Here is a 57,671-nt window from a genome sequence, read left to right on the forward strand (position 1 = left end):
ACGCCACCGATATCCTTCACTCGCATTCCCTCAAGCAGGAGCTGGCCCGGTTGATGGATTGGGCCGAGGCGTGGGGACGTCAGGATTTGGCGACAGATCCTGCCTGACGGCCGCGTTCGGACCGTCAGGCAGGAATGGCTTTGTCGAATTGGCTCAGCTATCCGATTTCAGCTTGCCCGCCGTTGCCCAAGCATCCTTCGAAATCTCGGTAATGATGATTTCCACCGATTCCGGTGGGCAAGCCAGCGTCCCACCGGCTGCAGTTGCCAGCGCTCTTGGAAGGCTTCTTTCGAAGTCCGGGAGGAGCGCTAGCGATTTGGCAGCGTTTGCCTCGGTCATTCTTCGTTAAAGTGTCTCGCGTCGACCTGTCTGCGAGCAAGCCCCGTCCCTTGTTGCGCTCTCAGCCGCAGATTGCGTGGTTGCTGCGAACTGAAAAGGGTCAAGATCGCATAAATGAAGGCACGGCAGGTTCACGAATGTTGTCGATCATGCGCATTCGTTTTGCCAGAAAGTCGTTGTCCGCTCTTGCCGAAGAGGCAGATCCTGTCCGTCCGTGGCTGCAGCCAAATCGTCTCTTCCGGTTCTATGTCGAGCCTATCGTGGAAGACGGCTACGATCGTCTGCTGACCCACGGTCGCCGTTATGTGAGTTTCAGAACCGAGCGGCTCGACGACGACCACGCGTGCCGGAATGCCCACATTTGCCACCGACAAGGTCAAGTATTCCGGCCGTATGCCGTACACGCCCTCCACGCCAATGAGTTCTGCTGCGTCGCCGAGTAGGGGCAACATAATGCCGTCATTCGTCTTGAAGACTGGCCGATCGCCGTCTCTGTCAAAGCACCCGTTCAGGAGGTTCATTGCCGGAGAGCCGATGAAGGCGGCGACAAAGGTGCTTCGCGGATTGTCGTAAAGCTCGAGTGGCCGACCGATCTGCTCGATATGCCCGCCATTCATGACGACGATGCGATCAGCCATTGTCATTGCCTCGACCTGATCGTGCGTGACGTAGATGGTCGTCGTCGCAAGGCGACGGTGCAAGCTTTTGATCTCGGCGCGCATGGCGACGCGAAGTTTTGCGTCGAGGTTGGAGAGGGGCTCGTCGAAGAGAAAGACCTGCGGATTGCGGACAATCGAACGGCCCATAGCAACGCGCTGGCGTTGGCCGCCGGAGAGCTGGCGGGGGTAGCGCCCCAAGAGCTCCGTGAGGCCGAGAATCTGCGCGGCATGCGCCACGCGCTTTTGCTTCTCTTCCTTCGACGCGCCCGCAAGCGTCAGTGAAAAAGCCATGTTTTCGGCAACCGTCATATGCGGATAGAGCGCATAGTTCTGAAAAACCATGGATATGTCGCGCTCTTTGGGCGGCAGGCCGTTGACGACCCGTCCGCCGATGCCGATCTCGCCGCCAGTGATGTCTTCAAGGCCTGCGATCATTCTGAGCAGGGTCGACTTGCCGCAACCCGATGGCCCCACGAGAACGACGAACTCGCCGTCGGCAATCTCGGCGGAGACGCCGTGGAGTATTTCCACGGCGCCGTAGGCCTTGCGTGCCTTAACTATGGTGACTGTCGCCATCATACGCCTCCAATCCGGATTTCGTTCGACGACAAGGCTCCTTCATGGACGAGAAGGCCGACACCACCGTCACGGAAGGCGTCTGAAGATGTATCTTCCGCCGTTACTGAAACGCCATCGGCCTCGAAGGTAATGCGCGCGCCTTCAGCCTTGACCTTCATTGAAATGTTCCTGTCGAATTCGGTCCTGAAGGCCGTTTCGGCCAGCACAGTGGTATCCTCGTCGCGTACCCTGACAATCTGCATCTTGCCGTCGCGCGTCACGCGCGCTCCGTAGTAGCGGCGCAGGCCCTGCGCGCGCACAGCAAGGCCGCCATAATTGCCCAGATGGATCATCACCTGGCCCGACGCCTGATAATCCGTCCATTGCCGGGTGCCATGAATGATGATGCCTTCGCCGCTATTTTGCGAGATGCGGAAGGCGGCTGGGAAACGCTTGGAGAAGAAGCTCGCGCCATTCACCCAAGCCATGCGCCAGAAGTCACCATCGCCGGCCGGCCGCTTCAGCGTCAGTTTAGGCGCTCCGTCCCAACGGAGATAATCGACGAGCAGCCGGCCATCGGCACGCCGCCCGGTGCCGCTCACGGTGATGCCGATCTCAGCGACGGGCTGGCCGTCGACCTCGGGAAGGGCCCATTCGAGAACGGCTCCCGAGCCGGGTTCGATGATAACAGCAGCGGAGTCGATGTCGCTCAACTGGTCGCGCCCGTCATAGACGCGGATGCGCAAGCGCGCTTCGATCGCCCCGTGGTTTTGAGCGTCGGCCTTGACGCGTGCGGTCACCGTCTGCCCCGGATAGACGAGTGGCGTCGCCATCAGATCGTAGGTGCGCATGTCGAGCATTTCGCGTGGCGAAAAAGTCGGCGTCATCACGATGGCGTTTTGTGCTGGCCCGAGCGCTTCGTAGTCAATCGAGAGCGCACGGCCGCTCTCGAACTCCGTATTGCCGACGCGCACGCCGCTTGCCGCGCTGAGGCCTATATGCGGGCGAAAACCCTGCAGGCTCCCGGGGAGCGAGAAGTGAAATTGCGCTCCGTTCTTGGGAGGTGTGAGCGCCTGTTGCCCGCCAAGCTTAAGGCCGAGATTGGTGAGGAAGTAGGCCTGCCGCACGGCATCGTTGACGGAGTTGCCGCCATCAGCCGAGGAAATCAGCATACGGTCGGCGATAGGACCGCGGAAGTCGGGGCCTTCGGTAAGACTATCAAGGCCATTCATGATGCCGAGTAGGCAGCCGACATTGCCGGCGTTGCAGTCGGTATCCCAGCCGGATGTGTTGACAATCATCTGGGCTTTCTGGAAGTCGTGCGGCGCGTAAAGAACCGTCATGATCATCAGCGCGTGATTGGGCATGATGTGGCAATTGCCCGGATACTTATCGTAGCCGTAATTGTCCTCGATCTTCTGGCGTGTGTCGCGCCAATCCGAATGGGCCTTGTGCCAGGTGCGAATGTCGGAGATCAGCCTTGCGATCTGGCTGTCGCTCGGGATCTGCTTCAGTCCTGTATCGATCAAATGATCGATGTCGGATGTGACGAAAGCCTCAGCCTCCATCGCGGCCCACAGCATGGCGGCATAGACCGACTCGCCGTCATGGCTGACCTTTCCGGCTTGCTCGGCAAGTCTTGCAGCGAGTTCCGGTTGACCGGGCGCGACCATCGCCCATCCGTCGATAAAGATCTGCGCGCCGATCTGCTCGGCTACACCCTGACCGTTGGTGGCGATCGAACCGGAGTCCGGAGCCGGCACACCCTTCTTGAGGTTTAGCCAGGCAGTGTGCTCGGTCGAGTTACCATTGCCACCCCACCAAAGGATCGAACGCTCCTCGACGATATAGTTGAGCCAGGCTTTGCCAATCTCTCCAGCCGAAAGATTTGGCTTTATTCCGTAGTCTTCAAGCGCGCGGATAAAGGTGAAGGTGCCGGCGACATCATCGTCGGTAACGACAAGCGGTTGGTTCAAGCGTTCATGGACGTAGTATTCGATCGGCCCCAGCTCTTCCATGATCCTGTGGTAGGTCCACCCTTCGAAAGGGCGGCCGAGATAGACGCCGATGAGCTTGCCCAGGACGCCGGCGTAGACACGTTCAAGATAGTCGTTCGGAAGCTGCATTGCTCACTCCATATAGTCGATAAAATCGTTCAGCCCTTGACGGAGCCGCCGGCCATGCCTTCGATGAAGCGCTTTTGCATGAAGACAAAAAGCACCACGACGGGCACGACAATGATGAGCGCCGCGGCCATGATCTCGCCCCAGTCAGAGCTGTACTGGCCGGACAATAGGAAGAAGGCGATGACAGCGGTCATGTTTTGTTGTTTCTGCAAGAAGGTCGTCGCGATTAGAAACTCGTTCCACGAGTTCAGGCCTATGATCAGCGCCACGGTCAGAATGCCCGGCGAGACGATTGGCAGCATGACCCGCCAGAAGACCTGCCAATGCGTGGCGCCGTCGACGATCGCCGCCTCTTCGAGCTCCTTCGGGACCGCGAGGAAATAGGTTCTGAGCAGCATCACGGCAAAGGGGCTGTAAAGCGCGGTATAGATCAGTGCTACGCCGAAGATGTTGTTGATGAGACCAAGCTTGGCAAAGCCGAAATAGAGCGGAAAGATGTAAAGCTGGATCGGTGCAGTTGTCGTTGCCAACAGATAGAAGGTGAAAATCTTCCAGCTTTTGATCTTGCGCCGCGCGATCACATAGGCGGTGAGCGACGATGTCGTGCAGACGAGCACAATCGTCGTGCCGGATACGATCAGCGAATTGATGAAGGTCTGCGAGAATTTGGCGTGCGTCCAGGCGTTCGCAAAATTCTGCCAGCGGATCGATTGGGGCAATCCGAGTGGATTCTGCACGATCTGTGCCGCCGGTTTCAAGGAGTTCAGAACCAGAAGGGCGATAGGGAAAAGCGCCAGAAAGGCGAAGATTCCAAGAAGAACATAGCAGACCCATAGGGTCAGGCGGCTTTCAACGAGCCTCATTGCTCGCCCTCCTTGGTCTGGACGCGCACATAGAAGAACGTGCCGACGAGCCCGAAAAGGCTGATGACAAGTGCGGCGGCGGCGGCCTGTCCGACGTTCAGGTCGTAGAAAGCCTTTCTGTAGGCAAGCGTCGAAAGCAGTTCGCTGGAAAAGGCGGGACCGCCCTGGGTCAGAATGTAGACGAAGTCGAAAGCGAGAAACGACCAGATGACGGTCATGATCATCATGAGCGTGACGGTCGGACGGATGCTTGGAAGCAGCACGTAGCGCATCATCTGGAGATAGGTCGCGCCTTCGAGGCGGGCAGCTTCGATCTGTTCCTGCGGTACCTGCCGGAGTGCGGCAAAGAAAATGACGCAGAGAAAGCCCCACCAGTGCCACAAATCGACCGTTGCGACGCCGAATAGTGCGATCGGTGGCTGCGTCAGCGGATTGGGAATGGGCAGGCCGTACTTCTTGAGGAGGCCGAAAACGCCGGTGACGGGGCTATAGATCATGCCCTGCCAGATGCGGGCCGTAATCGCGGTCGCAATGACAACAGGGAGAAAGTACACGACCTGGAAGTAATTGCTGCCGCGGCGCACGATCAGCAGCATGGAGGCCGCCAACAACCCCATAAGGATCGGTACGATCAGGAAGACCAGCGTCCATATGATGTTATTGCCGAGCGCCAGCCAGAAGACGCGATCGGCAGCCAGTGCGCGAAAATTATCGAGCCCAGCAAAAGTGGGCGACGAAATGCCGTCCCAGTTGCAGAAGGCGAGCGCCACCGTCAGCAAGGCGGGCACGAGAACGATGATGATGTTGATGACCATCGTCGGAACGAGATAGAGTCGGTGCATATTGTCCTCCGGGGGAGGGCGGCGCCTTATGGGCCGCCCTGCGGCCAGATCAAGTGCGGGCCGGAACCGCCGGCGCCTTACCGGCGTCGCGTTCCTGCTTGAAGGTCTCGTCCAGCCTCTTGAGGAAGTCTGCCGGCTTCGTCTTCTTCAGCCAGACCTCTTCCATGCCGCTGACCAGATAGGTGTCTGTGGCGGGCGGAAGGAAGGTCCAGGTCGTGTAGCCGTATTTGCCGGCGCCGACTGCGGCCGCCAGCTGCTTCATCGCATCCTCATAGAGAGGCAGTACCTTGTCGGAAAGATTGACCTTGGAGAGATCGGCAAGCGGAAGGTTCCATTCTCCCTGCCAGACCGAGTTCATCTTGCTGTAGTAGTCGTCCGTGAGCATGTAATCGAGAACGGCGGCGGCACCATTTGAATTGCCTGACTTGGAATTGATCGACAGTGTCGAGCCGATGCCGAGTGCGAAGATTGGATCGCCTTTCTCGCTTGGGAAGCCGACGAAGCCGGGTTCCGCATTATTCTGCGGGAAATAGGTCTGCACGTTGGTGAAGTTCCAGGTACCGGTCGGTGCCATGCCGGCTTGGCCGGTGGCGATCTGCGCAAAGGCCTGTTCGAGCGTCAGCGAGAAATAATTGTCGCCGAAGTAACCCTTGTCCCACCACTCCGCGAGCTTATCGATCGAGTGGATAAAGGCGGGATCGGTCCAGGAAATGGCGCCCGTCAGCGCCTTATAGACATTCTCAGGTCCCGCAATCGAGTTGAAGGCGATCGAAACATAATGCTCGTTGGCTGGGCGCCAGTCGGCGTTGCCGGCGCCGAAAGGGGTGAGGCCCTTGGCTTTCATCTCATCGGCAAGCGCCTCAAAGTCGCTGATCTTTGTCGGAACCGTCCATTTGTTCTGATCGAACAGGGTCTTGTTGTAGAAGAGGCCAAGCGTTTCGTATGTCTTTGCCAGTGCGTAGAGCTTGCCATTATATCGGCCAAGATCAAGGAAGAGCGGCAGCAGGCGTTCGTTCCAGCTGTATTTCTTCGCGTAGTCGTCAAGCGGCATAAGCTGACCGGCCTGCGCCATCGCTGCAACATAACTCGGGCCGGCTGTGAAGACGACATCGGGGCCGGTGCCGGCAAGCATTGCGACGCGCAATTGCTTGTCAAGATCGGAGCCGCGGAAATCGATAGTCAGAAGTTCGTCTGGGTGCGCCAAATTGAACGGATCGATCAGGATGTTCTTGAGATTCTCCTGATTCTCTGGCGAGGCTGATTCATACCAGAAGGATATCGACTTCTGATCCGCCGCAAATGCGAAACGGGACATGAGTGGCAACGCGGCCAAGCCCAAGCCGGCTTTCAAAATTGTACGTCTATGCATCGGTTTTCTCCTCCCGATTTGATTTTTATTCTTTGCTCGTCGAACCCCTGACGATGAGATCGAAGGGCATTTCAACGGCGGTTCCAGCACCGGTCTTCTCCCCGCGCAGACGTTCCATCAGCGTCTGTGCGGCGCGTTCTCCCATTTGCCATTGAAACTGTGCGACCGTTGTCAGCGTTGGGGTCACGAGCTTGGCAGCGGAAATGTCATCGAAACCCACGACGGCGATATCGTCGGGAATGCGGATACCGTGCTCGCGGAGCGACTGCATGACGCCGATCGCCATCAGGTCGTTGGCAGCAAAAATGGCCGTCGGCTGGAAATCGCCGCCGAGAATCCGGCCCGCGGCACGGACGCCGCCCATCTCTGAAAACTCGTCGTCGATGACGACGTGCTCAGGAAGGGTGTGCTTTGCAAGCGCCGTGCGATACCCGTCGATTCGATGCGCCTGTGGGCCGCCACGGCCCGCAACAAGCGCGATGCGCGTATGACCGAGACCCAGCAAGTATTCAGTTACGCTTTGCGCGGCCGCGCGGCTGTCGACGTAAATATCGTCAACAGGGATGTCCCCACCACCCTTCTTAGACGATTCGATTCTCACGATGGGAACGCCGGCCTCCGCCAATGGGTTGAAGTCCTTGGCCTTCAGCGTGAAGAAAACGCCGATCACGCCGTCGACGCGACCTTGCCTCGCCCAATCGAGGAAATGGCGTTCGCGCTCGGGGGTGCCGTCCGTGTTGACGGTGATCACATCGTAGTTCTGGCCGTCAGCGATCGACTGAATGCCTCGGATCAACGACGGATAGAATGGGTTGGTGATGTCCGGGACGATGCAGGCAATGGTCATCGAGCGGCTTGTCTTGAGCGCTTGCGCAAAGCGGTTTGGCACATAACCAAGGTCCTTGGCCGCCTTCGTGATGCGCGCCCAGGTCTCCGCGGGAATGGATGCTCCGCCGCCGCTGAGCACCATGGAAACGGTTGCTTGTGAGACGCCAGCCGCCTTCGCGACATCCTTTTGTGTTGCTCGTCCGTTTGTCATCATTGATTACTTATACGTATTAGTGATACGTATCAATAGGTCGGCCGCGCACCGGTGTCAAGCGTGACGTTGGTGATTTCCGCTAGGAACTGACCCGGAGTGGGAGTGGGCTTTTCGGGCTGGACCAGCGAGGGCTATGGAGTGATCGAGATGGCGTTACCGAGCGTGATCCGACACTGGCATTTTCGAGGGCATGTATCGATCGGGGAGATTTGCCGCAGGACCGGCCTGTCCCGGAATACCATCCGCAAATATCTGCGTGCCGGCGGCATGGAGCCGTAGTTCAAGGTGCCGGTGCGGCGGAGCAAATTTGATCCGTTTGCTGATCGGTTAAGTCGCACCGATAAATGGCGATCAATCGCATTGCAAAACCTTCTGAGGAACATTCGCTGGGATCGAACCAAGGCCGCTCGGTGACAAAATCGAAAAACCTTTCAAGGATTTCGAGATCCTCAGACAGCAGCTTGCCCCTACGAAGCAACCTAATCGCTCCATGATTGTCCAATCATGTAAGTCAATGTCGTATCGCACCGGTCGGCGGCATTGCGCGGGGGATTTCTGCTCGCGATTGAGGGATGGAGGCTACGGGGTAGCGAACGCTTGCTCGTCATTTGCTCCCCTTGGAGGTCTTGAGGCGCAAGCCAATTCCTGACCGGGATCTTGCCAGTCTCAGGTCATGGAATCGGCTTGTATTCGATGATCAATGTCCCGCCGAGTTTCCAGGCGACCGCGGCCCGCATCATCTTTGGTATACCACCCCTCTCCCATCGACCTCGCGATTTACGAGGCAGTTAGGAAGAGGAAATCTCAGGATTCCGAAAGCGATCGGATGCGACTGCGACACCAATTTCTCAGGCAACCAATGATTTAGACAGCCGTAGAAGTGTCGGATCATCCGGATACGGCTCGACCGTGAAGCCCATATTCTGCTCAAGCTCAACCGCGTCAAAATTGCTTCGGTCTTCGATGGACTCGATTTCATCCAGACCTCGGTCCTTGGCCTCTTGCACCATCAAGCCCAGAAGTTCCCAACCGAGTCCGTGACCCTTGAAGTCGCTGCGCACGGAAATGGCGACTTCGGCTCGTCTCTTCCTACGGTCGCAGGCTAGAACGGCTGTTGCGACTGGTGTCTCCGTATCTTGCGCAAAAGCGATGTAGCTTTCCACGGAGCTGTGATCGACACCAATCAGATCTGCGATCTGTTTGCGGGAGACATGCTTGATCGCTGATAAGAAGCGGAAGCGGAGATCTTGCGGGCTGACGTGGTCGAAAAGTTCAGCCAGAAGCCCTTCATCGTCGCTGGCGGCTGGTCTGACTAAGATCCGTAGGCCGTCGCGCGTTGTCACATTCCACTGCTGTTCCGACACGATTATTTCCTCCAATCCAATGGTACTGCCTTTCGATTGCCAGTCTGGCGATCGGCCATGAACTTAAGCTTGCGGATGATGCCCGCATTGACCGGAATCAAACTGCGTGCCGCAAGTAACAGGAACTCGCGCTCCGGTGGGTCGAAGAGATCGAGTTCTCCGGTGCCGAGCGAATGCGTGAGAGTGGCGTCAGTTGATTTTCATCTGGCGCGCCAATTCGAAACGGTCGATTGCAGACTATTGCGAGTGAAGCGTCGGGCCATCGATCTCGATCACTCGCCTGACAGAACCGACACGGCCTCATCGGCAATGATTTGCTCCTCGTCGGTCGGGATTACGAAAGCTCTAGTTTTGCTTCCAAGCGTGCTGATGACTGGCGCATTAGAGCTGTTCTCATCAGCGCCGAGATTCAATCCTAGCCATCGCAGACGGCTGCAGATTGCGGCGCGGATTTCCGGCTGATGCTCGCCTATCCCGGCGGTAAAAACGAGGCCATCGAGGCCGCCGAGAGTTGCCGTCATGCGGCCGATTTCCCCTGCAATACGTAGGGAAAAGAGGTCTACCGCCTCGGCTGCCTCACTGCGCTTGTCTCTAAGAAGATCGCGCATATCTCCGCTGATTCCCGATACCCCCAGCAAGCCAGACCTGTAGTAGAGCATCTCCTCAAGGTTTCGAAGCGTCCTGCCGCTCGCTCCAAGTAGATAAAGCAGCACGCCTGGATCGATAGTGCCGCAGCGGGTCGCCATCGGGATTCCGTCGAGCGTTGAAAATCCCATGCTGCAATCACGGCTTTCACCGCCGTCGAGGGCGCACAGGCTGGCGCCGTTGCCGAGATGGGCGACAATGACTTTGCCTGCGGCAACCTCCGGAGCCAGATTGCGCAGCTGTCGGGCAATAAATGCATAGGAGAGGCCGTGAAAACCATAGCGTTTGATGCCTCGATCGTGCAATGCCCGAGGAAGTGCAAATCGGCGTATCAGGTCGCTTTGAGTTGCATGAAAGGCCGTATCGAAGGAAGCAGTCTGTGCGAGCGCCGGCCGCAGATGTTTCATCGCACGGATCACTCGCAGCGCTTGTGGCTGGTGCAAGGGCGCGAGGGCGACCAGCTTGTCCAATTCGTCGATGTTGGCATCATTGAGAACAACAGGTCCTGCGAAACGATCGCCACCGTGAACCACGCGATGTCCGATAACGCGAACTGCCGCCATATCGAAATGTGCCGCCAGCACTTCGAACAGTTCTGCGATGACGGCCCGAAAGTCTTCTCCTCCCTCAGCCTCCAGGCGAGTGTCGAACGCAGTCGGTCCTTCGATGAGGTGAAAGGTGAGAGGTCTTCTGCTGAAATCCACCAGTCCCTTGCCGATACGCCGCGCGCCGTCCGCGTCAAATTGAAAGAGACCGATCTTCAGTGTGGAGGAGCCGGTATTGAATGTGAGAAGTAGGTTCGTATTCGGCATGATTCTTCTGTCCGTTTGAGAGTACACGTCAAGGAATTGCCGAAAATGATTCGTGGGGTAGGGCACCCTCATCGGAACTGGCCAAAATGCGCATTGCCTGACGACTATCGTCAATTTGCGGCAAGCTGCTGCCGTTCGCTTTGACCCAAGTCAAGCTGGCGAATGCCCGTAATTCCTGTCCGGTTGCTAATCTTGACGAAGATCAATGTGGATTTTCGTTCGTTGCGTAAGCTCACACCCATCGAACAACGAGTTCAAACAGGAGATGTGACCATGCAGGCCAAGACCATTCTGAGCGTCATCGGCGTCGATCAAAACGACGGCGATCTGCACTCTGCAATCGAGTTGTGTCGGGAGTCGAAGGCTCACTTGTCTGTTCTGGTGACAGCCCTTGCTGCTCCTCCGATCGGTGGATACGGCGAGGTGACATCCACGGTTTGGATCGAAGAGCGCGAGCGTCAGACGGAAAGTCTCGGTCGAAAGGTCGCAGCCACCAAGGCCGTGCTGAAGGCAGACGATATTTCGTTCGACGTGACCAGTCTCTTCACGGAATACGGATGGGCGGAGAATGAAATCGGAGAACGGGCGCGGTATGCCGACCTGACATTGATCGGTGGCGGCTTTCTGACCGATGACGATATGCGGCAGGAAATTCTGAACGGAGCCCTGTTTCGATCGCCGGCACCGATCCTTCTCGTGCCGAAAGGATATGCGGCCTCCCTTCGCCCCAAGACGGTGCTGATCGCATGGGACAGCCGCAACGAATCAAGTCTGGCGGTTCGTGCTGCGATGGAGCAACTGACTGCTGCCGACGGTGTATGCGTTGTCATGGTCGATCCGTCCGCGACAATCGGCCGTAACGGCGAGGAGCCCGGAGCTGATATTGCAACCTTCCTCGCAAGACATGGAGTCCGGGTTTCCGTTGATATCCTGTCGAGCGGAGGCCGTGCTGTCGCGGACATTCTGCGTCAACATGCAGTCGATATCGGTGCCGAGCTGATTGTGATGGGTGCTTATGGGCATTCGCGGGTCCGTGAGTGGATTTTCGGGGGGACGACCCGCTCGATGCTCGAGCAGGCGCCTGTTCCCCTGATGATGACACGCTGACACCAATCGGCGCGTGGCTCGGCCGACAGGCGCGGCCTACTGTTTTCATCCGCAGAAAGGAAGATGCACGGTTGGCACCGATGTTATTGCCGAGTTGCGGCCGGATCGGATCGCGTAAGCCTATGCCCTTGTGAAGGCAGCAGTTTCAATCCTTGGAATGGTGGTATGGCGCCGGATGCCATCCTGCGCCATGCCAACGCGAAATCCTCGCTGTGGTCGCGCCGGCCCTTATTGCATGCATTCGTTCGCGGGCAATCCGGCTGATGTTCAGGCAAATTAGTTTCTGGAAGCAAAATCCTGCCAATTCGGGAGCTGATGCATAACAATGGCCGACTCTACCGATCGGACCATGGTGTTGGGCAACGACAAAGATCCGTGAGGCTTCGTTTGAGGCAGGCCGGTCCATTACCTTTTCGCGGTGAGTACGTAGCCGACACCCCGTATCGATTTGATCAGTTGCGGATGTGTCGGGTCGATCTCGATCTTCTTGCGCAGTCGCGCGATCTGCGCGTCAATCGTTCGATCATAAACCTCCAGATTCCGGCCGCGCGTCGCCTCCATGAGGAACTCGCGGCTGAGCACCCGCCCGGCATGGCGCGCGAACACAACCAGCATGTCGAATTCACCGGTAGTCAATTCGATTTCGCTTTTTTGTGCTGACAGAAGCTGCCGCTTGCCGATATCGAGATGCCAGCCTTCGAAGCGAAGGACATCGCCGGGTTCGCTATCCGGAGCCTTTGGCACAGGCTGGCGTCGGCGCAGAATGGACTTCAAGCGAGCATGCACTTCCCGAAGATGAAAGGGCTTGGCGATATAGTCGTCAGCGCCGACTTCAATCCCGACAATTCTGTCGACTACATCGTCGCGACCAGTCAGCATCATGATCGGAATGTCCGACTGCCCGCGAATTTCGCGGGCAAGATCCAGTCCGTCCTCTCCGCCGGGCAGGACCCAGTCCAATAGGATGATATCGAAACTCTCTTGCTGCAAAGACGCGCGCATCTCCGAACCGCTGGATGCCGTGCGCACGACATATCCTTCATCCTCAAAGTAGCGTGTCAGCATCTGCCGGATTCTGGGGTCGTCGTCCACGACCAGAAGATGTTCGCGCCGCTGTTGATCCGGGGCCATTGCGTGAGTTCCAGTAAACACGGGCTGTGACCTGTGACAATCCGTTACAAAATCGCACATTCTCTAACACGCGCGGCATTCGGCTGTCACTCGCAAGCCGCCATTCTACCCGCCAACGGAACAACATTTGAGAAGGATTGTCATGTTGTCGGCGAATAGCGTTGAACAAGTTCAGACTTACAACGACGTTGTTGTTGCTTTCGAAGCCGAACCACTCTGCCTCCAGTCGTTATTCTCAAAGCAGCCACTGGAGCAATTGGATGCCGGCAGAACGCTATTCTTCGAAGGCGATCGGGCAAAACACCTTTTTGAACTTGTGGAGGGGGTGCTGCGCATTTTCAAGATCATGGCGGATGGCAGACGCGTCATAACGGGCTTCTTCTATCCTGGTGATCTCGTCGGCGTGTCTCTCCGCGACCGCTATCTCTATAGTGCCGAAGCCGTAGTCCCCGTGAGTGTACGCCGCTTTGGCCGGCGAGCCTTCGAGGACACTGTATGCAGTTCGCCGCAACTAAGGCCGCAACTCCTCGCCCGCCTCTGCGACGAGATGGCGACCGCTCAGGACCAAATGGTATTGTTGTCCTGCAAGAACGCTGAGGAGCGCGTTTGCAGTTTTCTGTTGAAGCTACTTCGGCGTAAGCAAGGGCAGGATCGTTCATGCAGTGTCGTGGATCTTCCGATGACCCGCCTCGACATCGCCGACTATCTGGGTCTTACGATCGAGACGGTTTCCCGTAGCATGACGAAGCTGACGTGTAAGGGTATCATCGCCCCGGCGGGCCGCCATTCTATCTGCATTAAAAAAGCGAGCATGCTTGCACATCTGGCGGGGGAAGGCGATGAATGCGACGATGGCTATTCGTCTGTCATTTCCTTGGACAAGGCTCGGCGGCGCCACTAACCAGTTGAAATTGGAAGTTCCATGAACGATCAGCCGACAGGCCAGCAAGCCTCAGAAACCAGGTTGGACGAAATCGCACAGATCCTCGATAGCGCGAATATTGTCGTGCACAACTTCGATGGAATCATCCGGAGATGGACGACGGGATGCGAGCGGCTCTACGGCTGGACTCAACAGGAAGCTGTCGGCCGCGTGGTTCATGAGTTGCTGGCGACTATTTTCCCGGAGCCGCTCGAGGAAATACGCGGTAAGGTCGGTCGGCAGATTGCCTGGCAGGGCGAGCTTGTGCATCGCCATAAGGATGGCAAGCCCATTACTGTCGCGAGCCGTTGGGTTTCGGCATTCTCAACCGATCGGGACCAGCAAGTCATCATTCAGACCGATAATGATATCACTCACTTAAAGCAGATCCAGGCGGATCTGGCCGAACGTGAGGCTCATCTACGCTCGATCCTCGCGACCGTCCCTGAATCGATGATTGTTATCGACGAATCGGGTTTGATCGCGTCGTTCAGTACCGCTGCGGAAATGCTGTTTGGATACTCGGTAGACGACGTGTATGGAAAGAATGTTTCCATGCTCATGCCTTCGCCAGATCGCGAGGCCCATGATGGATATCTCTCCCACTATCTGACAACCGGCGAGCGCCGCATCATCGGTTACGGCCGCGTCGTCAGCGGGCAACGCAAAGATGGTACGGTCTTTCCAATGGAGTTGTCGGTCGGCGAGGCGGTCGCCAATGGCAAGCGGATATTTACCGGCTTCGTCCGGGATCTTACGAGCCGCCACAAGATCGAAGAGGAGCTTCGGCAATCGCAAAAGATGGAAGCCATCGGCCAATTGACCGGCGGCCTGGCCCATGACTTCAACAATCTTCTCACCGTCATCAGTGGCAACCTGGAGATGATCGAGGCGCGGCTACAAGATTCAAAGCTGCTGTCGCTGGTTTCGGAGGCGCAGGCAGCGGCCGAGGACGGGGCGAAGCTCACCGCCCAACTCCTTGCCTTTGGCCGTCGCCAGTCCCTCAATCCGAAGCTTATGGACGTAGGCAGATTCGTATCCGGCTTTTCTGATCTCTTGCGTCGCACTCTGGGCGAGGCAATCGAATTGCGAACGATTGTTACCGGCTCCACAAATGAAGCGTTGGTCGACGGCTCGCAGCTGCAGAATGCCCTCCTCAATCTTGCGATCAATGCGCGTGATGCGATGCCGCGCGGCGGGCTTTTGACGATCGAGATTTCACGCCTGCGGCTCGATGCCGACTATGCACGCATGTATCCGGAGGTCCGAACCGGCGAATACGTGCTGATCGCAGTGACAGATACCGGCGTCGGCATGTCGAGCGAAACGAAGGAGCGTGCCTTCGAGCCGTTCTTTACCACAAAGGGGATGGGCGCGGGCACCGGTCTTGGCCTCAGCATGGTCTACGGCTTTGCGAAGCAATCGGGTGGTCTTGTCCAGCTTTATAGCGAGATCGGTCAGGGGACGAGCATTCGCATTTTCCTGCCAGCTCAACAGGTGCATTCGCCAATCGAGCAGGGTCGTGTGGACGACGACAGGAAGCTTGAGATTCCAAAGGGCTTCGAGCGGATCCTCGTCGTCGAGGATGACGTTCGCGTTCGTCGCGTCACCGTCTCCCGCCTCCTCGATGCCGGATACAGTGTCATCGAGGCAAGCAATGGAACCGAGGCTCTGGCCCTTTGTCAGGAGAACCAGGACATTGCATTGCTGTTTACCGATATCGTGATGCCTGGCGGCATGGCTGGGGATGAACTTGCACACAAAATCCGGGCAATGCGCCCTGAAATCAAGGTGCTATTCACATCCGGCTATGCCGAGCCCACGATTGCTGGTCGCGAGCTCGCAGAAGCCGGCAGCTGGCTGAAGAAACCCTACACCGCCCGCCAGCTTGCCATCCGTCTTCGAGAACTCCTTGATTGACTGTCTCCTTCAGACAGCAGCGCTGTGGCGCGCTTTGGAGGCCTGTAAGTAGCGATCGAAGCGGGAGGCGATAACACGGACGAAAGGCAATCCTTCGGCGCTCACCGAAAACACATCTCCGTCAAAGGAAACCATCGCACCTTCCGACGTAGCAATTCGCGCTGTCTCGACTGGCAACGAGCCGAGGTCACCTCCGAAAGCTCGCTTCAGATCGTTGATGGAGAAGGAAAAATTGCACATCAGGCTCTCGATCAACCTGCCGATGATGCGGTCGGAGGGTGAAAGTTCGAAACCGCGGGCGGTGGCGAAGCTACCGCCCCTTACGCTTCGAATATAGTCAGCGGTGGAAGTCGTGTTCTGGATATAGCCCTGCGGCAGCTTCCCGATCGAAGAGGCCCCGAGTCCGATTAGTGTCTCGGCTTCGTCTGTCGTATAACCCTGAAAATTGCGCCTCAGTCTCCCCGCGGCAGCGGCATTTGCGAGGCTATCGCTTTCGAGGGCGAAGTGATCTATCCCGAGAGGGACATATCCGGCGTCAGCCAATCGAGCCGCACCAGCCATTACCATGTCGAACCGCGCAGCAGGCCCGGGGAGACTATCCTGATCTATCAGGCTCTGGTGCTTTTTCATCCAGGGCACATGTGCATAGCCAAACAATGCCAGTCGGTTTGGCCGCATCGACAGGGCAAGATCTACGGTCCGCAGCAATGTCTCTGTTGTCTGCAGTGGCAAGCCGTAAATGATATCAAGGTTGATCGAACCGATCCCGGCGTCGCGCAATGACTGAACGACAAGCTGCGTTTGCTCGAGACTTTGCAGCCGATTAATGGCGTGTTGAACATGGGGGTCGAAGTCCTGAACGCCGAGGCTGGCGCGCGTCATACCAAATCGGCGCCAAGCCTCGAGTTTTTCACCGTCCACATTGCGTGGATCTATTTCGATGCTGATGGCACAATCCGGATCCAGATCGAAAGCATTATCGAGCTTTGCGCGCAAATTGGCGATATCGGCAGGTTCGATCATCGTGGGCGAGCCGCCTCCGAAATGGATGGCGTTCACCCGCCGTCGATCTGAAAATGCGGCCGCCGTGAGCGCGATTTCCGCTCCAAGTGCATCCAGATATTCCGTGACGGGATCGTAACGTCTTACTTGCTTGGTATGACAGCCGCAAAACCAGCAAAGCCGATCGCAAAAAGGTACATGCAGGTAAAGTGAAACGGGATTTTCTGGATCGGTCTCACTTAGCCATTCGGCATAGCAGGCACGATCGATCCCCGCATGAAAATGCGGTGCCGTGGGATAGCTGGTGTAACGCGGTACGGGTTGGGTGTAACGGGCAAGCCTATCGATGGTCACTGGACGTTTCTTTCAATGGATCTGCTTCAGCGGTCGACAGCCGGGCGGTATGCCCGGCTGCGTGTGCCCTACTCGTGCTTGCCTTGCATGACTTGATCATCCATGAGCTCATACCACATGGCGTTGAGGACGGCGAAAGCGGCTGCGAGGGGGAGGCCGAGGAGCCAGGCGAAATACCACATGCGAAGTCTCCTTGAGGTTAGTAGGCGTGACCGCCCTTGTCGTTGACCGTCTCGGCATCGACCTTGCCCCAGAGCACGCGGTAGACCCAGGCGGTGTAGGCCAGGATCATCGGCAGGAAGATGATGGTGACGACGAGCATGATGAACAGCGTCATGTGACTGGACGAAGCATCCCAAACCGTCAGGCTGGATCGCGGATCGAGCGACGACGGCAGAAGGAAGGGGAACATCGACAGGCCCACCGTCGAGATGATGCCGAAGATCGCGAGTTTGCTGAACAGCAGCACGGTCACTTGCCGTCGTCCGAGCAGGGCGAACAGCGCGCCGGCCGTGCCGACAAAGCCAAGGACCGGRGCCACGATCATCCAAGGATGAGCGCTATAATTGGCAAGCCAGGCTCCCGGACTATGTTCGGCCGTCTTCAGCAACGGATTGGACGGTCCGGCCGCATCGATTGCGCTGGAGATGCGATAGCCGTCTATATCAATCCAGAGGAACAGMCCCCCCAGAGCAAAGAGCACGATCACCGCCAGCGCGGCAATGCTGCCATAGCGACGGGCGCGCTCCGCGACGATCCCATCCGTCTTGACCTGAAGCCAGGCCGCACCGTGCATGGTGAGCATGGCGACGGACAACAGGCCGCAGAGAAGCGCATAGGGGTTCAGCAGTGCGAAGAAGGATCCTTCGTAATAAATGCGCATGTCTTCGTCGAACCGGAAAGGGACACCTTGAAGCACATTCCCGACCGCTACGCCGAAAATCAGCGAGGGAACGAAGCCGCCGATGAACAAGGCCCAATCCCAGCCGGCCTTCCAGCCGTCGCCGTCGCGCTTCGAGCGATACTTGAAGGCGACGGGCCGCAGGATCAACGCGAACAGAATGGCGAACATGGCAAGATAGAAGCCGGAGAAGGACACGGCGTAGAGCGGCGGCCAGGCGGCGAAGACGGCGCCACCCCCGAGGATCAGCCAGACCTGATTGCCTTCCCAGGTCGGACCGATCGCGTTGATGGCGATGCGCCGCTCCGTATCCGTCTTGGCAACGAAGGGAAGAAGCGTGCCGACGCCGAGGTCGAAACCGTCGGTTACGGCAAAGCCGATCAGCAACACGCCGAGYAGCAGCCACCAGATGACGCGTAAGGTCTCGTAATCGATCAATTCATGCAGGATCATGGCAGGTCACTCCGCGGCCGGAACGAGGTTTTCGGAAATCAGCTTCGCCTCCGGCTTTTCGTCCGGATCAGGCCCCTTACGGATTGCCTTGATCATCAGCATCATCTCGATGACGATGAGGACGGTGTAGAGCGCAGCAAAGCCGAGGATCGTCAGCAGCACCGTGCCGGCGCCGAGATTGGAGACGGCCGCAGCCGTCGGCAGCACGCCTTCGATGATCCACGGCTGGCGGCCGAATTCGGCAACCACCCAGCCGAGTTCGATGGCGACCCAGGGCAGCGGGATTGCAAAGACGGCAATGCGCAGCAGCAGCGGATATCTGTCRAGCTTGCGGCGGGCCGACAGCCAGAAGAACACCGTCGTCAGCAGGATGAAGAACATGCCGAGCCCGACCATGATGCGGAAGGACCAGAACAGCGTCGGCACATGCGGAATGGTATCGCGCGCCGCCTGCGCGATCTGTTCTTCGCTCGCCTGACGCGGATCGTTGACGTAGCGCTTGAGCAGGAGTGCGTAGCCCAACTGATGCCCGATATCCTCGAAGGACGTGCGGGCTTCCGCCGTGGCGACATCCTGCGAGGCATCGCCTGGCGCTGCTGGCTTTGCCGTGCGGATCTTCGTCAGCGCRTCATAGGCCTTGATCCCCTGACGAATATTGTCCTTGGCTTCCTGCTCGAGCTTGTCGATACCGGGGATCTCCGTCGTCAGAGACCGGGTACCGATCAGGCCCATCACCCAGGGAATATGCACGGCGTAATGGGTCTCGCGTGCTTCCTGATCCGGAAAGCCGAAGGCGGTGAAGGCGGCCGGCGCCGGCTCGGTCTTCCACATGCCTTCGATCGCCGCCAGCTTCATCTTCTGATGTTCCGTCGTCAGATAGCCGCTCTCGTCACCCAGGACGACCACCGAAAGGGCGGAGGCGAGACCGAAGGAGGCCGCAACCGTCATCGAGCGCTTYGCCAGTTCGACGCTACGCCCCTTCAGCAGATACCAGGCCGAGACGCCCAGAACGAAGACCGAGGCACAGACGTAGCCGGCCGAAACGGTATGGACGAATTTGGCCTGAGCCACCGGATTGAAGACGACGTCGAAGAAGCTGACGATCTCCATGCGCATCGTCTGCGGATTGAGCGCCGAACCGGCAGGATTCTGCATCCAGCCATTGGCGATCAGGATCCACAAGGCCGAGAAGTTGGAGCCGAGCGCAACAGCCCAGGTCGCAACAAGATGCCCGACTTTGGACAGCCGGTCCCAGCCGAAGAAGAACAGGCCGACAAAGGTCGCCTCGAGAAAGAAGGCCATCAAGCCTTCGATCGCCAGTGGGGCGCCGAAAATATCGCCGACATAGTAGCTGTAATAGCTCCAGTTCATGCCGAACTGGAACTCCATCACGATGCCGGTGGCGACACCAATCGCGAAATTGATGCCGAAGAGCGTCCCCCAGAACTTCGTCATCTGGCGCCAGATCTGCCGGCCGGTCATGACATATGTCGTTTCCATGATGGCAAGCAGCACCGACAGGCCAAGCGTCAGCGGCACGAATAAGAAGTGATACAGCGCCGTCATGGCAAACTGCAGGCGCGATAACGCCACGATATCAAGTTCCATAGTCTTTCTCCCACCCCCTACGGTGTGTCTGACAGGAAGGCGGCGCCATTCGACGCGCCGCAAGCATGTTGTTTACCCCTCAGTCCGGCCGAAGCCGGTCGAGAAGCATTTCGAATTCCGGCGTGCCGCGGAGTGCGCTGCCGGCAATGCCGCCGGCCTCCAGAAGCACGATGCGGTCGGCCAAAGTGGCTTCCCGGCGAATATGAGTGGCAATGACAAGGCTGCGTCCAGCGGCGGCCGCGGCCAGGCCGTCTAGCACCGCCTGCGCCGTCGTTGCATCGAGGCCCTCCGTCGGCTCATCGAGCAACCAGAGCGCCGTGTCGCGCAGAAGAAGCCGCGCAAGCGCCAGTCGCCGCAATTGGCCCCCAGAAAGACCAGCACCTCCTTCGCCAAGCCGCGTCGACAGACCATGCGGCAAAGCTTCGACATCCTGGAGCAAGCTCGCAGCCGCGAGAGCCTCGCGCAGGCGACAATCATCGGCACTCGGCGCGGCCAGCTGGAGATTGCCACGCACCGTGTCCTGAAAAAGCTCGCTGCGCTGCGTCAATCTTGTGGCCGGCAGGCGGTTGACTGCTCCGCCGCGCGGTGCGATCTCGCCGGCGAGCAGCGCCAACAACGTCGATTTACCGACACCACTCGGGCCGACCACGGCCAGCCGCTCTCCAACGGTCAGTGACAAAGAGAGATCCAGCAGAACCGGCTGCACCGCTTCATCATTTCCCGCCGACACATTCGTGAGCTGGAAGGCATAGCCGTCGCCCGGTCTTGCAATAGCCCGCACTGTCGTCCCTGCTTTGAGCCGAGGCGCGATGCGCCTGGCTGCCAGCAACGTCCGTCCAAGTTCGAGAACTCCGCGACGCATGGCCGCAAAAGGCTCGGTGGCAGCGAAGGCGACGAGCAATGCGAAGGCTGCCGCAGGGGCACCGATCGTCCCCTGTTTGGCGAGCAGAGCCACCGTCAATAAAGTTGCGGTCAGCAGCAATGTGGAAGCAAGCGAGAAGCCTGCAGCGACAGCACAATCTATCCGGTTCAAAGCGTCGTCCGCTTTCGCAAGACGCCTGTCAGCTTCGGCAATGGCGATCCGCTGGGCCTGCAATTGCCCGACCATCGCAAGCTCCGTCTGGCCGGCAACGAGATCGATGCTTCGGGCGCGCAGCGCTTCCATCGCATGGGCGCGACGGCGCCCCGGCTTCAGAGCCATACGTCCGCCGACGAGCGAGAGACCCAGGCAGACCACGGCCAACCACAGTCCGGCGATGCCGCCAAGAACCGGATCGACAAAACAGAGCGCTACGGTGACAGCACAGGCGGCGAGTATGGCGACAACGGCTGGCACCAGCACACGCAGATAGAGCGAATCGAGCGCATCGACGTCATTCATCAGCCGAAACAGCAGCTTTGCCGGACGGCGGATCATCATGGCCGCGGCTGCAGGTTCCGCCCAGCCACGAAATAGCCGTTCGCGTAGCGCCGCTAGCACCTTAAGGGTCGCGTCATGCGTGACAAGCCGCTCACCATAACGCGTCGCCGTTCGGCCGATTGCCAGCAGGCGAATACCGGCAGACGGCATGAAGACGTCAAAGACCATGGCGCTTGCAACCGTCAGGCCCGCAAAAGCCGAAGCCGTGATGAACCAGCCGGAAAGACCGAGCAAGCCGCCACCGGCAAGCATCGCCAGAGCGGAAAGCCCGGCGCCTAATGCAAGGCTTGTACCGCGCTCGCTCCAAAAGAGTTTGACGACAGGTAAAAGTGTCTTGAGCCCGCCCTTCATGCTGCCCCCCCCAGTGATTGCGCGTCTAGACGCACGACCCTGTTTAGGCGCCCGGCCAAAACCGGGTCATGCGTCGCGACGATCAGCGTGCGTCCCTCGGCGGCGGCGAGCAGTGCATCCGTGACGGCAGAAGCCGTCTCCGTGTCAAGATGCGCGGTCGGTTCATCAGCAAGGATGATATCCGCCTGCTCATCCAGTATCATGCGTGCCAATGCCAGCCGCAACGCTTCGCCGCCGGAGAGACCGAGACCACCCTCCCCGACCGCGGCCACGCGCTCGGCCGTGAAAACCTTATCGAGCGCGACACCACCAAGCGCGTGTGCTACCGCGGCAGCGTCAATGCCGTTGCGCCCAAGCGTCACGTTGCGCATGACGCTTCCGGCGAAAACATGCGGTGACTGACCGATCCATGCCATGCGGCGGCGCAGGCCATCGGCGGTGTCATCCCGCAACGGCATCCCGGCAATGCGTAGGACGCCTGCCTCGGGCCGTGCCAGGCCTGCTATCAACGACAGGATCGTGGTCTTGCCGGAGCCGCTGGCGCCCCAGAGTGCCACGTGTTCTCCGGGAGCAACCGACAAATCGAAATGATCAGTGACGGCTTTGCGCTCGGGCGCATGGCGAAAGGTCAGTCCTTCGATCTCGATCGATGCTGGGCCGACGGATGCGCCCTGCTCCCTATCGTTGCCGCTGAGAATGGTCTGCCGCGATGCCGCCAGTTCCTTCAACGCCGCAAGCGCTGCTTCGCCACCAGCACGGTCGTGCCATACGGCGGACAGTTCACGCAGCGGCTCGAAGAAGGCCGGAGCAAGCAGAAGAATGAAAAGTCCTTGGGTGAGTGTCAATCGGCCCTCCCAGGTGCCGATTTCGATGGATCCCAGCAGGCTGAAACCAACATAAACTGCGGTGGCGGCAACACCGAGCGCGGCGAAAAACTCGAGCACGGCCGAGGACAGAAAGGCGATCCTCAGCACAGCCATGGTGCGGACCCGCAACGCGTCCGCATTCGCCCGCAGTCGGAGCGCAGTCTCATCGACGGCGTCGAGCGCGCGAATGGTCGCCAGGCCGCGAAGCCGGTCGAGCAAAAAGGCGTTGATGCCGCCGGTCTCGGCGAGGTGCTTCTCGCTGGCTGCCTGAGCGCGCCATCCGATCAGCGCCATGAAGATCGGAATAAGCGGCGCACAGAACGTCAGGACCAGCGCTGCCAACCAGGAAATCGGCAGAATGCACACCAGCATGACCAGCGGCACGACGGTCGCCTTCATCCGGACGGGACGAAAGCGCGCGAGATAGGGAACGATTGCCTCGGCCTGCTCACCCAGGACACTTGCTGCCAGACCAGATGCAGGCCTGTCGCTATCGAGCGGCGAGCGCTGCGCCAGCGCTGCCGTCGCAGCCGAACGATGCATGCTGAGCACCCGTCGGGCACCGCGAAACGCCAATCGGCTGCCTGCCGCATCCAGGATCGCGCGCAGAATGCCAAGGCCGGCAACAACCAGAGCCGGGTTCGCCACCTCGGTAATCCCACCTCCATAGGCGATCGCACCAACGCCGATTGCCAACATGGCAGCCTGGCCGATCCACAGCAGCGAGGAAAGACAGAGAATAGCCGGCGCAATACCTGAGGCGCCGCCTCGCTCGGCGGACGGATGTGGTATGGTTTGGCGAGCGTAGGCGCTCTCCGAGGCGCTCGTTGCTAGAACGTCTCGTCTCTCCATTATCCCGTCGCTGGCCGAAGAAGCACTCACGGCGGCCCATCCTTTCCCATGTCTGTCACCAAGGAAGGCTCGCCGAAGTAACAAGATCGATAATCTGCACAGCAGATGCATCTGTCTTTCGTCGAACCTAGAACACGCTTGCGGCAGTCGACTATATCGGAGCGCTAATATGACGGGCTTTTTGCCACTTGTCAGCGACAAGAATAGCACAAGCCGCCTCGCCGAGTAGTTGATCTCCCAGCAAGCTGTTCGCGAAATGGTTCTATGCATATTGTGCACTGCGGAAAAGCGCACAGGATGTCGCAGGGCCTGCCCAGGACCATGGCAGATTGACGCAGAACCATCTCATTTTGCTTCAATATGCTGATTTTCCCGCTTACGGCGTCAGCACGGCTATTTGTTTGACGGCTACGTTATTTTGCAACGCAGCATTTTCCGACTTTCACAGACATCCGACATCGCACGTCAGTGAGTTTAAAACCCGCTCAGGCTGCAAATCCCTAGTGCCCAGTGGGGAGGTATATTTGACGGACATTCCCCGACCATGATCAACACCGATCGCGGGATTGGGATCGCCGAATCATCCGCCCAAGGTCATAATCGTCATCGTGGCCCGCCGCGTGGCGGAAAGTGTGGTCTGGGCAAGTATCGGAGCCGCAATGCTCATGCTATTTCGAAGAGGACGCTTGACGAATGGCTGTGTTGTCGATGCACTGTGTAGGCTTATGCATTTCTCGGCAAATGCGACCTGAGATCGCCGGACGAGGACGTGAACTGTTCGAGCATCAAGGTGCTCAAGGAGACTGAAATGTATGACAGGGTTATTTGTGCGATCGGTCTCGGTTCCCGCGAGCGCGCCGAGCATTTGCTGCGCACATCTAACGCGCTTCTGACGCCTGGCGGCGAGCTGACGGTCGTGCATGTCATCGAACGTTTTCCGTCGGCGCGAGAAAATCCGGATGAAAGAGCCATTTCCGCTTTCGGCGAAGCAGAGGAAAAACTCAGTGCGCTGTGCAGGCGTCTTGGCATTGACGCCCAGATCGATGTGCGTAACGGCACGGCCTCCAAGACACTCCTTCTCGTCGCCAAGGAGAAAAAGGCCGACTTGCTGGTGCTTGCAACACATGCCTCGGATATTTTCGACCGAATTTTCGGCTCAACGACGGAATATGTCATCCAGCATGCAGAATGCTCTGTTCTCATCGATCGCGCCGAAAGGGCGCCTCCAGCGGGCGACAACTGAGTGAGACCATGCACGTCATGCCGCCAAAGATCGCTTGCCTTGCAAATCGAGAGTGCCGGATATTGCGCACTCATATCCAAGATCATCTGAATGACTGAATCCGCAATCACCTGGGGCATCGCCGGGCTGACCGCCTTAGGCGTCGTCGCGCGCCCGTTCCGCTGGCCCGAAGCGGTCTGGGCCGTGCTCGGCGCAGCCCTTCTTCTCTCCTTGCGATTGATCGGTTCGGCCGACGTGTGGGCAGGTATTTTCAAGGGCTTCGACGTCTACCTGTTCCTCATCGGCATGATGCTCCTGTCGGAGCTCGCACGCCGCGAGGGATTGTTCGATTGGGTAGCGGCGATAGCAACGTCGCATGCTAAGGGCTCACCCCGACGGCTGTTTCTGCTCGTCTATGTCGTCGGCGTGGTGGTGACGGTGTTTCTGTCGAACGACGCGACCGCGGTGGTTCTGACACCGGCCGTTTACGCCGCTTGCCGGGCGGCTCGGGTCAGGGACCCCATGCCATACCTTCTGGTCTGCGCTTTCATCGCCAATGCCGCCAGTTTCGTCTTGCCGATTTCCAACCCAGCCAATCTGGTGATTTTTGCCGGCGGAGAAATGCCGTCCCTCTCCCGCTGGATGGCGACGTTCCTGCTCCCGTCGATCGTCTCGATCGTCGTCACTTTCGCTTGCCTCTACTGGACGCAAAGGCGGGCGCTGTCCGAAGACAGCATTGCCCAGGATGTCGAGGAACCCACTCTGTCGCACAGCGCCAAACTGGCGGGATGGGGACTTTTGATAACGGCGGTCATCCTGATCGCAGCGTCGGCCATGCATGTGGATCTGGGCGTCCCAACCTTCGCAGCCGGTGTCGTCTCGACCATCATTATCCTTGCCCTGACGCGGCAGAGCCCCGTCGAGACGATCCGCGGTATCAGTTGGAGCGTGTTGCCCCTTGTCGGTGGCCTGTTCGTCATTGTCGAGGCGGTCAATCACACCGGCCTTACCGCCCTTCTGTCTGATCGGCTCGCATCGCTTGTGGCCCATTCGCAGACGCAGGCGGTCGGAGCCGCCGGACTTTCGGTCGCTATCATCTCCAACCTCGTCAACAATCTGCCGGCTGGTCTCTTTGCGGGCAGCGCCGTGCAGGCGGCGCATGTTCCCGATACCATAGCCGGGGCCGTCCTGATCGGTGTCGATCTTGGTCCAAACCTCTCCGTCACCGGTTCGCTTGCCACCATCCTGTGGCTCGCCGCGCTGAGGCGCGAAGGATTGCATATGGGCGCATGGGCCTTCCTGAAACTCGGCGCTGTCGTCATGCTCCCGGCGCTGATCCTATCTTTGGCAGCCCTTGCGCTGATCTAGCTGCAAACAACGCCCGCCTTATAGACGACCGGTCGATTATTTGTTATCGGACGGCCATGGCGACCAGAAAGAAATCCGATCTGACACGCAACCATATCCTTGAGATCGGGCGAGAGCTCGTACTGCGCAAGGGTTTCGGCGGCGTTGGACTGAAGGAACTGCTCGAACAGAGTGCCGTTCCGAAAGGATCTTTCTATTATTATTTTGCTTCCAAGGAGGCCTTTGGCTGCGCCTTGCTCAAGGAATATTGTGCCGACTACGCACAGCGCCTCGATACGCTTTTCGGCTGGAAGGGAAACGGGCGTCAGCGGTTGATGCATTATTGGAACGCATGGCTTGCTGACGGCAATGCCGGCAGCCTTGCCGACCGTTGCCTCGTGGTGAAACTCGCAGCCGAAATCTCCGATCTCTCTGAAAGCATGCGCGTGATCCTACTCGGCGGTGTCGACGATCTCCTGCGGCGCATTGCCACCACGCTGACGGAGGGGCGCGATGACGGCTCCATCTCGCCGTCCTGCGTGCCCGAAAAGATGGCCCGTTCACTTTACAGCCTTTGGCTTGGCGCAGCGATCCTCGCCAAACTCGGAAAAGACAAAACTCCGCTCGATCAAGCCATGTTTGCAACCGAGCAAGCCCTTTCCGCCCCCGGCAGCCTTTGAGCAAAGCCAGGACCAGCACATCCAACATGCAAGGAAACCATAATGCGTAGCGCCATTCACGAAGTCTTCGGCGACCCGGCTGCAGTTCTTCGTCTTGCCGAGATGCCTTCGCCACAGCCGGTTGCCGGACAGGTGCGCATTCGCACCATTCTGTCGCCGATCCACAATCACGACCTTTGGACGGTACGAGGCGCCTATGGCTACAAGCCAGTGTTGCCTGCAATCGGCGGCAGTGAAGCGGTAGGTATCGTCGATGCTGTCGGCGCAGGCGTCGATAGTGCATTCATCGGAAAGCGAGTGGTCGCGGCCGGTGTTCACGGCACGTGGGCCGAGCAATTCATCGCGCCTGCAGCAAGCCTCGTTCCGGTGCCCGACATCATCAGCGACGAAGCTGCAGCGCAGCTGATCGCCATGCCGTTCAGCGCCATCGCGCTTCTCGAATTCCTCAATGTCAAAAAGGGCGACTGGATCATCCAGAACGCTGCCAACGGAGCCGTCGGCAAGACGCTGGCGATGCTGGCGCATAGCCGGGGCGTGCATGCGATCAATCTCGTCCGCCGCGATGCAGGCGTCGAAGAACTGGCCGCATTCGGCGTCGAGAATGCGGTCTCCACGGCCTCTCCGGATTGGAAGGCCAAGGTTCACGCCCTGGTCGGCAGCGCCCCGATTCGGGCGGCCGTTGATTCCGTGGGCGGTGTCGCAAGCAACGATCTCGCCGACCTTTTGGGCGAAGATGGCCTGCTCGTTTCCTTCGGAACGGCAGCCGGAAAACCCATGCAGATCGCATCGGGCGCCGTCATCTTCAAGCAGCTCACCATCAAGGGTTTCTGGGGCAGCAAGATCAGCGCAGCCATGACCACCGAAGAACGGACGCGGCTGATCGGCGAACTGATCACGCGCGTCACAGCCGGAGAAGTCAAGCTGCCGGTGGAGGCGGCTTATGACATGACGGATATCGCGCAGGCGGTGAAATCGTCACTGGCGCCCGGCAAGGCGGGCAAGGTTCTCCTGAAGCCATAATCGACCCAATTCGATACGCGCCCATTTTGGCTGCCAGCGGAGCAAGAAGCGCCGTGACGCCGTAGGGCGCGTATTCCCATTACAAGTTTCCGATTCGGCACGCGGATCCGACCTGCGACTTCCTACTCTTTAGATCCTGATCAGACTTTTGCGTTATCAAGCACAAATCTATCTCATGAGTTCGGAGTAACATCGGTGAGCGCCGTGACATTGGAAGAGGTCGACCGTCAAATCCTCAACGGGTTTCGGTTTCTTCGTTTCAAACCGGCGATAGAAAAGCTCTTTCTGCAGGACTACGCGGCAAACCGAGTGAGATTGGCACCGATCTGGGCCATTGTCGGCACGCTGATCTACGACCTCGTCTATTTCGGCGACCGCACCATGATGGCGGACGTCTTTTCTCAGCTTATGCTAGTGCGATTCGGAATTTTCACGCCTTTTGCACTATTCAGCGTGATCGCTCTGCGGCGTTGGCCGAACGCGCTGAATTACGACCTTCTCGCAATCTGCGTGGCTGTGCTCGGCGTCTCCTTGCCGATGTCCGTCGCCATGCACAGCGGCAGCCCATACCTCTTCGTCTACCAGAACGGCAATGTCGCCGCTTTCCTGTTCTTCGTCATCGCGCTGGCGCCTCGCTTTCCGACGATTCTCATCGGCCTGGTCCTGATGTGCGCCGTGCAATTCACGACGACGAAACTCAGCGGTGCTTTCGACGACGTCGTCTATACCGGTATCATCACCTTCTATGTAACGCTGACGATCTTCCTTGTGCTCAGCGCTTATTTCACCGAGCACAAGGACCGGCTGAATTTCCTCAACCAGCTTCGCGGCAGCCTGCTGCACGTCCAGTTGGAGCAAAAGTCGGAGCGGGACGAACTGACCGGTCTTTTCAACCGTCACTCTCTCGATCGCGTACGTGCTTCGATCTGGCGGAAGAACGGGGAGATCGCTTCCGTTGCCGTCATCATGCTCGATATCGACAGGTTCAAGCTCTTCAACGATGTCCATGGGCATGTCGAGGGCGACGAGTGTATACGAGCGGTCTGCCAGTGTATTTCACGGGAGGTCGCCGGCAATGGAACCACGTTCCGCTTCGGCGGCGAGGAGATTCTCGTCTTGTTGCCCGATACCAATTGCGAGGTGGCCTCGGCCATAGCCGAGAGAACGCGACGATCCATTGAATCTCTTGCCATCCACCATCGCGGATTGGGCGACGGGCATGTCACAGCAAGCCTCGGCGTGACCTGCGGCAAGACTTCGCAGGAAACGCTCGAAGACCTGCTGAAGACCGCCGATGCGGCTCTCTACGAAGCAAAACGGGCGGGCAGAAATACGGTGACGGTGGCCCGCCCTTCGGCAAAGCTACTCCAATAGCGAAGGCGAAATCCAAAACTGTCCAGCGATTCAGTCGCTTACCGGAGCCTGCGAAGCCGGTTCGCAAAAAACTGTAGAATCGCTCTTGTTCCTCTAGTAGCTAGAGGATGTAGCAATGGTTCCAACACGAAATTGGAACTTGAACATGACGTCCACAACACAACAAAGCCGCTATCGCGTGGAGGGCATGGACTGCGCGTCCTGTGCCGCGAAAATCGACACCGCCGTTCGCCGCCTGCAGGGGGTCGAGGACGTCTCCGTCTCGGTCACTGCGGGTACGATGACGGTCAAGCATCAGGGTGACGAGGCCCTCGCACCGGCCATCGCGAAGCGCGTCACCGGATTGGGCTATAAGGTTATTCCGCTTCCGTCGAGCAACACACAGGTCGCGAAGACAGACGTCGACAACCATGCCTGTGGCTGCGGCCACGATCATCACAACCATCATGACCATTCATCGCATGACCATGAGCATGAGGCGCACGACCATGACCACGGACATGATCACCACCATGACCACGGTGCTCATGGTCATGATCATGCCGGACATAGCCATAAGGCGCGGGATGAAGCCGTCGCCGGCCTCCACGGTCATGACCATGGACCGACCAGCGGACCATGGTGGAAATCAGCCAAGGGCCGCCTGACCATCGCCAGCGGCGTTGCCGTTGCCGCCGCCTGGGCCATCGGCAAAATGGTCCCTGAACTGGACGCCTGGATCTTCACCGCCGCCATGCTGGTCGGCCTCATTCCGATTGCCCGGCGCGCATTCATGGCCGCTATAGCCGGAACGCCTTTCTCGATCGAAATGCTGATGACGATTGCCGCAATCGGCGCGGTCATCATCGGCGCCAGCGAGGAAGCCGCAGCCGTCGTCTTCCTTTTCCTGATCGGCGAGCTGCTGGAAGGTGTTGCTGCGAGTAAGGCACGGGCCAGCATTCAATCGCTGACCGACCTGGTTCCAAAGACCGCTCTGGTCGAAGAAAACGGCAAGATCAGCGAAGTACCGGCCGAAGACCTGCCCGTTGGCGCGATCATTCTGGTGCGTCCCGGCGATCGTATTTCGGCCGACGGCGTGATCGTATCGGGCGAGAGCTCGATCGACGAAGCACCCGTCACCGGCGAAAGCACTCCGGTGCGCAAAGGGGCGGATGCCGCCGTCTTTGCCGGCACAGTCAATGGCGATGCAGTTCTGCGGGTCCGCGTCACAGCGGCTGCCGCCGACAACACCATTGCCCGCGTGGTCAAGCTGGTGGAGGAGGCACAGGAATCGAAGGCGCCGACCGAGCGCTTCATCGACCGCTTCTCGCGTTACTATACGCCAGGCGTCGTGGTAGTCGGCGCGCTCGTCGCAATCATGCCTCCGTTGTTTCTCGGCGGCTCTTGGAGCGAATGGGTCTATAAGGGCCTCGCCATCCTGCTGATCGGCTGCCCCTGCGCGCTGGTCATTTCGACGCCGGCAGCAATCGCAGCATCCTTGTCATCGGGTGCGAGACGTGGCCTGCTGCTTAAGGGTGGAGCCGTGCTGGAAAATATCGGTAAGGTGACGGCCGTTGCTTTCGACAAGACTGGGACCCTGACCGAGGGCAAGCCAAAGGTCACCGACCTTGTTGGCCTCGGCATGAGCGAGACCGAGGTGCTTCGACTGGCAGCAGCGCTTGAAACCGGATCCAGCCACCCGCTCGCCCAGGCGATCCTCGGCCGCGCCTCGGCGGACGGGATCGAAGTTCCCTCGATCTTCGACGCAAAGGCGATCGGCGGCAAGGGCGTGAGCGGCACGGTCGATGGCCTTGACGTTTTCCTCGGCTCGCCGCAGGCCGTTGCGAACAAGGTTTCGCTTGCGCCGGAACAATCGGCTCGGATTGCTGCCCTCAATGACGAGGGAAAGACAGTCTCCGTTCTGCTCGCCAAGGGAAGCGTCGCCGGGTTGCTTGCGATGCGCGATGAACCCCGTGCCGATACTGCGGCAGGCCTGAAGGCTCTGACGGATGCCGGCATCAAGACGATCATGCTGACCGGCGACAACAAGCGCACCGCGCAAGCCATCGGCAAGACGCTCGGCATCGAGGTCCGCGCTGAACTGCTGCCCGAAGACAAGCAGCGCATCGTCGGCGAGCTGAAGCGTGAGGGCCTTCGTGTCGCCAAGGTCGGCGACGGCATCAACGATGCGCCGGCGCTGGCCGCGGCCGATGTCGGGATTGCCATGGGCGGCGGCACCGACGTGGCGCTCGAAACCGCGGACGCCGCCGTGTTGCATGGCCGCGTTGGCGACGTCATCGAGATGATCGATCTTTCGAAGCGGACGATGAGCAATATCGGCCAGAACATCACGATCGCACTCGGCCTGAAGGGTGTGTTCCTTGTCACCACGATCATCGGCATCACGGGCCTCTGGCCTGCGATCCTCGCCGACACAGGGGCGACTGTGCTCGTTACCATGAATGCCCTTCGCCTGCTCGGTGGTAAGCGCAAACTCGTAGCGGCTTAGACCTATCGAAAACGAAGCGTAGGCGCCGATCACCTTCGGCGCCCATTTGCGTGTTGCGCATATAGCCTGGCAGCGGCGGCGCGGCTCAGGACTTCCGCGCAGCAAGATAACGGCGCGGCGATAGGCCGAATGCCTTCCTGAACATCGCGATGAAACTGCTTGCGCTCGCATAGCCCAGACTGTCGGCAACCTCGACGATGCTGTGCCCCGCAGTCAGTTCCTCCAGCGCCAGCAGCAATCGCGCCTGCTGCCGCCAGTTGGCGAATGACATGCCGGTTTCCGCATGAAACAAGCGCCGCGCCGAGCGCTCGGAGATGCCGGCCTGCTGCGCCAGCACATGGAAGGTTTCCTCGCTGGCTGGATGCCTGAGCACCGCTTCGGCGATGCGAAGAACACGCCGATCCGCCGGCATAGGCAGATGGAGGCTTTCGGTCGGTGCTGCACGAACTTCGTCCAGCAAAACGGCGGCCAGTCGACGTTGGGGCGGCGAAAGCCTTTCGTCCCAATGCCAAGTCGCCGCTCTTTGCACCAGCGCGCGCAAAACCCCGCTGACGCTCAGAACGCATGTGCTCGTGGGTAGGCTGGCACTTGCGAGCGGTGTCAGCAGGATGCCCCATCCGCTCAGCACCCCATTGACGCTTGCCTTATGCATCATACCCGGCGGGATCCAACCCGCGCGCCTTGGAGGCAGCAGCCATGAGCCTGCCGGTGTCCGCATATGCACAAGGCCGCTTTCGATACAGAAAAGCTGACCACGCAAATGGGAGTGCCAGTCATATTCGAAGGTTCCCAGGCGAAAGGCGCTGCCGGGTTCATCCGATCCCCAGAAGGCGATGAGGGGCGGACCGTCGGCACGGTCGCCAATGTCTTCCAAGTCCATGTTTGTTTGGCCGCTTTACTACATTTATCGTCCGAATGTCGTTATCACGTCCGTGTAGCACTACGCTATCGTCCTGCTTGTTCTTAAGATTGAAAGCAGAACGGAATCGAATAACTCATGCAGGATTTTCATGTCGTCATCATCGGCGCGGGCCTCGGAGGCCTGTGCCTTGCACAGGGATTGAAGCGCGCTGGCATCAGTTTTGACGTCTACGAGCGCGATGCAGCGCCAGATAGCCGTCTTCAAGGCTACCGCATTCGGATAGACGCCTATGGACAGAGGGCGCTCGCAGCCTGCCTCCCACCGGAACTCTTTGCCCTGTTTCGAGCGACGGCCTCTCGCAACGCCTCGTCCGGACGCTTCGTCACGCCGCAGCTTCTCCCCATCGAAGGGCGCGCGCCGGCAAGCTGGGATATGGCTGAGGACGACGATACGGGTGACTTGAGCGTCAATCGCCAGACTCTGCGCGAAATCCTGCTGGCGGGGATCGAGGGACACGTCCATTTCGGACATGAGTTGAAAAGCTATCGTTGCTTTGAAGATGGCTCGGTCTCGATATCTTTGGAAGGCCTGCCGCTAGTATCCTGCGACCTCCTGGTGGGCGCGGATGGCGTGAATTCGCAAGTGCGCAGGCAACTCGCGCCCTATGCCGAGCCGCGAGACACAGGATCCATATGCATCTATGGCAAGATGGAACTGCAGCTGTCGACGACGGCGGAACCGCTGGACGACGGCACCACCGTGGTTTTTGCGGACGGTTGCACGGCAATCTTCGATCTCATGCGTTTCGACGGGGATTTTTCGGCCCTCGCCTCGCGCCTTGCGCCCGGCTGCCACCTTACGCCGATGGAGGACTATCTTTATTGGGCGCTGATCGGGCCGCGGCAACGGTTGGGTCTGGAGGAATATGATCACGTTCAGGATTTGCCAGTCCTGCTTACGAACGCCATGAGAGGATGGCACCCAGGCATCAGGCAGATCATCAGCCGAAGCGACCCTGCGACAGTCGCGGCGCTGCCCATTCGCAGCGGGCGCCCCGATGCTCTTTGGCCATTCGGCGCTGTGACGCTTTTGGGAGACGCAGTCCATGCCATGAGCCCAGCCGGCGGACTCGGCGCCAACACCGCGCTCGAAGATGCGCGCGTCCTTGCGGAAACTCTTTCCGATGCCCGTTCGAAAGCCAAGCCGGCTAAGATAGCGATGCTCGATTATGAGGCTGACATGCGCGATCGGGCCGCCCGCGCCATCGATGCATCGGAGCGCGGTGCTGCAATGCTGTTCGAAAATTTTGCCTGAGGAAGAATGCCATGACTATCGACGCAACCACATTCACCTTCCACGACGTCTCCGAATGGCCGATCGTCCGTCAGAGTGCGCAATCCGTGCGACCGGGTTATGCGCAGCAATGGGAACGGGAGATGGACTCCCTGCTCGCCCTTTCCATGCCATTCGTCGTGATCATGGAAGGCGACCAGCCCGCCGAGGATCACGAAGACCGCAAGGCGCGCGGTATCTGGCTCAAGAAAAACAAGGCCGCTCTTGCTACGGTTTGCAGGGCCGTCATTGGGATTGAAGCCAGCGCCATCAAGCGCGCCGCGATACAGGTTCAGATGAGCCTTGCAACGAAAGCCTTCGGTACGAGAATGGAAATCGCCGCCTCGAACATGGAAGCTCTCGCACTCGCCGAGCAAATTCTCTCCGGCCAGGAAAGCACAGCCGCGGGTTGAAAATCCGGCATATTGATGACGTTGGGCGTTTCCGCTTCTCTTTGAGGCATGGAGGCGCCCTATCTTCCCGTTTTCCCACCCATGCCAATCGGAAAATCGCCGCACGCTTTTCCCAGAAATGCTCAGCCGGCTTACCGATGTCGCCGGCATGGCGGATCGCATCGTCGACACGCTTTCCGGTGGTGAACGCCAACGCTGCTGGCTTGCCATGCTGGTCGCCGAGGATGCCGAATACCTGCTACTCGACGAGCCAACCTCCGCCCTTGACGTCGGGCATCAGATCGAGGTGCTGTCGCTGGTTCAGAGCCTCAGCCATGCCGAGGGTCTTGGCGTCGTCGTATTGCACGATGTCAACATGGCGGCGCGCACCTGCGACCACATCATCACCCTGCATTCCGGACGGATCATCGCCAATGGTTCGCCGGGCGATATCCTCACCACGGAGGCGTTGCGAGCCATGTACGGGCTCAACATGCATGTCATTCAACATCCATCCTCAGGTCATCCTTTCGCGACCCCAAGCTGAATGGCTGTCGGCTGAAGGAGATAGTGGACCGGTACATGTCCCTGCCGATCCGCCCCCGGGGTCTGTACCCTCGATTTCAGGATGCCGCGCGGCGCAGGACCGGGGCGGCTTTCCAGCCCAATTCCGGTGCTATGTTCGTCACGAAGTCATGCAGGATCTGCCTATATTCCTCGTCGTGAAACTCGTAGGGCAGCTCCAATCGAAATTCGCTGACATAGGGCAGGATCGGATCAGCATGGAGACGTTCCAGAATATCCGCTGACGTACCGACAAGATCACGGGCAAAGAGCGTGCGCCGCTCGCCCTGAGGCGAAAGCGTGCGCTCGTAGCGACCGGCAGCATAATCCGTGTAGCGCTTGCGCGTGACGGCATCGGCACTGTCGAAGGGGACGATGACGCGACCGAGCGCTACCCGTCTCGAATCGCCACCGGAAGCACGATAGGTTTCGAGTTGCCGGGATTGTGCGACGAAGAAATCGTCAGTCTCCTCGCCAGTCGTAACATTGCCGATCAGGAGATTGAAGCCGTTGCGGCCGGCCCAGGCGGCCGAACGCAACGAACCGCCGCCATACCAGATGCGATCGATCAGTCCCTTGGCATAGGGCTGGAGACGTGGCCGCTGCGGCCCGAACGGGGTCTTGATGACTGTATCCTGATCGCCGACATAGGTGCCGCGAAGATTGTCGGCAAAGCGCAGCACTCGCTGATGCGAGAAATCGTGGTTCTCCCAATCGCCATCGAAGGCGAGCGGACCGATCAGATCGGCGTGCAGCGGGCGTCCGGCACTCAATCCGATGTTGAGCCTTCCTTTCGACAGAACATCGACCGTCGCCAGATCTTCTGCGAGGCGATAGGGGCTCTCGTAGCCGATCGGAATGACGGCCGTCCCGAGCTCTATATGGCGCGTGCGCTGCGTTGCTGCCGCCAGAAACGCACTGGCAGAGGAAATCCCGGGTTCGAGGTGACGCTGCCGGACCCAGGCGCTGTCAAACCCTCTCTGTTCGCCATATTCCAGAAGCTGCAAGGTCTGCTCGAGTCCGGCCAACGGATCCTCGTCAGGATAGTTGCCTGGTGTGAGAAAACCGATATGGCTGATCGATGGGGCTGGATGGCTCATCTCGCTGTCTCCTCAAAATTTCGGCAAGCCAGGCGGATTGGTCTCTGATTTCTGCAGCGCTTCATCCGCAAGATGCCATCGGTCGAGTATCTTGGCATAGGTGCCGTCCTGGATCAGTCCGTTCGTCGCGGCGGTAAGCGCGGCTGCAAGGCCGCTACCCTTTCGCGTTGCAATCGCAACATCGGAACGATCCGGCCAACCGGCGCTCAGCGTACCCACGCTCTTGATGTCCTTGTCGCGTGCGGCGATGTAGACGAGCTGGGCATGCGGCTGCACGATGACCTCTGCGCGCTCCGAGCGGAGCGCGAGCAGGCTCGCAGCATCGTCGTCGTAATATTGCAATTCGATCGGCTTCAGGCCGGCTTTTGCATCTTCATCGCTCCACTTGACCAGAATTCGCTCCTGGTTCGTGCCCGCACCCACGATGATCCTCAATCCGGCTGCATCCTTCGGCTCCTTGATGGAAGCGATCTTGCTTTTGGTCGTCACGAAGAAACCATGCAGACCCTGCCGGTATGTAGAGAAATCGAACTTCTCCTTGCGCTGCTCGGTGACGCCGACATTGGAGATAACGGCATCGTACTTGCCCGATGTCAAACCGAGCGGCCAGTCTGCCCAAGCAACCGGAACAAGTTCCAGCTTCAACCCGAGTGCATCGGCAACGGCCGATGCGTAGTCCGGATCAGCGCCAACGACGGTCCGGGCGTCCGTTGCATAGGCTGCAAGCGGCGGGCCGCCGGGAGCGACGGCCACGGTGAATTTCCCCGCCGTCGCGAACTTGAAACCTTTGGATATGGCAGCGATCGCCGCCTCGTTCCTGGCCGCATGAGTGCGCCCGGATTGTTGCGGGCTGAGGTCGAACTCCTCGGCAGCGCTTGCCGAGCCGAAGCCGATTAACGCAGCCGCTGTGGCGACAAGCACGGTTCTGAAGGTAGGTATGATAGTCACGGAAACTGTATCTCCATAGAAGAATGATGGGAGCGGACCGGCGCGGGCCCCACCGGCGCCAGCCCGCTCGACCAACATTACGAACCGCTTTTCGGCAGGCCCGCAGGGTTGGTCTTTGCTTGATCGATCGCTTCGGCACTCAGGCTCCAGCGCTTCAGCACTTCGGCATACTTGCCGTCCTTGATCAGATCGTTCACGGCGAGCGTGACGGCATCGGCGAGCCCTGCCCCCTTCTTTGTCGTCACGGCAATCTCAGCCGTTATCGGCCAGCCGCCCGAAAGAGTGCCGACGAGCTTCCTCGTGCCGTTGATCGTGGCATTGTAGGCCTGGGTCGCATTCGGATTGAATTCGACATCGGCGCGGCCGGACTGCAGGGCAAGATCCGCGGCGGCGCGATCATCGAAATACTGTACCTCGATCGGCTTCAGCCCGGCCGCCACATTCTGTCGATCCCATTCGAGAATGATCTTCTCCTGATTGGTGCCGGCTCCGGTGATCACCTTCAGACCCGCAACGTCTTTGGGCTCCTTTATAGAGGTGATCTTGCTGTCGGCCTTCACGTAGAAGCCGAGGACGTCCTTACGGTAGGTCGAGAAATCGAATTTCAGCTTGCGTTCCTCGGTGACCGTCACGTTGGAAATAACGGCATCGTATTTGCCCGAGGAAACGCCGAGCGGCCAGTCCTCCCACGCAACCGACACCAGCTCAAGCTGCAGGCCGAGGGAATCGGCGAGCAACTGCGCGATATCCGGATCGGCGCCGACGACGGTCTTCGCGTCGGTAGCATAAGTGGCGATTGGCGGATCCCACGGATTGATGCCCACCGTGAATTTGCCGGGATTGACGAACTTGAAGCTAGGCGCAATCGCCTTGATCGCGGCTTCATCCTTCTGCCCTCGGACGCGATTGGACGTATCCGGGCTTAGGTTGAACTTCTCGGCCGCATTCACCGCCGTGCAGCTCAACGCCACAGCCGTGATCACACCAGCCAATGCGTATTTCTTTCTATCAAAAAATGTCATTTCCCTTCTCCATTTCATCTTTAGGTTGCTGTCGTTGTTACTATTTCCCGAGTGCCGCCGAGGCTCGGCGCACTGTCTTCACCAGCCTGGATTGCTAGAGAACCTTGGCGAGGAATGCCCGCGTCCGCGGATGTCTGGGATCGTTGAGGATCTGGGCGGGCGCTCCGGTTTCGATCACATGGCCGCCCTCCATGAAGACCACCGTGTCGGCGACTTCCCGGGCAAAGCCGATTTCGTGGGTGACGATGACGAGCGTCGTCCCGGTGCGGGCAAGCTCCTTGATCACGTCGAGCACCTCGCCAACCAATTCCGGATCCAGGGCCGAAGTTGGCTCGTCGAAAAGCAGAACCTTTGGCCGGAGCGCCAGAGCGCGGGCGATCGCAACACGCTGCTGCTGGCCGCCGGAGAGCTGACGGGGATAGGCATCGGCCTTATCGCTCAGACCGACGCGGGCGAGCAGCTCCTGAGCGAAAGCAATAGCATCTTCCTTGCTTGCGCCACGGACCTGTGTCGGCGCCTCAATGAGATTTTCCAGAACGGTCAGATGCGGGAAGAGATTGAAGCTCTGGAAGACCATACCAATATCGGTCCGGCGCTTCAGAATGTCCTTCTCCTTCAGCTCGTAGAGCACTTCGCCCTTCTGCGTGTAGCCGACGAGTTCACCATCAACCGAGATGAAGCCGCCGTCGACGCGCTCAAGGTGATTGATGGAGCGCAGCAGCGTCGATTTACCCGAACCGGACGGACCGATGATGGCCGTCACGCTGCCGGCTGGCAGGCTGAGCTCGATATTGTCGAGAACCTTCAGCGCACCGAAGCTTTTCGAGATGCCGTGAATGCGAACCGCTCCGCCCTTGGCATAAAGGTCGGTTGTTCTGCGAATGGCCGCAACAGTTCTCGTGCTTGTTCCGGCATTGGAGGCAGCGACGGTAAGCGGCCGGCGCAAGCGCTGAAAAAAGGCCTGAAAGGGCAGCGGAGTCGGATTGCGCACGGCGCCCTTGGAAAAATAGCGTTCGATATAGTGCTGGATGACCGACAGGACCGTCATGATGACGAGATACCAGACCGTCGCCACCATCAGCAGCGGGATCACTTCCAGGTTACGGCGATAGATAACCTGTACCGTATAGAAGAGCTCTGGTAAGGCCAGCACGTAGACCATGGATGTGCTCTTGGCGAGGCCGATCAGCTCGTTGAAGCCCGTCGGAAGGATGGAGCGCATGGCCTGCGGCAACACGATGCGGAATGCCTGACGCCTGCGCGGCAAGCCGAGCGCAGCAGCCGCTTCCAACTGCCCCTGATCGACGGAAAGAATGCCGCCACGCACAATCTCCGCGAAAAAGGCCGACTGGTTGAGCGTCAATCCAAGAAACGCAGCTGCAAACGGCGTCAGGAGCTGTGTCGTCGGGTAGTCGAACAGGACCCTATCGGTAAAGGGGACGCCGATGGTGATCGTCTCGTAGAGGTAGCCCAGATTGTTGAGCACAAGCAGCAGGACAATCATCGGGATCGAGCGCAGCAGCCAGATATAACCCGAGGACAGGCTGGCCAGCAGCGGCGATTTCGATACGCGCGCCAGGGCCAATGCGGTGCCGAGGATAGAACCGGAAACGGCCGCAAGCGCTGTCAGGAGCAAAGTTCTGCCGAGACCCACAAGCACGGGTTCAGCGAAGAACCACTCGGCAAATACGCCCCATCCCCAACGGGGATTGGTAAAGGTGGAGTAGAGAACGACGGCGAGAACGAGTACCGCGAAGATCGTCCCCACGATGCGTCCGAGATGCCGTGCCGGCACGATGCGATAGCGCGCATAATCCGTCTTCGTCTCGCTTGTTGCACTCGCGGGATCGATGCCCGCGAAATCCGTCGTCAGTGCCATGATGCTTGCCCCTTATGATTGTCGTTGCTTCGTTCGTCGTTACCGTCCGGCGACGGCCAGCCGCTGTTGCTGAGACCCGGAAGTTTCGAGGGAATGGAACCGCGCCAGCTGGCTGATATCCTTTTCGAAAGGCAGGCTCTTGTAGATTTCCGGATCGACCGAGGTATCGAAGAGTGCGGTGTAGCCATTGTTCAGATAGAGGCCGACGGCCTCCGGCTGACGGAAGCCTGTCGTCAGATAGATGCGCTGATAGTCTTGCCGGGCTGCCTGCAACTCGAGTTCCACGAGCAACTTGCGCGCCAGGCCCTGACGCCTGAGATCGTGCCGCGTCCAGATGCGTTTGAACTCCGCGGTTCGGTCGTCATAGTACTTGAAGGCACCGCCGCCGATCGTCTCGCCGTCGCGCAGGAGAAGCAGGAAGTTGCCATGCGGTGGCGCGAAGGCCTCCGGCGGATAACGATTCAATTCGGCAGCCGCACCCTCGGCGTTAAAATAGGTGCCATAGCGGCTGTCATATTCAAAGATCAACTCGTCGATCAGCGGCTTGGCACGCGGATCCAGTGTGTTCGTGTAGAGAAACGTGTCGCTCATGTCGTTCGTCACCTGTTGTCATCCGCGAGGAAAGTTTCGGCGAGCCGCACCCAGTAGCGGGCGGCGGGCGCGATGATGGCGTCGTTGAAATTGTATTGGGCGCTGTGCAGCGGCGCGCTGTCGCCGTTGCCGACGAAAAGATAGCTGCCGGGCTTCACCTCCAGCATGAAGGCGAAATCCTCGCTGGCCGTACGCGGGCGAAAATCCGCGGCCAGAGCTGCAGACCCAAGTGCGTGTACGGCAACGTTCCTGGCAAAATCCGTTTCGTCCGCATGGTTGACCAGCGCGGGAAATCCCAGCCGATAATTGACATCAGCCTCGGCGCCGAAACTTTCGGCCTGCGCCCGGGCAAGCGCCGGTATGCGCTCCTGAAGCTTTGCGCGCACGCCTTCGCTAAACGCGCGCATGGTGAGCTTCATCTCCACGCTTTCCGGAATGACATTCGATGCGGAGCCGGCGTGAATGGATCCCACAGTTGCAACCGCCATGTCTTGCGGATCGATATTGCGCGAGACCACGCTTTGAAGCGCGGTGATGAAGGACGCGGAGGCCAGTACCGGATCGACAGCACGATGCGGCTCGGCGCCGTGACCGCCCTTACCCACGATCTTGATGACCGCCTGGTCGACGGAAGCCATGGCTGGGCCGACGACGAAGCCGAACTGCCCGGTTGGAACCCCTGGCCAATTGTGTAGTCCGAAGACTGCGTCGACCGGAAAGCGCTCGAAAAGCCCTTCCGACAGCATCTTGCGGGCGCCGGCGCCAATCTCTTCTGCGGGCTGGAAAATCAGCCGAAGCGTACCGCTGAAATTGCCGCCCTCGGCGAGATAGCGGGCGGCGGCGAGCAGGATGGATGTGTGCCCATCATGGCCGCAGGCGTGCATGACACCGGGATTGCTGCTCTCGTAGTCGAGCCCGGTCGCCTCCTCAATGGGCAGCGCATCCATATCGGCACGGATGCCGAGGCTGCGCTGCCCATCGCCCCGCTTAAGCGTTGCGACAACACCGGTTCCGGCAATGCCCGTTGCGACTTCGTAGCCCCAATCTGCGAGCAGCGACGCCACTTTCTTGGACGTTCGATGCTCTTGAAAGGCGAGCTCTGGATATTGGTGCAGGTCGTGCCGCAGTGCGATGATCTCATCGAGATAGGCGGCGATCCCTCTCTCGACGGGGTCGTTGACCGAAGCAGGCTTGACGATAGCGTTCATGGTGATCGGTCCCGGCTCAGGCGCCAACGGCCTTTGCGGGTTCGACACGATCGGCATCCGCGGCATAACGGCTTTCCCGGAACGGCAGACCGAGATGGTCGCGCAACGTGTCCCCCTTCAGCTCCGGATCGAAATAGCCGCGGCTCGTGAGGATAGGCAGGACATATTTGGCGAAATCGTCGAAGCCTTCGCCGATGACAGGAAAGCCCAGGATGAAGCCATCAGCGCCTTCCTGATCGACCCAGCGAATGATCTCGTTTGCGATATGCTCGGCCGTTCCAATGAAGGAGGTGCGTGGCGTCGCCGCGTCAAGCGCGACCTCGCGCAGCGTAAGCCCCTTCTCCTGAGCCGTCTTCTTGATGCGATCGGTGGTGGCGCGGAAGTTGTTGCGGCCAATATCACCGAGATCGGGAAACTGCTGGTCCAACGGATAGACGCTGAAATCATGGTGATCGAAAAAGCGGCCGAGATAGGCAAGAGCCTCCTCGATGGTCACGAGATCGCGGATCTGGCGATACTTGGCTTCCGCCTCTTCCTGCGTTGCGCCGACGATCGGACCGATGCCCGGGAAGATGCCGACGTCGGCCGCGCTGCGGCCATGCGCAATCGCACTCTGCTTGACCTGCTTGTAAAAGACCTTGGCGTCATCGAGAGGCCCGCCATTGGTGAAGACCGCGTCGGCGTGCTTGCCGGCAAGCCGAATGCCGGAATCGGAAGCACCGGCCTGGAACACCACCGGCTGGCCCTGCTTGGAGCGGCCAATATTGAGTGGGCCTTCGATGCGGAAGAAACGCCCCTTGTGATTCAGGCGATGCAGCTTGGTCTTGTCGGCATACACTCCCGCTTCACGGTCGCGCACGAAGGCATCGTCGTCCCAGGAGTCCCACAGGCCCTTGATGACATCAAGATATTCGTCGGCGATCTCGTAGCGCAGTTCATGCTCGGGATGCTCGCGGCTGTAGTTGCGGCCAGATCCTTCAAGTGGCGAGGTCACGGCATTCCAGCCGGCGCGACCGCCGCTGATGAGATCGAGCGAGGCGAACTGGCGGGCGATTGTGAAGGGATCGCTGTAGGACGTCGAAACCGTACCGACCAGACCGAGCTTCGTCGTATAGGCGGCAAGCGCCGAAAGGATCGTCAGCGGCTCGAACCGGTTGAGGAAATGCGGGATCGACTGCTCATTGATGTAGAGTCCGTCGGCGACGAAGGCAAAGGCAATGCCCGCATCCTCCGCCTTGCGAGCCGTCTTGACAAAAAAGTCGAGATTGGTGCTGGCATCGACCGGTACGCTCGGGTGCTTCCAGGCGTTCATATGGCCGCCCGGCCCCTGCAGCATGATACCGAAAGTGACGTGTTTCTGAACCATGATAGATCCTCCTGGGACGTGCCGTTCAGGCAACGAGGGAAAGGCGCTCTTTGGCGAGCAATTCGATCGAGGCGAGCCGCTCGGCGGCCGTCAGCGCCGGTGTGTCGAGTACGAACTCCTCAACGCCGTAGCTGCGATGCAGCGCGTCGAGTTCGGCGCGAATTTGGGCGGCCGTGCCGTGCAGCACGCTCGGCACTTTCTCTTCGGTCCGGTAATCCGTGACACCGGCCTGGCGGGCGAATTCCGCCGCCTGTTCCTGGTTTCCGACATTGACGCTCTGACCATTCGGCAGGAAGAGCTTGACGATACGAAGCTGCCCCACACGTTCACGGGCATGGGCCTCGCTTTCGGCGGCAAAAGCGGCCAGCGCCAGGATTGGAACCTTGCCGCCTGTTGCCCTTTCATAGGCTTCGAAGGTCCTGCGCAGGTTTTCCGGATCGCCGTTCAGATGACCGGCAAAAACTAGCGTCCAGCCCTTGTCAGCGGCAAGTTCTGCACTCTCCACGCTTGCGCCGAGGAGGAAGCGCTCTGCTGCGCGAGGGGGAAACGGTGTCGCTAGGGCACCTTCGGACTGGGGTTCTGCGGCGAGATAGCCGTTCAGATCGGATAGCTGCTCGGCAAAGCTCGGCTTCCTTTCCGGATCAACGGCGACTTGCAATGCCCGCGTCGATAGCGGAAAGCCGCCTGGCGCCTTGCCAACGCCGAGGTCGATGCGGCCAGGCGCCAGCGAAGCCAGAAGATTGAATGCTTCGGCGACCTTGTAAGCACTGTAGTGCTGCAGCATGACACCGCCGGAACCGACACGGATCTTCGAGGTTCTGGCAATGAGATAGGCAATCAGCACCTCCGGTGCCGAGCTTGCCAGGTTCGCCATATTGTGATGTTCGGCGACCCAGAAGCGATGATAGCCAAGCTCTTCGGCTCTGACGGCCAAGCGGGTGGTAACGCTCAGAGCATCGGTGGCGCTAAGCCCCTGCTCGATAGGGCTCTTGTCGAGAAGGCTGAGAAGATAGGACATGCCGTTTCGTTTCATCCATAACTGCCTCGATGCCGACCATCAAAGCTATAGTCTATAAAAAGCATAGATTTTACGGAATTTAAGAAACGGCTTTCTCTTTCTTCCACTCATTGCGGAAAAAATAAGCATTTCATCATATGGTAGTAGATAAGCCCGCAGCGAATGTCACTTGGAGCGGGATCGGGTGAAGAACTCGGTCGACTTGCGGTGATGGGTAGCTCGGAGTCTCACACTTAATTTGCCCAACCGGGCGGCTTGGCTTGATGCTCGCTTTGGCGTAACCTTAGATCTCGTTCCACTGAAAGCTCCTGATTGGATCTGGACTCGCGCACCAAAGCGAGACTATGAATTGGTCGCTAACCGATCCGATGGGCGATGGTGATCGACGGTTTTCATCCAACCGCTTGCAAGGATAGTAGGAGTGAGCGTGCCCCTTTCGCATTCCTCAGACACGCCACAGGATCCGCAACTTCGCGCTCTTCTGCGCGTATGGGCCGGAAAACTGGTCGATTCCGATGCCGCCGCGGACCGCGTCGTGCAGCGAACCATCAACATCATCTGCGACAATCCCGAGCTCTTGGATGGCGCTCGAATGAATGAAGCGCTCTTCGCCCTCCTGCGCCGGCACGCCTTCGACGAAAACGACCTCGGAGCGAGCCGACAGAGTAAGGGTTCAGTATCGACTATCGGCAGAGCGTTGGGCGGAGAGACTATAAAGTCCAAATAATCCCCAGCCGGAGCAAGCTGTTGTCAATCCGCCGGCCCACCGAACACTGAACCTTTCCTCCCACCGACACTCCAAGCAAGGCGCCTGTTGTTGGCGTCGTGCCGACCGCTTGTAGCCCGGGCTAAAACGAAGCCGTTCCCGTTATGCAGGTCGTCACGTTTCCGCCGACCCATATCGCGTCGGTGTCCTGGATCACACGCACTCGCCCTTCACGCCCGAGAACAGTCCCCTGCGCTGCCGTATAGACAGTTGCGGCAATGCCGCTGCCAATCAGCCAGCATGCGATGCCCGCATTGAGGCTGCCGGTGACGGGATCTTCGAAGCCTGCGGCCGTAAACGCCCGCACCTCGAAGTCGGCATCCCTGCCATCGTCTTGCGGATGCCATGGCGCGCAGACCCCGACCCGAATGCCGGAGATCGCACGGAAATCGGGTTTCAACGCAAGAACCTCCCGGCGGCTTCTCAAAAGCAACGCCAGCCAACCGGGACCATTGTCCACCCATTGCGCCGCGACGACATCTTCGCGCGAAAGATGAAGGCCATTCAGCACTTGCTCGAATAAGGCCGGTTCAAGATCACCCTGCCGGATGAGCGGCGGAGCTGCGAAAGCCAGACCGTCCTCGAACTTGCGCACGCGAATGAGACCGGCTGCGCACTCCTGAACAATATCCCTCCTCTGAAATTCGCCCTGTGCAGCAAGCCACGCATGGCAACTGCCAAGGGTCGGATGCCCCGCGAAAGGCAGCTCCGTCAGAGGCGTAAATATCCGGACACGATAATCCGCTTCCGGATTTTGCGGACGGAGCAGAAACGTCGTTTCGCTGAGATTCGTCCAGTTTGCGAAGGCCGCCATCTGCCCATCCGCCAGATCATCCGCATCCATGACAACAGCGAGCGGGTTGCCGCGCAGTGGTTGGGACGAGAACACATCGACCTGCTGAAAGCCCAACGTCAGCGTCTGTTTCCCTTGCATGGAATCGCACCTCTCCTGCGTCTTTGGAATCCCGCTTGGCCAAGCAGGCTTTCACGGCGTAGGCAAGTGTCTATCGCGTTTCGGCGCCGATCTCGATGCAAATCTCCAGATCTGCATTAAACGCTGAAGACCGGCCAAGACTGCGATATCTGACAGCAGAGCCTTCGCCGGTGGGCAGATACCTGAAACCACAAGCGAAAATTGCCGACGGCATTCGCGCCATCACAACGATCTCTCGCCGGGGCTGGCCGCCAGTATGCGGTCAAGCGGCTCGAACAACTCGGGCATTGCCATCGTCGATGACAGCAGGAGCTTTGCGCGAGGGACGGCGATGACTGTCAGTCTTTGCCCCTTGGTTATCCTTGCGGACACAACGGGGCGCCCCTCCTCGTCGAAGGTCATGATGAGATCTGGAAAGGACGCTATCCGATGACCATCGATATCGAAGGTCATGAACTCGTTGATGAAGCGCAGCTTCGCCTTCGTGGAAATGGTCGCATGGCCGATGTCCAGGCCGTCGCGCCGTTCACATTGATAGTCGATTACCTCCCCTTCCAAGGCGATCTCACCTTCCATGTGCCGTACAACGGCCTCAACGCCTCCATCGAGCAGCGCCCGCCCAACGCCAATCGCCTGGCTGATCGCACCCGGCGCACCGTTATCGATTGCAAGGGAAAGCGGCACCGGATTGCGGGCGACGGCCACAAGTCCGCCCGCTTCTACGGAAGCACCGCGAACGATGTTGGCCGCTCTCTCCAGCGTTCCGGACAGCAAGCCTTCGACAAAATGCTCGCTGTCGCCGCCTGCATAGGCCTGCTGCGAGCGGTAGCCTTCCATTCTGTGGAGCCCCAATGCCCCCATCAACCCCGTTGGATGAGCACGGCCGTTGCAGGCAAGGTCCAGCACCGGCAATCCGGTCAAGGCGGATTGTAGCCAGCCATTGACGGTTGTCTCAGCTCCGTTCTCATTGGTGTTGATGGCAGCAATTCGCGGCTCCACCTGCCGAATTTGTGTGAGAGCCCGCAGCATATGAGCCGCACGAACATGGGCCCGCGGAGACGAAGGCGCCCCCACGAGTGCGACCGTGACGCAAAGCGTCTCCGCTGATATCTCCCCCGGACTCCACAGTTGCGGGGTCCCCGCCTCTAATGCCAGTCTCGCGGAGCGTAGTCCCTCGTCGATCGATCCTCCTCCTCCGCCGCCGAGAATGGCTCCTCCCAGGACGGCCGGTTCGATGTCGTCTAATGTCAGCGTCCGTTTCATCTCAGCGCAAACCCGCCGTCCGGATAGAGCGTCGATCCCGTCATGAACGTGTTTTGCATGAGGAAGGCCACCGTACCAGCCACTTCATCCGTGGTGCCGACACGCTTCAGCAGTGCAACGTCGCTATAGGACGAGAAGGACGCATCACGCAGTTCCGTCGGCTGGCGCTGCCATAGGTCGCTGTCAATCGTGCCGGGCGATACGACGTTCACCCGCACCGGCGCCAATTCCACAGCAAGCGAACGGCCGAGGCCCTCAATCGCGGCATTGCAGGCGCCATAGGCGGCACCGTTCGGCGCCGGACGCACGCTATAGGCACCTGCCATCAACGTGATGGAACCGTCCTTTGCTAGGTGAGGCAGAGCATGTTTGACAGCGTAATATTGCCCCCAAAACTTCGACTTGAACGAGCTTTCCGCCACTTCGTCGGTCACTTCATCTATTCGGCCGCGCGCATAAGACGCTCCTGGCGTGAAAAGATGGTCGATTGCCCCAGCCGCCTCGAAAAAAGCCTTGATCGAGGCCTGATTGAGATTGTCGACCTCAGCTCCTCGTGCCGAGGAACCCAGACGTTGGACCGCCTTTTCGATGCGCTCGCCGTTCCGGCCGCCGACGACGACGGAGGCTCCAAGCGAAATGGCGATCTCCGCGACGCGCAAGCCGATGCCGGAGGTGCCGCCGATAATGGCAACTGTCTTGTTGGTAAGCATATTCAGTCCTTGTTGAACGAGTGGTTGGTCGATGCCTGAATGTCGCCATCGCCTTTGGGCGTGCGCGATGTAAGCTTTGCGTAGAATGGCACCAGCACCCGCTGGATCAGCCAGTAGGAAAGTCCGGCGGCGCAAAGCGCGTTTATGGAGGGGATGCCGACACTGATGTAGAAGCCGACGAGGAAGCCTATGGCCCAGCTGAACAGACCTGCGGGATTCCAGGCTTCGCTTGCGTCCGGCGCCAGTCCATGGATAGCCGAACGGTCCAACAGAGCCCTCTGCCGACGCAGGACGAAGTAATCCACGATCATGATCCCTCCAACGGGAGGAATGGCGACGCCCAGCACAATGACGAATCCGGTGAACTGCTGAAGGCCGCCCCAAATCGACAACAGGGTCCCGCACGCGCCGATGACGAGCGTTGCTGTCGTGCGGCCGACCGAAATGCCGAAAACGCTCTGGAAGAAATTCACGACACCGAGCGAGGCGGAGTACAGATTCCAGTCATTGATCTTCCCCGTCGAGGCGACCAGGATAATGATGCCCACAAAGCTCGTTGTCGTGACGATGATCTTGACGACATCCGCGCTGCCTACGGCGTGCGCGAGCAGAACGCCGATAAGACCGACCAGATATTCCCCGAATGTGATGCTGACCACGGTTTGCTTGACGACGTCAAATGCGGAGCGGTTGAACCGGCTCATATCAGGCGTAACAACCGCGCCGATAATGAACGAGCCCGCAACCATGGTCGCCCCCGCGGTTAGGCTCAGTGCCGGGCCGGGAGCATCAGAATTGATCAGACTTTGGAGTGAATGGGTCGAGAGTGCCGAAGCGATCGACCAGCCCGCCAGCACCAGAAATGCCGGAACCGTGACATAGGCAAACCAGGCCATTGCAGAGAAGCCGAAGGTGACGACGAGAGTAACCGCCAGACCACACGCCACGGCCCAGCCCCAAAATGGCAATCCGCCCGTCAGGGACTGCATTCCGGAAGCGAATATTGCATTCTGAACAGCAAACCAGCCGACGAGACTGATGGCTATGACCAGCGACAGCAAACTGGAGCCGTGTCGTCCGAACCCGGTCCAACGGGCCAGCATCGCCGTGCTCATTCCTTCCCTTTGCCCTGCGATGCCGACAAAGATCGAAACGATCTCCAGGATGACCGCCCCCAAGGTCAGCGCCAGAAAGGCGTCCTTGAAGGTCATGCCGTAGCCGAGCAGTGCACCGACCATGAATTGAGAAAGGCATGAGAGCTGGCCAAACCGCTGCATCGCAACCGAGAGCCAGGAATAACGCGCACTCATCGGTACTCGAGTGAGGGTAAAGTCATCAAGATCGTGATTTATGTCTGGCCGATTTTCCATTGTCTGTTCCCTTTTTCTTCGCACCGTGAGCCCGGCACGCGGAACAGACATTAATCGTTCTTTCAATTCTCAGCTTATCCAATTACTCTCAATATATCGGAATTTAATTCCGTTATAGGGAGACACATGATTTCCAGCGAGCATTTGACGGCGATCCGTACGTTCATGCAGGCCGCCAGAAGCGAGAATTTCTCGGATGCAGGTGCAAAGCTCGGCTTGACGAGCTCGGCGGTCGGCAAGGCAGTAGCGCGGCTTGAAACGCGGCTCAGCGCACGCCTGTTTCACCGCACAACGCGCCAAATGACCCTGACGGAAGATGGCGCGCTGTTCCTGCAGGCATGTCAGCGCGCCTTCAATGAGCTCGAAGCCGCAGAAGCAACCTTGACCTCCAGAACGCGCGAACCCGCCGGCAGGCTCAAGATCAGCCTGCCGGAACTGCTGGGCCGCAAGGTAATCATGCCGATTCTGTTGGAGCTGTCGCAGACCTATTCCATGCTGACCTTCGATGTCAGCTTCTCAAACCGGCTCACCGACCTGGTGGAAGACGGCATGGATCTCGCCGTTCGGATTGGAAACGTCGGAAACAGCGCCGATCTGGTCGCGCGTCGCCTGGGTACGCAGAACATCGTCATCTGCGCATCGCCCGACTATCTCACCCGCCGCGGTACACCAGAAGCCGTGTCCGACCTTGCGGGGCACGACTGCATCACCTATTCGCGAAGCGACGGGCGGGCGCCGTGGTTACTGGCCGATGAGACCGGCCTCGTCCGGCAGACGGACGTTTCCGGCACGTTCAACGTCGGCAGCTATGATGCAATCTATGACTGCGTTTTGCGCGGATTCGGCGTGGCGCAACTCCCCGAATGGCTTGTCGCCGATGCCTTGAAACAAGGAACTGTCGTGACTGTCATGCAAGCCTTCGCTCCGAACGGATTGCCCATTCAGGCCGTATGGCCACATCGACGTGACATGAATCTGAGAACACGGGTGCTGACCGACTTGCTTGTCTCACATTTTCGACAGTTTTAACGGCCTCTCGAAACGGTCGAGATTGACGGCGATCGTCCATAGGGCTGCACATCCGGACAAACGCATTTGCTCGTCGGCGCCCTGCGGATCGATAGATGTCCTTGGAGAAGGGTTGCGCATTCCTACCGCTTTGCCAGACAATGAGTCTGGAGATATCAATGTTTCGCCAGCCGCAACGGTGGCCTGGCCAGAATCCTGGCGCCAGCGGCTTCTCTTCGCCTATCAAAAGACATTGAAGTTGGAGTATGATGACAATCAGGTCTTTGGAAATGATCGGCTTGTGAGCAAAAATACGAAATCACGCATGAAGTATCGTCCCGTTGTTCTTATTGGCTTTCTCGCCGTCGCAGTTATCGTCATGAGCTCATTCGTCAGCCGCTCCGCTTTGGGGTTGGTTGTCAGAGCCTGCGAGATCAATTCCACCCTCACGGGATCGCCGTATCCGTGCCTCAAAGTCGTTCAGGCACAGGACCCATTGTCTTCCTACGCGGTGCTGCGCGAGCCGACCGACAAGGAACGCACGATTCTTGCGCCACTGGCCGACGTGCCCGGTATCGAAGACCCCCGACTTCTGACGGCAGGAGCACCGAACTATTTTGATGAGGCGTGGCGGGAGCAATCGACCGGCACCGGCCTGCGCGAGGAAGGAGTTTTATCGCAGCGTTTTGCGCTCGCGATAAACGCCGCCAATTGGCGCACACAGGATCGGCTCCACATCCATATGGGGTGCGAGACGCCCCGCTTTCGCGCGCTCTTGAAGACACATGCCGCAGAAATCGTAAGTGACAGGTTTACAAGCCTGAAGACCAGAGCCGGTTGGTGGGCTCTCTTCCACAAGGCTGACGACCTCACAAATCTGAACCCTCTGAAGCTGGTGGCAGACGGTCTGCAGGGAGCCCGCTCGGACATGGAGAACGTTGTCGTTGGCGTCTTCGGCTCGACATTGCCGGACGGTCAGCGCGGCTTCTATATTCTGGCGAGGATCATGGGAGAAAACAAATCTCATGGATCTGCAGAGGACATGATCGATCCCAAGTGCCAATCCTAACGCCCGGCAAGCCGTTGCGACTTTCCTGATATCTATCCATGCAGCATGGATGGGAGAAAGCAAGGGACGAACCTTTGCTGAAGCGTAGAGCTCGAAAGAAGTTCGGCATCGCATCCGATGCCAGTATCTTACTTTCGTTCCTTGCCACGTCTCATCCTTCAAAATGCATAGACTCCATCGTGAGCGCCAATTTGACAAACCATTCCCCTTATAGTCTATAAAAATAGTTTGTTATTTCTATCGATCACCCCGTTCTTGTCGCTAGGCTTCGTCCATTGAAGTCAGGGAACCGCCGGAAATGGACGCCCGGCAAAGGGGACAGATATGAAATTCAAACAACTCGTCGCCGCGGCCGCCTTCGGTCTCGCCAGCATCTCGATCGCGGTTGCCGCAAATGCGGCCGACAAGAAGGTCGTTGTCGGCTATCAAACCGATGCGCTGCCTTCCTCCGTCGCCATTGCCAACGGCGATTTCGCCAAGGAGACCGGCTACACGATCGACTTCCGCAAATTCAACTCGGGAGCCGAGATCTTTGCCGCCATCGCATCGGGCGATGTCCAAATCGGCTATGTCGGCTCGAGCCCATTTGCAGCCGCCGCATCGCGCGGCCTTGAGGTCAAGGCTTTCTACCTCTCGTCCATCTCTGGTATCGACGAAGCGCTTGTGGTGCGCAACGGCTCCGGCATCAATACCCTCGCCGACCTGAAGGGCAAGAAGCTCGCGGCAGCACCGGTTTCGACCGACCACTACCAATTGCTCGCACTCATCAAGTCGCTCGGCCTCACAGAAAAGGATGTGCAGGTCTTCGCCGTCCCGCAGCCCGAAATCGTGGCCAGCTACAATCGCGGCGATATTGACGGCGGCTTCGTCTGGGATCCGGCGCTGAGCGAATTGAAGAAAAACGGCAAGGTCCTCGTCACGTCAAAGGACGTCGCCGAAAAGGGCGCGCCGACCTTTTCCGCCTGGGTGGCAACATCGAAATTCGCAGCCGACAACCCGCAATTCCTGAAGGCCTATGCCTCCGTCATCAACAAATACTATGCCTCTTTCGCCGCGGACAAGGCGGCTTGGGGGCCGGAGAGTGACAACGCAAAAGCACTTGCCAAACTGCTCGGCGGAACTGCAGATCAGCAGGCAGCCGCGCTCAAGAACCTTACTCTCCTGACACCCGACGTACAGGCATCGGCCGACTGGCTCGGTGGCGGCGAAAAGTCGGGAGCGGCGAAAATCTTGAAGGACACGGCAACCTTCCTGAAGGGCCAGGGCAAGGTCTCCGACGTTCTGCCGAGCTATGGCGCCTTCGTAACAGCCGATGCGCTCGTGAGCGCAAGCAACTGATCCTCCCTGACGCCGGCGTGCCTGTCGCGCCGGCGTCGAACGTTCGGGAAAAAAGCCATGCTTCAAGTCGATCACGCCAGTGTATTCTTCGCAGCGCAGGACGGGAGAACCGTTCACGCGCTCGATCGCGTCTCCTTCAATATCCCCGAACGCGGCATCGTGGTTGCCCTAGGTTCTTCCGGTTGTGGCAAATCCACCCTGCTCAATGCGATCGCCGGCTTCCTGCCGCTTTCCGAAGGATCCATCACGCTTGATGGTAGGTCTGTCTCCGGTCCGGGCTCGGATCGTGGCGTGGTCTTCCAGAAAGATTCGCTGCTGCCGTGGAAGTCCGTCGCCGACAATGTCGCGCTTGGACTGCAGTTTGCGGGCCTGAGACGCAGCGAACGGCGTGAGCGTGCTTTGGAGTTGCTCCGTCTGGTCGGGCTGACGGATTTTGCCAACGCAACGCCTTATGAACTCTCGGGCGGAATGCGTCAGCGCGTGGGCATCGCCCGCGCATTGGCAACCGAACCGGACATTCTGTTGATGGACGAACCCTTCGGCGCGCTCGACAGCCTGACGCGGGAGCAGATGCAGGAACTACTCATCTCCATCTGGGCCAGAACCAACAAGCGGATCTTCTTCATTACCCATTCGATCGAAGAGGCCCTGTTTCTCGGCACCGAGGTGCTGGTGATGTCGCCGCGACCGGGCCGGGTCGTCGCCCGCTTCAATCTCGATTTCGTGCATCGTCTGGCCGCCCACGGCGATGCGCGGTCGATCACCACTTCCCGCGAATTTGCCGAACTCAGAGAGGAAATTCGCGCGATCCTTCACAATGCAGACAATATCAGGAGCGCGGCATGACCGACATTACTGGCACTCGCCCCGTTTCTGTCCGTTCGCCGGAAGTAAAAGCAAAGCTGGTTCGCATGCCCGGATTCAGCGTCGGTGCGAAGCCGACAATCGCGATCAGCCTCGTAACCGGAATTGTCTTTTTGGGCGCCTGGTGGTTAGTCTCCAAGCTCGGCCTGGTCTCTCATCTCTTTCTCCCGCGGCCCGACGAAGTCCTGACGCAAATCAGCGTCATCTACCGCGATGGCTATGCTGGCGCATCACTCTCGGAACACATAATCGCAAGCCTGTTTCGCATCATCGTCGCGGCGGCGATTGCGATCGGGATCGGCATTCCCGTCGGCCTGCTGATGGGCCTTAGCCGCTGGGCGAAGGGAATTCTGGATACGCCGATCGAATTCTACTGGCCGCTGCCTCCACTTTCTTACCTGCCGCTGATGATCATCTGGCTCGGCATCGGCGAAACCTCCAAGATCACCCTGCTGGTACTCGCCATGTTTGCGCCGATCTGCCTGTCCGCTCAGGCCGGTGTGCGCTCGCTTCCTCTCGAGCGTGTCAATGCAGCGCGTTCGCTCGGTGCAAGCCGGCTGCAGCTCTTCCTTTCCATCGTTCTGCCTTCGGCCTTGCCGGAGATCCTGACCGGGGTCCGAATTGCCTTCGGTATTGGCTGGGGAACGCTGGTGGCGGCGGAACTCATCGCCTCGACGCGCGGCATCGGTTTCATGATCATGTCGGCATCACAATTCCTTGCAACCGACGTCGTCTTCGTCGGCATCGGCATAATCGCCCTTTGCGCCTTTGCCTTCACGGCGACGATCCGCATTCTCGAAGCAGTTCTCGTTCCGTGGAAGGGCAAACTCTGAGCGCATGATGGACGGGTGTCACCCATCTCCGTCGCGGCGATACCTTCCCATCCAATACATGCAGGCATGGTCATGAGCAGCAGCGAATTTCTCTGGTACATTCCCAATGACACGAAGCCCGGCCATCGAGGCGACTCCACAGTCGAAAGCCACAACAGCCTGGAAACGTTGACGAACCACGCCAAGGCGCTGGAAGAGCATGGCTGGAAAGGCGCGCTGATCGGCACCGGCTGGGGGCGGCCTGATACCTTCACCGTTGCCACCGCTCTTACCACAAGAACCACAAGCTTCGAGCCGTTGATCGCCATTCGCCCCGGCTATTGGCGGCCTGCACAATTCGCATCCGCGGCCGCCACATTGGATCAGCTGAGCGGCGGCCGCGTGCGCGTCAACATAGTCTCCGGCAAGGACAATCTCGCCGCTTATGGCGACAGCGAGGGAGATCAAGCGCAGCGATATACCCGCACCCGGGAATTCATGCGGCTGGTTCGCAAGCTTTGGACCGAAGAGAACGTTACTTATGAGGGTGAACACTTCCGCGTTGCCGAATCAACGGCAGCGCCGCGGATTCAGGCTCGCGGCGAGCGCAGGCACCCCAAGCTCTATTTCGGCGGCGCTTCGGAGGCGGCCGAAAGCGTGGCGGCCACCGAGGCGGACGTTCAGCTCTTCTGGGGTGAGCCGCTTGATGGCGTACGCGAACGGATCGAGCGCTTGAAGTCGCTGAGCAAGGCGCTCGATCGCAATCTCGCTCCGCTGGAATTCGGCTTGCGCATCACCACGCTCGTGCGCGAGACCAGCGCACAAGCGTGGGCGGACGCCGAAGCAAAAGTCGCCGGGATGGCTGAAGATAACGGCGCAGGCTGGCATGATCACCGGCAGTCCATTGCAGTCGGACAGAGACGCTTGTTCGACCTCAATGCACGCGGCGATGTACTCGACGATAACCTTTACACCGCACCGGGCAAATTCGGTGGCGGCGGCGCCGGGACCACATGGCTGGTTGGGTCGGCAGAAGAGGTTGCCCGCTCGCTGCGCAAATACAGAGAGCTGGGCATCACGCATTTCGTCCTGTCGGATACGCCCTACCTGACGGAAATTCAGCGCCAGGGGGATCAATTGCTGCCCCTTCTACTCGACTGATTACCTAAACAGCCGTTAGCTCTACCCACAGAACATCGAGAACACGCGACTTTCCAAGCCGCGCTCCGTCAATTATGACGGTTTCATGACAATAAATGCATGGAGTTTTGATGTTAGGCTGGTTTCGCAAACTCATGCCGCGCGAGGATCGTTTTTTCGATCTCTTCGCGCAGCACTCGCGCACGATCGTCGGCGCTGCTGAAGCCCTGAACGAACTTTTGGCCGGCAAGGACATCGACGCGAAAGGCCGGCGGATCATAGAGCTTGAAAATCAGGCTGACGGCATCACGCGCGATGTGCTGCTTGCGGTGCGGCGCAGCTTCATCACGCCATTCGACCGCGGCGACATCAAGGATCTCATCATGTCCATGGATGACGCCATCGACATGATGCACAAGACGGTGAAAACCATCCGGTTGTTCGAGCAGAAAAGCTTCGATCCCGGCATGCAGCAGATGGGCGAAGTGATCGTCAGAGCCGCGCATCTCGTCGCCGAGGCCGTTCCTCTTCTCGATCGCATGGGCCCCAATGCCTCCAAGCTTGCCAATCTCACGGAAGAGATCGTCAAGGTGGAGGGTCGCGCCGACGAACTCCACGACCAGGGACTGAAGAATCTGTTCCGCAATTACGGCGCCTCCAATGCCATGGCCTTTATCATCGGCAGCGAGATATACGGCGAACTGGAGAAGGTTGTCGACCGCTTCGAGGACGTCGCCAATGAGATCAACGGCATCGTGCTCGAGAGCGTCTGATGGAGGCCACCCTCGCCTTTCCCTTGCTGATAGGGATCATCGCCACTGCCTTGTTCTTCGACTTTCTGAACGGGCTTCATGATGCAGCAAATTCCATCGCTACCATCGTGTCGACCCGTGTCCTGCGGCCGCAATATGCGGTCCTGTGGGCAGCGTTCTTCAACTTCATCGCTTTCCTCTTTTTCGGGCTGCATGTGGCCGAGACGCTCGGAACCGGCATTATCGATCCGAGCATCGTCGATGCCTCCGTCATCTTCGCCGCACTGCTGGGAGCGATCGTCTGGAACATCGTCACCTGGATATTTGGGATACCCTCCAGCTCGTCGCATGCGCTGGTCGGCGGGTTGATCGGCGCCGGCCTCGCCAAGGTCGGCGTAAGCTCGATCGTCTGGCTCGGTGTCTTCAAGACGGCCGGCGCTATCGTGATGTCACCCTTGATCGGTTTTATCCTGGCGCTATTCCTCGTCCTGATCGTGACTTGGCTATTCGTGCGACAGACACCCTTTGCTGTCGACAGCACATTCCGCATCCTGCAGTTCTTCTCGGCGTCGCTCTATTCGCTGGGACACGGCGGCAACGATGCGCAAAAGACCATGGGCATCATCGCCATTCTCCTTTATTCCCAAGGATATGGCGGAGGTTCCTTCCATGTTCCGCTATGGGTCGTGCTTTCCTGCCAGACAGCCATGGCGCTCGGTACACTGTTTGGCGGATGGCGGATCGTGCACACGATGGGCTCGAAGATTACCCGTCTCAATCCGATGCAGGGATTCTGCGCGGAGACTGGCGGCGCGCTGACGCTCTTTGCCGCGACCTGGCTTGGCATACCGGTATCCACCACCCACACCATCACCGGCGCCATCATTGGTGTTGGTGCCGCTCGTCGCGTTTCGGCGGTACGCTGGGGTATCGCGGGCAATATCGTGATCGCCTGGATCATTACACTGCCGGCGGCAGCAGCGATCTCTGCACTTTCCTATTGGGGCATGCAGCTTTTCAGGTAAGCAAGCAGAAGCGACGATGAACGAAAATGACCGCGACTTGCAAAGCCGCGGTCATTAAACTTCTTGTTATCAATTGCTTATTGGCAATTGCACATGTCCGGCATCAAAACTCTTCCCATGAGGAGGCCGCAGCGGCAGTCGCGCCGCCCGAGCCCGTAAACGCACCGGCGATACGTGACCGCAGCGAACGCGCCGGCGAAGCGGCGGCTTTCGACTGCTCCGTCGCCATTGCGGGTCGTGACTGGCCGCGGCCGCCATTGAGCGCGAACTGTCCAAGCAGCTCGTTCAAGGCAGTGACTTCTTTGGACAGGCTGTAGCTCGCAGCCGTGGACTCCTCGACCATGGCTGCATTCTGCTGCGTGCCCTGATCGATGGTGTTGACCGCAGTGTTGATCTCCTGCAATCCGGTTGCCTGCTCACGCGCGGCCTCGACGATCGCACGGACATTGCGATCGATATCTTCGACTTCCTTGACGATCTGCTGAAGCGACTGCCCAGTTCGCGACACGAGATCCACGCCGCTGTCGACCTGCTGGCCGGACGTCGAAATCAGTGCCTTGATTTCCTTGGCAGCCTTTGCCGAACGCTGGGCAAGCTCACGCACTTCCTGAGCAACGACGGCAAATCCCTTGCCGGCTTCGCCAGCTCGTGCTGCTTCAACCCCTGCATTGAGAGCGAGCAGATTTGTCTGGAAGGCGATA

General features: G+C 59.1%; 49 protein-coding genes and 1 pseudogene (1 of these 50 running past the window's edge). 21 read left to right on the plus strand and 29 right to left on the minus strand.

Annotated features, from left to right (window positions below):
* Window positions 1–470: 470 nt before the first annotated feature.
* From QD461_RS11785 to QD461_RS11820, 8 genes are all read right to left on the minus strand, one after another.
* Window positions 471–1,574: an ABC transporter ATP-binding protein gene (locus tag QD461_RS11785; protein ID WP_414087940.1), complete on the minus strand. Its 1,104-nt coding sequence runs from the start codon at window positions 1,572–1,574 to the stop codon at window positions 471–473.
* Window positions 1,574–3,682, minus strand: coding sequence for an ADP-ribosylglycohydrolase family protein (locus QD461_RS11790; protein WP_414087941.1), 2,109 nt, complete (start codon window positions 3,680–3,682; stop codon window positions 1,574–1,576). The genes QD461_RS11785 and QD461_RS11790 overlap by 1 nt, the downstream gene beginning before the upstream one ends.
* A gap of 29 nt (window positions 3,683–3,711) precedes the next feature.
* Window positions 3,712–4,545: a carbohydrate ABC transporter permease gene (locus QD461_RS11795; protein WP_414087942.1), complete on the minus strand. Its 834-nt coding sequence runs from the start codon at window positions 4,543–4,545 to the stop codon at window positions 3,712–3,714.
* The gene (locus tag QD461_RS11800; protein WP_414087943.1) at window positions 4,542–5,387 is read right to left on the minus strand and encodes a carbohydrate ABC transporter permease; all 846 of its coding nucleotides are present in this window, start codon (window positions 5,385–5,387) and stop codon (window positions 4,542–4,544) included. Before QD461_RS11800 ends, QD461_RS11795 begins: the two co-directional genes overlap by 4 nt.
* Window positions 5,388–5,436: 49 nt before the next feature.
* Window positions 5,437–6,756 (minus strand): ABC transporter substrate-binding protein, encoded by a 1,320-nt coding sequence (locus QD461_RS11805; protein ID WP_414087944.1) that lies wholly within the window; start codon window positions 6,754–6,756, stop codon window positions 5,437–5,439.
* A 25-nt stretch (window positions 6,757–6,781) separates the two neighbouring features.
* Window positions 6,782–7,798 carry a LacI family DNA-binding transcriptional regulator gene (locus QD461_RS11810; protein WP_414087945.1) on the minus strand — a complete coding sequence of 339 codons (1,017 nt, stop codon included), beginning with the start codon at window positions 7,796–7,798 and terminating at the stop codon, window positions 6,782–6,784.
* 848 nt (window positions 7,799–8,646) lie between these two features.
* Window positions 8,647–9,162: a GNAT family N-acetyltransferase gene (locus tag QD461_RS11815; protein WP_414087946.1), complete on the minus strand. Its 516-nt coding sequence runs from the start codon at window positions 9,160–9,162 to the stop codon at window positions 8,647–8,649.
* A gap of 272 nt (window positions 9,163–9,434) precedes the next feature.
* The gene (locus QD461_RS11820) at window positions 9,435–10,619 is read right to left on the minus strand and encodes an acetate/propionate family kinase (RefSeq protein WP_414087947.1); all 1,185 of its coding nucleotides are present in this window, start codon (window positions 10,617–10,619) and stop codon (window positions 9,435–9,437) included.
* Window positions 10,620–10,892: 273 nt separating this feature from the next.
* Between QD461_RS11820 and QD461_RS11825 the strand changes: the two genes are divergently transcribed.
* Complete coding sequence (locus QD461_RS11825) at window positions 10,893–11,726, plus strand: universal stress protein (protein ID WP_414087948.1); 834 nt, start codon at window positions 10,893–10,895, stop codon at window positions 11,724–11,726.
* A gap of 405 nt (window positions 11,727–12,131) precedes the next feature.
* Here the strand turns inward: QD461_RS11825 and QD461_RS11830 are convergent, their stop codons facing one another.
* Window positions 12,132–12,857, minus strand: a complete 726-nt coding sequence (locus QD461_RS11830; protein WP_414087949.1) for a response regulator — start codon at window positions 12,855–12,857, stop codon at window positions 12,132–12,134.
* Window positions 12,858–12,999: 142 nt separating this feature from the next.
* Here QD461_RS11830 and QD461_RS11835 point away from each other — a divergent pair, with 142 nt between their 5' ends.
* Window positions 13,000–13,758: a helix-turn-helix domain-containing protein gene (locus QD461_RS11835; RefSeq protein WP_414087950.1), complete on the plus strand. Its 759-nt coding sequence runs from the start codon at window positions 13,000–13,002 to the stop codon at window positions 13,756–13,758.
* Window positions 13,759–13,779: 21 nt separating this feature from the next.
* Window positions 13,780–15,699: a PAS domain S-box protein gene (locus tag QD461_RS11840; RefSeq protein ID WP_414087951.1), complete on the plus strand. Its 1,920-nt coding sequence runs from the start codon at window positions 13,780–13,782 to the stop codon at window positions 15,697–15,699.
* Between the two features lie 9 nt (window positions 15,700–15,708).
* Here the strand turns inward: QD461_RS11840 and hemN are convergent, their stop codons facing one another.
* The 6 genes from hemN to cydD form a co-directional block, all read right to left on the minus strand.
* Window positions 15,709–17,055 (minus strand): oxygen-independent coproporphyrinogen III oxidase, encoded by a 1,347-nt coding sequence (gene hemN, locus QD461_RS11845; protein WP_414087952.1) that lies wholly within the window; start codon window positions 17,053–17,055, stop codon window positions 15,709–15,711.
* Window positions 17,056–17,123: 68 nt separating this feature from the next.
* Window positions 17,124–17,237: a cytochrome bd-I oxidase subunit CydX gene (cydX, locus tag QD461_RS11850; protein WP_184708296.1), complete on the minus strand. Its 114-nt coding sequence runs from the start codon at window positions 17,235–17,237 to the stop codon at window positions 17,124–17,126.
* 17 nt (window positions 17,238–17,254) lie between these two features.
* Window positions 17,255–18,409, minus strand: coding sequence for a cytochrome d ubiquinol oxidase subunit II (cydB, locus tag QD461_RS11855; RefSeq protein ID WP_414087953.1), 1,155 nt, complete (start codon window positions 18,407–18,409; stop codon window positions 17,255–17,257).
* 6 nt (window positions 18,410–18,415) lie between these two features.
* Window positions 18,416–20,017, minus strand: coding sequence for a cytochrome ubiquinol oxidase subunit I (locus tag QD461_RS11860; RefSeq protein ID WP_414087954.1), 1,602 nt, complete (start codon window positions 20,015–20,017; stop codon window positions 18,416–18,418).
* Between the two features lie 79 nt (window positions 20,018–20,096).
* Window positions 20,097–21,788, minus strand: coding sequence for a thiol reductant ABC exporter subunit CydC (cydC, locus tag QD461_RS11865; protein WP_414087955.1), 1,692 nt, complete (start codon window positions 21,786–21,788; stop codon window positions 20,097–20,099).
* Entirely contained in the window at window positions 21,785–23,506 is a 1,722-nt protein-coding gene (gene cydD / locus QD461_RS11870) for a thiol reductant ABC exporter subunit CydD (RefSeq protein WP_414088131.1), read from the minus strand. The genes cydC and cydD overlap by 4 nt, the downstream gene beginning before the upstream one ends.
* A gap of 808 nt (window positions 23,507–24,314) precedes the next feature.
* On the opposite strand from cydD, the gene QD461_RS11875 reads away from it, so the two are divergent.
* The 6 genes from QD461_RS11875 (at window position 24,315) to QD461_RS11900 (ending at window position 31,637) form a co-directional block, all read left to right on the plus strand.
* Window positions 24,315–24,749: a universal stress protein gene (locus QD461_RS11875; protein WP_414087956.1), complete on the plus strand. Its 435-nt coding sequence runs from the start codon at window positions 24,315–24,317 to the stop codon at window positions 24,747–24,749.
* A gap of 90 nt (window positions 24,750–24,839) precedes the next feature.
* Window positions 24,840–26,096, plus strand: coding sequence for an arsenic transporter (locus QD461_RS11880; protein ID WP_414087957.1), 1,257 nt, complete (start codon window positions 24,840–24,842; stop codon window positions 26,094–26,096).
* A 56-nt stretch (window positions 26,097–26,152) separates the two neighbouring features.
* Entirely contained in the window at window positions 26,153–26,755 is a 603-nt protein-coding gene (locus QD461_RS11885; RefSeq protein WP_199087525.1) for a TetR/AcrR family transcriptional regulator, read from the plus strand.
* Between the two features lie 42 nt (window positions 26,756–26,797).
* Window positions 26,798–27,775, plus strand: coding sequence for a zinc-binding dehydrogenase (locus QD461_RS11890; RefSeq protein WP_414087958.1), 978 nt, complete (start codon window positions 26,798–26,800; stop codon window positions 27,773–27,775).
* A 195-nt stretch (window positions 27,776–27,970) separates the two neighbouring features.
* A complete protein-coding gene (locus QD461_RS11895; protein WP_414087959.1) occupies window positions 27,971–29,149 on the plus strand; it encodes a GGDEF domain-containing protein in 1,179 nt (392 codons plus the stop codon).
* Window positions 29,150–29,294: 145 nt separating this feature from the next.
* Window positions 29,295–31,637, plus strand: coding sequence for a heavy metal translocating P-type ATPase (locus QD461_RS11900; RefSeq protein WP_414087960.1), 2,343 nt, complete (start codon window positions 29,295–29,297; stop codon window positions 31,635–31,637).
* Between the two features lie 85 nt (window positions 31,638–31,722).
* Here the strand turns inward: QD461_RS11900 and QD461_RS11905 are convergent, their stop codons facing one another.
* Window positions 31,723–32,517 carry an AraC family transcriptional regulator gene (locus tag QD461_RS11905; RefSeq protein WP_414087961.1) on the minus strand — a complete coding sequence of 265 codons (795 nt, stop codon included), beginning with the start codon at window positions 32,515–32,517 and terminating at the stop codon, window positions 31,723–31,725.
* Window positions 32,518–32,634: 117 nt separating this feature from the next.
* Here QD461_RS11905 and QD461_RS11910 point away from each other — a divergent pair, with 117 nt between their 5' ends.
* The 3 genes and pseudogenes from QD461_RS11910 to QD461_RS11920 all read left to right on the plus strand — a co-directional run.
* On the plus strand, window positions 32,635–33,813 hold the full coding sequence (locus tag QD461_RS11910; protein WP_414087962.1) for an FAD-dependent oxidoreductase: 1,179 nt from the start codon (window positions 32,635–32,637) through the stop codon (window positions 33,811–33,813).
* An 11-nt stretch (window positions 33,814–33,824) separates the two neighbouring features.
* Window positions 33,825–34,244 carry a hypothetical protein gene (locus QD461_RS11915; protein ID WP_414087963.1) on the plus strand — a complete coding sequence of 140 codons (420 nt, stop codon included), beginning with the start codon at window positions 33,825–33,827 and terminating at the stop codon, window positions 34,242–34,244.
* 130 nt (window positions 34,245–34,374) lie between these two features.
* Window positions 34,375–34,770, plus strand: a pseudogene (locus QD461_RS11920) (ABC transporter ATP-binding protein); the annotation flags it as partial.
* Window positions 34,771–34,846: 76 nt separating this feature from the next.
* On the opposite strand, the gene QD461_RS11925 reads toward QD461_RS11920, so the two are convergent.
* From QD461_RS11925 to QD461_RS11960, 8 genes are all read right to left on the minus strand, one after another.
* Entirely contained in the window at window positions 34,847–35,887 is a 1,041-nt protein-coding gene (locus tag QD461_RS11925) for an LLM class flavin-dependent oxidoreductase (RefSeq protein ID WP_414087964.1), read from the minus strand.
* Window positions 35,888–35,899: 12 nt separating this feature from the next.
* The gene (locus QD461_RS11930; RefSeq protein ID WP_414087965.1) at window positions 35,900–36,835 is read right to left on the minus strand and encodes an ABC transporter substrate-binding protein; all 936 of its coding nucleotides are present in this window, start codon (window positions 36,833–36,835) and stop codon (window positions 35,900–35,902) included.
* A 77-nt stretch (window positions 36,836–36,912) separates the two neighbouring features.
* Window positions 36,913–37,857, minus strand: a complete 945-nt coding sequence (locus QD461_RS11935; RefSeq protein WP_414087966.1) for an ABC transporter substrate-binding protein — start codon at window positions 37,855–37,857, stop codon at window positions 36,913–36,915.
* A gap of 94 nt (window positions 37,858–37,951) precedes the next feature.
* Window positions 37,952–39,736: an amino acid ABC transporter permease/ATP-binding protein gene (locus QD461_RS11940; protein WP_414087967.1), complete on the minus strand. Its 1,785-nt coding sequence runs from the start codon at window positions 39,734–39,736 to the stop codon at window positions 37,952–37,954.
* Window positions 39,737–39,775: 39 nt separating this feature from the next.
* Entirely contained in the window at window positions 39,776–40,339 is a 564-nt protein-coding gene (locus QD461_RS11945; RefSeq protein WP_184708007.1) for a GNAT family N-acetyltransferase, read from the minus strand.
* Window positions 40,336–41,535, minus strand: coding sequence for a M20 aminoacylase family protein (locus tag QD461_RS11950; RefSeq protein WP_414087968.1), 1,200 nt, complete (start codon window positions 41,533–41,535; stop codon window positions 40,336–40,338). Before QD461_RS11950 ends, QD461_RS11945 begins: the two co-directional genes overlap by 4 nt.
* Before the next feature lie 16 nt (window positions 41,536–41,551).
* Complete coding sequence (locus QD461_RS11955) at window positions 41,552–42,901, minus strand: LLM class flavin-dependent oxidoreductase (protein WP_414087969.1); 1,350 nt, start codon at window positions 42,899–42,901, stop codon at window positions 41,552–41,554.
* A gap of 25 nt (window positions 42,902–42,926) precedes the next feature.
* Entirely contained in the window at window positions 42,927–43,919 is a 993-nt protein-coding gene (locus QD461_RS11960) for an MsnO8 family LLM class oxidoreductase (protein ID WP_414087970.1), read from the minus strand.
* A gap of 421 nt (window positions 43,920–44,340) precedes the next feature.
* On the opposite strand from QD461_RS11960, the gene QD461_RS11965 reads away from it, so the two are divergent.
* Window positions 44,341–44,646 (plus strand): hypothetical protein, encoded by a 306-nt coding sequence (locus QD461_RS11965; protein WP_184707995.1) that lies wholly within the window; start codon window positions 44,341–44,343, stop codon window positions 44,644–44,646.
* 121 nt (window positions 44,647–44,767) lie between these two features.
* On the opposite strand, the gene QD461_RS11970 is transcribed toward QD461_RS11965, so the two are convergent.
* The 4 genes from QD461_RS11970 to QD461_RS11985 form a co-directional block, all read right to left on the minus strand.
* Entirely contained in the window at window positions 44,768–45,619 is an 852-nt protein-coding gene (locus QD461_RS11970) for a PhzF family phenazine biosynthesis protein (protein WP_414087971.1), read from the minus strand.
* Window positions 45,620–45,841: 222 nt separating this feature from the next.
* Window positions 45,842–46,882, minus strand: coding sequence for a DUF917 family protein (locus QD461_RS11975; protein WP_414087972.1), 1,041 nt, complete (start codon window positions 46,880–46,882; stop codon window positions 45,842–45,844).
* Window positions 46,879–47,592, minus strand: a complete 714-nt coding sequence (locus QD461_RS11980) for an SDR family oxidoreductase (RefSeq protein WP_414087973.1) — start codon at window positions 47,590–47,592, stop codon at window positions 46,879–46,881. Before QD461_RS11980 ends, QD461_RS11975 begins: the two co-directional genes overlap by 4 nt.
* A gap of 2 nt (window positions 47,593–47,594) precedes the next feature.
* A complete protein-coding gene (locus tag QD461_RS11985) occupies window positions 47,595–48,902 on the minus strand; it encodes a purine-cytosine permease family protein (protein ID WP_414087974.1) in 1,308 nt (435 codons plus the stop codon).
* 186 nt (window positions 48,903–49,088) lie between these two features.
* Here QD461_RS11985 and QD461_RS11990 point away from each other — a divergent pair, with 186 nt between their 5' ends.
* The 8 genes from QD461_RS11990 (at window position 49,089) to QD461_RS12025 (ending at window position 56,970) form a co-directional block, all read left to right on the plus strand.
* Window positions 49,089–49,991, plus strand: a complete 903-nt coding sequence (locus QD461_RS11990) for a LysR family transcriptional regulator (protein ID WP_414087975.1) — start codon at window positions 49,089–49,091, stop codon at window positions 49,989–49,991.
* Window positions 49,992–50,295: 304 nt separating this feature from the next.
* Window positions 50,296–51,039: a CDP-diacylglycerol diphosphatase gene (locus QD461_RS11995; protein WP_414087976.1), complete on the plus strand. Its 744-nt coding sequence runs from the start codon at window positions 50,296–50,298 to the stop codon at window positions 51,037–51,039.
* A 324-nt stretch (window positions 51,040–51,363) separates the two neighbouring features.
* Window positions 51,364–52,377, plus strand: a complete 1,014-nt coding sequence (gene tauA / locus QD461_RS12000) for a taurine ABC transporter substrate-binding protein (protein WP_414087977.1) — start codon at window positions 51,364–51,366, stop codon at window positions 52,375–52,377.
* 57 nt (window positions 52,378–52,434) lie between these two features.
* Window positions 52,435–53,223, plus strand: a complete 789-nt coding sequence (locus QD461_RS12005) for a taurine ABC transporter ATP-binding protein (protein WP_414087978.1) — start codon at window positions 52,435–52,437, stop codon at window positions 53,221–53,223.
* Window positions 53,220–54,074 (plus strand): ABC transporter permease subunit, encoded by an 855-nt coding sequence (locus tag QD461_RS12010; protein ID WP_414087979.1) that lies wholly within the window; start codon window positions 53,220–53,222, stop codon window positions 54,072–54,074. Before QD461_RS12005 ends, QD461_RS12010 begins: the two co-directional genes overlap by 4 nt.
* Before the next feature lie 72 nt (window positions 54,075–54,146).
* Entirely contained in the window at window positions 54,147–55,214 is a 1,068-nt protein-coding gene (locus QD461_RS12015; protein ID WP_414087980.1) for an LLM class flavin-dependent oxidoreductase, read from the plus strand.
* Between the two features lie 110 nt (window positions 55,215–55,324).
* Window positions 55,325–55,966, plus strand: a complete 642-nt coding sequence (locus tag QD461_RS12020) for a DUF47 domain-containing protein (protein WP_414087981.1) — start codon at window positions 55,325–55,327, stop codon at window positions 55,964–55,966.
* Window positions 55,966–56,970, plus strand: a complete 1,005-nt coding sequence (locus tag QD461_RS12025; RefSeq protein ID WP_414087982.1) for an anion permease — start codon at window positions 55,966–55,968, stop codon at window positions 56,968–56,970. Before QD461_RS12020 ends, QD461_RS12025 begins: the two co-directional genes overlap by 1 nt.
* Before the next feature lie 103 nt (window positions 56,971–57,073).
* On the opposite strand, the gene QD461_RS12030 is transcribed toward QD461_RS12025, so the two are convergent.
* Window positions 57,074–57,671, minus strand: partial view of a methyl-accepting chemotaxis protein gene (locus QD461_RS12030; protein ID WP_414087983.1) — the 3' end only. The gene runs 1,340 nt beyond the window's last position; only the last 598 of its 1,938 coding nucleotides appear in the window; the start codon falls outside the window, past its right edge; its stop codon occupies window positions 57,074–57,076.

Source organism: Rhizobium sp. BR 314, assembly GCF_047445805.1.
GTDB classification, from domain to species: domain Bacteria; phylum Pseudomonadota; class Alphaproteobacteria; order Rhizobiales; family Rhizobiaceae; genus Rhizobium; species Rhizobium lusitanum_B.

Coding starts and splice junctions, on each gene's coding strand:
- QD461_RS11970 (WP_414087971.1), bottom strand. CDS start 45,619: ATGCAAGGGAAACAGACGCTGACGTTGGGCTTTCAGCAGGTCGATGTG.
- QD461_RS11905 (WP_414087961.1), bottom strand. CDS start 32,517: ATGGACTTGGAAGACATTGGCGACCGTGCCGACGGTCCGCCCCTCATC.
- QD461_RS11835 (WP_414087950.1), top strand. CDS start 13,000: ATGTTGTCGGCGAATAGCGTTGAACAAGTTCAGACTTACAACGACGTT.
- QD461_RS11975 (WP_414087972.1), bottom strand. CDS start 46,882: ATGAAACGGACGCTGACATTAGACGACATCGAACCGGCCGTCCTGGGA.
- QD461_RS11940 (WP_414087967.1), bottom strand. CDS start 39,736: ATGGCACTGACGACGGATTTCGCGGGCATCGATCCCGCGAGTGCAACA.
- QD461_RS11950 (WP_414087968.1), bottom strand. CDS start 41,535: ATGAACGCTATCGTCAAGCCTGCTTCGGTCAACGACCCCGTCGAGAGA.
- QD461_RS11820 (WP_414087947.1), bottom strand. CDS start 10,619: ATGCCGAATACGAACCTACTTCTCACATTCAATACCGGCTCCTCCACA.
- QD461_RS11985 (WP_414087974.1), bottom strand. CDS start 48,902: ATGAGTGCGCGTTATTCCTGGCTCTCGGTTGCGATGCAGCGGTTTGGC.
- QD461_RS11910 (WP_414087962.1), top strand. CDS start 32,635: ATGCAGGATTTTCATGTCGTCATCATCGGCGCGGGCCTCGGAGGCCTG.
- QD461_RS11800 (WP_414087943.1), bottom strand. CDS start 5,387: ATGCACCGACTCTATCTCGTTCCGACGATGGTCATCAACATCATCATC.
- QD461_RS11890 (WP_414087958.1), top strand. CDS start 26,798: ATGCGTAGCGCCATTCACGAAGTCTTCGGCGACCCGGCTGCAGTTCTT.
- QD461_RS11900 (WP_414087960.1), top strand. CDS start 29,295: ATGACGTCCACAACACAACAAAGCCGCTATCGCGTGGAGGGCATGGAC.
- QD461_RS11960 (WP_414087970.1), bottom strand. CDS start 43,919: ATGTCCTATCTTCTCAGCCTTCTCGACAAGAGCCCTATCGAGCAGGGG.
- cydD (WP_414088131.1), bottom strand. CDS start 23,506: ATGGAGAGACGAGACGTTCTAGCAACGAGCGCCTCGGAGAGCGCCTAC.
- cydX (WP_184708296.1), bottom strand. CDS start 17,237: ATGTGGTATTTCGCCTGGCTCCTCGGCCTCCCCCTCGCAGCCGCTTTC.
- QD461_RS11795 (WP_414087942.1), bottom strand. CDS start 4,545: ATGAGGCTCGTTGAAAGCCGCCTGACCCTATGGGTCTGCTATGTTCTT.
- QD461_RS11990 (WP_414087975.1), top strand. CDS start 49,089: ATGATTTCCAGCGAGCATTTGACGGCGATCCGTACGTTCATGCAGGCC.
- QD461_RS12005 (WP_414087978.1), top strand. CDS start 52,435: ATGCTTCAAGTCGATCACGCCAGTGTATTCTTCGCAGCGCAGGACGGG.
- QD461_RS11935 (WP_414087966.1), bottom strand. CDS start 37,857: ATGACATTTTTTGATAGAAAGAAATACGCATTGGCTGGTGTGATCACG.
- QD461_RS11785 (WP_414087940.1), bottom strand. CDS start 1,574: ATGGCGACAGTCACCATAGTTAAGGCACGCAAGGCCTACGGCGCCGTG.
- QD461_RS11805 (WP_414087944.1), bottom strand. CDS start 6,756: ATGCATAGACGTACAATTTTGAAAGCCGGCTTGGGCTTGGCCGCGTTG.
- QD461_RS12020 (WP_414087981.1), top strand. CDS start 55,325: ATGTTAGGCTGGTTTCGCAAACTCATGCCGCGCGAGGATCGTTTTTTC.
- QD461_RS12010 (WP_414087979.1), top strand. CDS start 53,220: ATGACCGACATTACTGGCACTCGCCCCGTTTCTGTCCGTTCGCCGGAA.
- QD461_RS11790 (WP_414087941.1), bottom strand. CDS start 3,682: ATGCAGCTTCCGAACGACTATCTTGAACGTGTCTACGCCGGCGTCCTG.
- QD461_RS11955 (WP_414087969.1), bottom strand. CDS start 42,901: ATGGTTCAGAAACACGTCACTTTCGGTATCATGCTGCAGGGGCCGGGC.
- QD461_RS11875 (WP_414087956.1), top strand. CDS start 24,315: ATGTATGACAGGGTTATTTGTGCGATCGGTCTCGGTTCCCGCGAGCGC.
- cydC (WP_414087955.1), bottom strand. CDS start 21,788: ATGAAGGGCGGGCTCAAGACACTTTTACCTGTCGTCAAACTCTTTTGG.
- QD461_RS12015 (WP_414087980.1), top strand. CDS start 54,147: ATGAGCAGCAGCGAATTTCTCTGGTACATTCCCAATGACACGAAGCCC.
- QD461_RS11880 (WP_414087957.1), top strand. CDS start 24,840: ATGACTGAATCCGCAATCACCTGGGGCATCGCCGGGCTGACCGCCTTA.
- QD461_RS11980 (WP_414087973.1), bottom strand. CDS start 47,592: ATGCTTACCAACAAGACAGTTGCCATTATCGGCGGCACCTCCGGCATC.
- QD461_RS11810 (WP_414087945.1), bottom strand. CDS start 7,798: ATGATGACAAACGGACGAGCAACACAAAAGGATGTCGCGAAGGCGGCT.
- QD461_RS11995 (WP_414087976.1), top strand. CDS start 50,296: ATGAAGTATCGTCCCGTTGTTCTTATTGGCTTTCTCGCCGTCGCAGTT.
- QD461_RS11885 (WP_199087525.1), top strand. CDS start 26,153: ATGGCGACCAGAAAGAAATCCGATCTGACACGCAACCATATCCTTGAG.
- QD461_RS12025 (WP_414087982.1), top strand. CDS start 55,966: ATGGAGGCCACCCTCGCCTTTCCCTTGCTGATAGGGATCATCGCCACT.
- QD461_RS11840 (WP_414087951.1), top strand. CDS start 13,780: ATGAACGATCAGCCGACAGGCCAGCAAGCCTCAGAAACCAGGTTGGAC.
- QD461_RS11915 (WP_414087963.1), top strand. CDS start 33,825: ATGACTATCGACGCAACCACATTCACCTTCCACGACGTCTCCGAATGG.
- QD461_RS11830 (WP_414087949.1), bottom strand. CDS start 12,857: ATGGCCCCGGATCAACAGCGGCGCGAACATCTTCTGGTCGTGGACGAC.
- QD461_RS11925 (WP_414087964.1), bottom strand. CDS start 35,887: ATGAGCCATCCAGCCCCATCGATCAGCCATATCGGTTTTCTCACACCA.
- QD461_RS11825 (WP_414087948.1), top strand. CDS start 10,893: ATGCAGGCCAAGACCATTCTGAGCGTCATCGGCGTCGATCAAAACGAC.
- tauA (WP_414087977.1), top strand. CDS start 51,364: ATGAAATTCAAACAACTCGTCGCCGCGGCCGCCTTCGGTCTCGCCAGC.